Origin of the sequence: Octadecabacter dasysiphoniae (genome assembly GCF_021532615.1) — a bacterium.
Classification (GTDB): domain Bacteria; phylum Pseudomonadota; class Alphaproteobacteria; order Rhodobacterales; family Rhodobacteraceae; genus Octadecabacter; species Octadecabacter dasysiphoniae.
Window position 1 is genome coordinate 1 of the sequence record NZ_JAKGAQ010000006.1, and the last position, 56,617, is coordinate 56,617.

57 protein-coding genes, 1 tRNA gene and 1 pseudogene are annotated in these 56,617 nt (G+C 55.0%); 20 read left to right on the top strand and 39 right to left on the bottom strand.

Annotation, left to right across the window (positions count from 1 at the left end):
* The coding region (locus L0664_RS17590; protein ID WP_235227215.1) for a VCBS domain-containing protein at positions 1-4,164 on the bottom strand (4,164 nt) is incomplete at its 3' end.
* Positions 4,165-4,237: 73 nt separating this feature from the next.
* On the opposite strand from L0664_RS17590, the gene L0664_RS18595 reads away from it, so the two are divergent.
* From L0664_RS18595 to L0664_RS17600, 3 genes are all read left to right on the top strand, one after another.
* Positions 4,238-4,360: a hypothetical protein gene (locus L0664_RS18595; protein ID WP_268821727.1), complete on the top strand. Its 123-nt coding sequence runs from the start codon at positions 4,238-4,240 to the stop codon at positions 4,358-4,360.
* A 614-nt stretch (positions 4,361-4,974) separates the two neighbouring features.
* Positions 4,975-5,220: a DUF2274 domain-containing protein gene (locus L0664_RS17595; protein WP_235227216.1), complete on the top strand. Its 246-nt coding sequence runs from the start codon at positions 4,975-4,977 to the stop codon at positions 5,218-5,220.
* A gap of 431 nt (positions 5,221-5,651) precedes the next feature.
* Positions 5,652-5,930: a hypothetical protein gene (locus L0664_RS17600; RefSeq protein ID WP_235227217.1), complete on the top strand. Its 279-nt coding sequence runs from the start codon at positions 5,652-5,654 to the stop codon at positions 5,928-5,930.
* Here L0664_RS17600 and L0664_RS18640 read toward each other — a convergent pair.
* From L0664_RS18640 to L0664_RS17610, 3 genes are all read right to left on the bottom strand, one after another.
* Complete coding sequence (locus tag L0664_RS18640) at positions 5,870-6,235, bottom strand: site-specific integrase (RefSeq protein WP_336247115.1); 366 nt, start codon at positions 6,233-6,235, stop codon at positions 5,870-5,872. The genes L0664_RS17600 and L0664_RS18640 overlap by 61 nt on opposite strands.
* A gap of 29 nt (positions 6,236-6,264) precedes the next feature.
* Positions 6,265-7,137, bottom strand: a complete 873-nt coding sequence (locus tag L0664_RS17605; RefSeq protein WP_336247116.1) for a DUF6538 domain-containing protein — start codon at positions 7,135-7,137, stop codon at positions 6,265-6,267.
* Positions 7,138-7,444: 307 nt separating this feature from the next.
* Complete coding sequence (locus L0664_RS17610; RefSeq protein ID WP_235227218.1) at positions 7,445-7,813, bottom strand: XRE family transcriptional regulator; 369 nt, start codon at positions 7,811-7,813, stop codon at positions 7,445-7,447.
* An 88-nt stretch (positions 7,814-7,901) separates the two neighbouring features.
* Between L0664_RS17610 and L0664_RS17615 the strand changes: the two genes are divergently transcribed.
* From L0664_RS17615 to L0664_RS17625, 3 genes are read left to right on the top strand one after another with little or no spacing between them, the layout of a single operon-like run.
* A complete protein-coding gene (locus L0664_RS17615; protein WP_268821751.1) occupies positions 7,902-9,458 on the top strand; it encodes a recombinase family protein in 1,557 nt (518 codons plus the stop codon).
* Positions 9,458-10,351, top strand: coding sequence for a plasmid partitioning protein RepB C-terminal domain-containing protein (locus L0664_RS17620; protein ID WP_235227219.1), 894 nt, complete (start codon positions 9,458-9,460; stop codon positions 10,349-10,351). The genes L0664_RS17615 and L0664_RS17620 overlap by 1 nt, the downstream gene beginning before the upstream one ends.
* A 2-nt stretch (positions 10,352-10,353) precedes the next feature.
* Entirely contained in the window at positions 10,354-11,253 is a 900-nt protein-coding gene (locus L0664_RS17625) for a plasmid partitioning protein RepB C-terminal domain-containing protein (protein ID WP_235227220.1), read from the top strand.
* 345 nt (positions 11,254-11,598) lie between these two features.
* On the opposite strand, the gene L0664_RS17630 is transcribed toward L0664_RS17625, so the two are convergent.
* The 6 genes from L0664_RS17630 to L0664_RS18690 all read right to left on the bottom strand — a co-directional run bounded on the left by L0664_RS17630 (position 11,599) and on the right by L0664_RS18690 (position 17,971).
* Entirely contained in the window at positions 11,599-11,826 is a 228-nt protein-coding gene (locus L0664_RS17630; RefSeq protein ID WP_235227221.1) for a hypothetical protein, read from the bottom strand.
* Complete coding sequence (locus L0664_RS17635) at positions 11,823-13,682, bottom strand: TniQ family protein (protein ID WP_235227222.1); 1,860 nt, start codon at positions 13,680-13,682, stop codon at positions 11,823-11,825. Before L0664_RS17635 ends, L0664_RS17630 begins: the two co-directional genes overlap by 4 nt.
* On the bottom strand, positions 13,683-14,648 hold the full coding sequence (locus tag L0664_RS17640; RefSeq protein ID WP_235227223.1) for an ATP-binding protein: 966 nt from the start codon (positions 14,646-14,648) through the stop codon (positions 13,683-13,685).
* Positions 14,641-16,788 carry a Mu transposase C-terminal domain-containing protein gene (locus L0664_RS17645; RefSeq protein WP_235227224.1) on the bottom strand — a complete coding sequence of 716 codons (2,148 nt, stop codon included), beginning with the start codon at positions 16,786-16,788 and terminating at the stop codon, positions 14,641-14,643. The genes L0664_RS17640 and L0664_RS17645 overlap by 8 nt, the downstream gene beginning before the upstream one ends.
* Positions 16,785-17,480 (bottom strand): PDDEXK family nuclease, encoded by a 696-nt coding sequence (locus tag L0664_RS17650; RefSeq protein WP_235227225.1) that lies wholly within the window; start codon positions 17,478-17,480, stop codon positions 16,785-16,787. Before L0664_RS17650 ends, L0664_RS17645 begins: the two co-directional genes overlap by 4 nt.
* Positions 17,481-17,713: 233 nt before the next feature.
* Complete coding sequence (locus L0664_RS18690; RefSeq protein WP_418888042.1) at positions 17,714-17,971, bottom strand: helix-turn-helix domain-containing protein; 258 nt, start codon at positions 17,969-17,971, stop codon at positions 17,714-17,716.
* 105 nt (positions 17,972-18,076) lie between these two features.
* Here L0664_RS18690 and L0664_RS17655 point away from each other — a divergent pair, with 105 nt between their 5' ends.
* From L0664_RS17655 to L0664_RS17665, 3 genes are all read left to right on the top strand, one after another.
* A complete protein-coding gene (locus L0664_RS17655) occupies positions 18,077-18,670 on the top strand; it encodes a hypothetical protein (RefSeq protein WP_235227226.1) in 594 nt (197 codons plus the stop codon).
* A 167-nt stretch (positions 18,671-18,837) separates the two neighbouring features.
* A complete protein-coding gene (locus tag L0664_RS17660) occupies positions 18,838-19,215 on the top strand; it encodes a hypothetical protein (RefSeq protein WP_235227227.1) in 378 nt (125 codons plus the stop codon).
* Between the two features lie 426 nt (positions 19,216-19,641).
* Positions 19,642-20,586: a toll/interleukin-1 receptor domain-containing protein gene (locus L0664_RS17665; RefSeq protein WP_235227228.1), complete on the top strand. Its 945-nt coding sequence runs from the start codon at positions 19,642-19,644 to the stop codon at positions 20,584-20,586.
* 26 nt (positions 20,587-20,612) lie between these two features.
* Here the strand turns inward: L0664_RS17665 and L0664_RS17670 are convergent, their stop codons facing one another.
* The 10 genes from L0664_RS17670 to L0664_RS17715 form a co-directional block, all read right to left on the bottom strand.
* The gene (locus L0664_RS17670) at positions 20,613-21,185 is read right to left on the bottom strand and encodes a hypothetical protein (RefSeq protein ID WP_235227229.1); all 573 of its coding nucleotides are present in this window, start codon (positions 21,183-21,185) and stop codon (positions 20,613-20,615) included.
* 97 nt (positions 21,186-21,282) lie between these two features.
* Positions 21,283-21,771 carry a TIR domain-containing protein gene (locus L0664_RS17675; RefSeq protein WP_235227230.1) on the bottom strand — a complete coding sequence of 163 codons (489 nt, stop codon included), beginning with the start codon at positions 21,769-21,771 and terminating at the stop codon, positions 21,283-21,285.
* A 42-nt stretch (positions 21,772-21,813) separates the two neighbouring features.
* The gene (locus L0664_RS17680) at positions 21,814-23,016 is read right to left on the bottom strand and encodes a TIR domain-containing protein (protein ID WP_235227231.1); all 1,203 of its coding nucleotides are present in this window, start codon (positions 23,014-23,016) and stop codon (positions 21,814-21,816) included.
* A 112-nt stretch (positions 23,017-23,128) separates the two neighbouring features.
* Complete coding sequence (locus L0664_RS17685; protein WP_235227232.1) at positions 23,129-24,004, bottom strand: DUF4231 domain-containing protein; 876 nt, start codon at positions 24,002-24,004, stop codon at positions 23,129-23,131.
* Positions 24,001-24,396 (bottom strand): TIR domain-containing protein, encoded by a 396-nt coding sequence (locus tag L0664_RS17690; RefSeq protein ID WP_235227233.1) that lies wholly within the window; start codon positions 24,394-24,396, stop codon positions 24,001-24,003. The genes L0664_RS17685 and L0664_RS17690 overlap by 4 nt, the downstream gene beginning before the upstream one ends.
* 190 nt (positions 24,397-24,586) lie before the next feature.
* Complete coding sequence (locus tag L0664_RS17695; protein ID WP_235227234.1) at positions 24,587-25,828, bottom strand: TRAFs-binding domain-containing protein; 1,242 nt, start codon at positions 25,826-25,828, stop codon at positions 24,587-24,589.
* Positions 25,829-26,287: 459 nt separating this feature from the next.
* Positions 26,288-26,364, bottom strand: a tRNA-Arg gene (locus L0664_RS17700).
* A gap of 46 nt (positions 26,365-26,410) precedes the next feature.
* Positions 26,411-27,811 carry a sensor histidine kinase gene (locus tag L0664_RS17705; RefSeq protein ID WP_235227235.1) on the bottom strand — a complete coding sequence of 467 codons (1,401 nt, stop codon included), beginning with the start codon at positions 27,809-27,811 and terminating at the stop codon, positions 26,411-26,413.
* A gap of 25 nt (positions 27,812-27,836) precedes the next feature.
* Positions 27,837-29,255, bottom strand: a complete 1,419-nt coding sequence (locus tag L0664_RS17710) for a dihydrolipoyl dehydrogenase family protein (protein ID WP_235227236.1) — start codon at positions 29,253-29,255, stop codon at positions 27,837-27,839.
* A 3-nt stretch (positions 29,256-29,258) separates the two neighbouring features.
* Positions 29,259-29,984 (bottom strand): TVP38/TMEM64 family protein, encoded by a 726-nt coding sequence (locus L0664_RS17715; protein WP_235227295.1) that lies wholly within the window; start codon positions 29,982-29,984, stop codon positions 29,259-29,261.
* A gap of 303 nt (positions 29,985-30,287) precedes the next feature.
* Here L0664_RS17715 and rpmH point away from each other — a divergent pair, with 303 nt between their 5' ends.
* Genes rpmH through yidD form a run of 3 tightly spaced genes read left to right on the top strand, consistent with a single transcriptional unit; the run spans position 30,288 to position 31,047 of the window.
* Positions 30,288-30,422: a 50S ribosomal protein L34 gene (gene rpmH, locus L0664_RS17720; RefSeq protein ID WP_235227237.1), complete on the top strand. Its 135-nt coding sequence runs from the start codon at positions 30,288-30,290 to the stop codon at positions 30,420-30,422.
* 17 nt (positions 30,423-30,439) lie between these two features.
* A complete protein-coding gene (gene rnpA / locus L0664_RS17725; protein ID WP_235227238.1) occupies positions 30,440-30,829 on the top strand; it encodes a ribonuclease P protein component in 390 nt (129 codons plus the stop codon).
* A complete protein-coding gene (yidD, locus tag L0664_RS17730) occupies positions 30,826-31,047 on the top strand; it encodes a membrane protein insertion efficiency factor YidD (RefSeq protein WP_235227239.1) in 222 nt (73 codons plus the stop codon). Before rnpA ends, yidD begins: the two co-directional genes overlap by 4 nt.
* On the opposite strand, the gene L0664_RS17735 is transcribed toward yidD, so the two are convergent.
* The gene (locus tag L0664_RS17735; RefSeq protein ID WP_235227240.1) at positions 31,044-31,919 is read right to left on the bottom strand and encodes an alpha/beta hydrolase; all 876 of its coding nucleotides are present in this window, start codon (positions 31,917-31,919) and stop codon (positions 31,044-31,046) included. The two genes, yidD and L0664_RS17735, sit on opposite strands and share 4 nt — an antisense overlap.
* A 115-nt stretch (positions 31,920-32,034) precedes the next feature.
* The gene (locus L0664_RS17740; RefSeq protein ID WP_235227241.1) at positions 32,035-32,583 is read right to left on the bottom strand and encodes a DUF3833 family protein; all 549 of its coding nucleotides are present in this window, start codon (positions 32,581-32,583) and stop codon (positions 32,035-32,037) included.
* Between the two features lie 95 nt (positions 32,584-32,678).
* Between L0664_RS17740 and ttcA the strand changes: the two genes are divergently transcribed.
* The 8 genes from ttcA to L0664_RS17780 all read left to right on the top strand — a co-directional run bounded on the left by ttcA (position 32,679) and on the right by L0664_RS17780 (position 40,415).
* On the top strand, positions 32,679-33,548 hold the full coding sequence (gene ttcA, locus L0664_RS17745) for a tRNA 2-thiocytidine(32) synthetase TtcA (RefSeq protein ID WP_235227242.1): 870 nt from the start codon (positions 32,679-32,681) through the stop codon (positions 33,546-33,548).
* A gap of 75 nt (positions 33,549-33,623) precedes the next feature.
* A complete protein-coding gene (locus L0664_RS17750; protein ID WP_235227243.1) occupies positions 33,624-35,126 on the top strand; it encodes a putative bifunctional diguanylate cyclase/phosphodiesterase in 1,503 nt (500 codons plus the stop codon).
* 111 nt (positions 35,127-35,237) lie between these two features.
* Entirely contained in the window at positions 35,238-37,019 is a 1,782-nt protein-coding gene (gene yidC, locus L0664_RS17755) for a membrane protein insertase YidC (RefSeq protein ID WP_235227244.1), read from the top strand.
* Positions 37,019-37,762 carry an MOSC domain-containing protein gene (locus tag L0664_RS17760; RefSeq protein ID WP_235227245.1) on the top strand — a complete coding sequence of 248 codons (744 nt, stop codon included), beginning with the start codon at positions 37,019-37,021 and terminating at the stop codon, positions 37,760-37,762. The genes yidC and L0664_RS17760 overlap by 1 nt, the downstream gene beginning before the upstream one ends.
* Positions 37,763-38,413 carry a ribosome biogenesis GTP-binding protein YihA/YsxC gene (gene yihA / locus L0664_RS17765; protein ID WP_235227246.1) on the top strand — a complete coding sequence of 217 codons (651 nt, stop codon included), beginning with the start codon at positions 37,763-37,765 and terminating at the stop codon, positions 38,411-38,413.
* 27 nt (positions 38,414-38,440) lie between these two features.
* Complete coding sequence (argB, locus tag L0664_RS17770) at positions 38,441-39,307, top strand: acetylglutamate kinase (RefSeq protein ID WP_235227247.1); 867 nt, start codon at positions 38,441-38,443, stop codon at positions 39,305-39,307.
* Positions 39,304-39,918, top strand: coding sequence for a ferredoxin (locus L0664_RS17775; protein ID WP_235227248.1), 615 nt, complete (start codon positions 39,304-39,306; stop codon positions 39,916-39,918). The genes argB and L0664_RS17775 overlap by 4 nt, the downstream gene beginning before the upstream one ends.
* Positions 39,915-40,415 carry a SixA phosphatase family protein gene (locus L0664_RS17780; protein WP_235227249.1) on the top strand — a complete coding sequence of 167 codons (501 nt, stop codon included), beginning with the start codon at positions 39,915-39,917 and terminating at the stop codon, positions 40,413-40,415. The genes L0664_RS17775 and L0664_RS17780 overlap by 4 nt, the downstream gene beginning before the upstream one ends.
* On the opposite strand, the gene L0664_RS17785 is transcribed toward L0664_RS17780, so the two are convergent.
* The 17 genes and pseudogenes from L0664_RS17785 to rplO all read right to left on the bottom strand — a co-directional run bounded on the left by L0664_RS17785 (position 40,412) and on the right by rplO (position 56,528).
* A complete protein-coding gene (locus L0664_RS17785) occupies positions 40,412-41,203 on the bottom strand; it encodes an amino acid ABC transporter ATP-binding protein (RefSeq protein WP_272492453.1) in 792 nt (263 codons plus the stop codon). The genes L0664_RS17780 and L0664_RS17785 overlap by 4 nt on opposite strands.
* A gap of 11 nt (positions 41,204-41,214) precedes the next feature.
* Positions 41,215-41,856, bottom strand: a pseudogene (locus L0664_RS17790) (amino acid ABC transporter permease); the annotation flags it as partial.
* Between the two features lie 1,735 nt (positions 41,857-43,591).
* Complete coding sequence (locus tag L0664_RS17795; protein WP_418888043.1) at positions 43,592-44,824, bottom strand: amino acid ABC transporter permease; 1,233 nt, start codon at positions 44,822-44,824, stop codon at positions 43,592-43,594.
* 163 nt (positions 44,825-44,987) lie between these two features.
* The gene (locus tag L0664_RS17800; protein ID WP_235227251.1) at positions 44,988-46,004 is read right to left on the bottom strand and encodes an amino acid ABC transporter substrate-binding protein; all 1,017 of its coding nucleotides are present in this window, start codon (positions 46,002-46,004) and stop codon (positions 44,988-44,990) included.
* Positions 46,005-46,209: 205 nt separating this feature from the next.
* Positions 46,210-46,932, bottom strand: coding sequence for an ATP12 family chaperone protein (locus tag L0664_RS17805; protein WP_235227252.1), 723 nt, complete (start codon positions 46,930-46,932; stop codon positions 46,210-46,212).
* A complete protein-coding gene (locus tag L0664_RS17810; protein WP_235227253.1) occupies positions 46,929-47,972 on the bottom strand; it encodes an RluA family pseudouridine synthase in 1,044 nt (347 codons plus the stop codon). The genes L0664_RS17805 and L0664_RS17810 overlap by 4 nt, the downstream gene beginning before the upstream one ends.
* Positions 47,969-48,343: a fluoride efflux transporter CrcB gene (crcB, locus tag L0664_RS17815; RefSeq protein ID WP_235227254.1), complete on the bottom strand. Its 375-nt coding sequence runs from the start codon at positions 48,341-48,343 to the stop codon at positions 47,969-47,971. The genes L0664_RS17810 and crcB overlap by 4 nt, the downstream gene beginning before the upstream one ends.
* Positions 48,344-48,373: 30 nt before the next feature.
* Positions 48,374-49,681: a replication-associated recombination protein A gene (locus tag L0664_RS17820; RefSeq protein ID WP_235227255.1), complete on the bottom strand. Its 1,308-nt coding sequence runs from the start codon at positions 49,679-49,681 to the stop codon at positions 48,374-48,376.
* A gap of 32 nt (positions 49,682-49,713) precedes the next feature.
* Positions 49,714-50,301, bottom strand: a complete 588-nt coding sequence (locus L0664_RS17825) for an acyl-homoserine-lactone synthase (RefSeq protein WP_235227256.1) — start codon at positions 50,299-50,301, stop codon at positions 49,714-49,716.
* A 53-nt stretch (positions 50,302-50,354) separates the two neighbouring features.
* Positions 50,355-50,966, bottom strand: a complete 612-nt coding sequence (locus L0664_RS17830) for an autoinducer binding domain-containing protein (protein ID WP_235227257.1) — start codon at positions 50,964-50,966, stop codon at positions 50,355-50,357.
* A gap of 126 nt (positions 50,967-51,092) precedes the next feature.
* Positions 51,093-51,512: a 50S ribosomal protein L17 gene (gene rplQ / locus L0664_RS17835; protein ID WP_235227258.1), complete on the bottom strand. Its 420-nt coding sequence runs from the start codon at positions 51,510-51,512 to the stop codon at positions 51,093-51,095.
* 185 nt (positions 51,513-51,697) lie between these two features.
* The gene (locus L0664_RS17840; RefSeq protein WP_235227259.1) at positions 51,698-52,714 is read right to left on the bottom strand and encodes a DNA-directed RNA polymerase subunit alpha; all 1,017 of its coding nucleotides are present in this window, start codon (positions 52,712-52,714) and stop codon (positions 51,698-51,700) included.
* Positions 52,715-52,826: 112 nt separating this feature from the next.
* A complete protein-coding gene (gene rpsK, locus L0664_RS17845) occupies positions 52,827-53,216 on the bottom strand; it encodes a 30S ribosomal protein S11 (protein ID WP_235227260.1) in 390 nt (129 codons plus the stop codon).
* 15 nt (positions 53,217-53,231) lie between these two features.
* On the bottom strand, positions 53,232-53,600 hold the full coding sequence (gene rpsM, locus L0664_RS17850) for a 30S ribosomal protein S13 (RefSeq protein ID WP_235227261.1): 369 nt from the start codon (positions 53,598-53,600) through the stop codon (positions 53,232-53,234).
* A 376-nt stretch (positions 53,601-53,976) separates the two neighbouring features.
* Positions 53,977-54,555 carry an adenylate kinase gene (locus tag L0664_RS17855; protein WP_235227262.1) on the bottom strand — a complete coding sequence of 193 codons (579 nt, stop codon included), beginning with the start codon at positions 54,553-54,555 and terminating at the stop codon, positions 53,977-53,979.
* Positions 54,552-55,910, bottom strand: a complete 1,359-nt coding sequence (secY, locus tag L0664_RS17860) for a preprotein translocase subunit SecY (RefSeq protein WP_235227263.1) — start codon at positions 55,908-55,910, stop codon at positions 54,552-54,554. Before secY ends, L0664_RS17855 begins: the two co-directional genes overlap by 4 nt.
* A 132-nt stretch (positions 55,911-56,042) precedes the next feature.
* Positions 56,043-56,528: a 50S ribosomal protein L15 gene (gene rplO, locus L0664_RS17865; RefSeq protein ID WP_235227264.1), complete on the bottom strand. Its 486-nt coding sequence runs from the start codon at positions 56,526-56,528 to the stop codon at positions 56,043-56,045.
* Between the last annotated feature and the right edge of the window lie 89 nt (positions 56,529-56,617).

Here is a 56,617-nt window from a genome sequence, read left to right on the forward strand (position 1 = left end):
ATCGGCGGTCAGGATGTCGGGGCTGACATCGGTCAGGATCACCACCGTGTCGCCGTCCAGATCGATCCGCGTGTCGTCGCCGCCGGGCCCGTCTGCACTGACAACTGCCGAGAATTCGGCGAAATCGGTGAACCCAAAGTCGCTCACATCCAGTCTGTCGCCCTCGGCGCCGTCAAAATCAATCACCGTGGTGGACCCGTCGAGGTTGCGGAACGTCATGATGTCTGCACCCTGCCCGCCCGAGATCCGGTCCGTGCCGCCGCCACCGTCGATGGTATCGTCGCCGGTCCCGGCGAAGATCACGTCATCGTCGCTTGTCCCGCTCAGATCGTCGTCGCCCGTCGTGCCGATCTGCGTCGCGGCGCCCGAGAAATCGCCGCCGAAGATCACGAAGCTCGCGCCGGAGTTGCCGCCGTTCGGATCGTCTGCCCAAGCCCCAACGATCAGATCGTCGAAGCCATCGCCATTCACATCCCCGGCCCCGCTCACTGAGACACCCGACTGGTCATACGTCGCCACGCCATTGATCACAAAGCCGCCAATGCCGCTCTCGATGTCGGAGAGCTGCACAACGGTCCCGTCGCTCTTGCCAAAGACCACAAAGCTCGCACCGGATCCGCCGCCATTCGGATCGTCTCCGTAGGCCCCGACGATCAGATCGTCGAATCCGTCGCCATTCACATCCCCCGCTCCGCTCACCGAGCGACCGGAGTGGTCATCCTCCGCCACACCATTGATCACAAAGCCGCCAATGCCGTCCTCGATGTCGGACAGCGCCACCGTGGTCCCGTCGCTCTTGCCGAAGACCACAAAGCTTGCACCAGAGGCGCTGCCATTCGGATCGTCGGCACGAGCCCCGACGATCAGATCATCGAGTCCGTCGCCATTCACATCCCCTGCTCCGCTCACCGAGATGCCGGACTGGTCACCCGCCGACACACCGTTGATCACAAAGCCACCAATGCCACTCTCAATGTCGGAGAGCTCTACGGCTGTCCCGTCACTCTTGCCAAAGACCACAAAGCTGGTACCGGAGGAGACTCCATTCGGATCGTCTGCCCAAGCCCCAACGATCAGATCGTCGACGCCGTCGCCATTCACATCCCCTGCTCCGCTCACTGAGATGCCGGACTGGTCACCCGACGAAACGCCGTTGATCACAAAGCCACCAATGCCACTCTCAATGTCGGAGAGTTCCACGGCTGTCCCGTCACTCTTGCCGAAGACCACAAAGCTGGCACCGGAGAGATCTCCATTCGGATCGTCTCTCCAAGCCCCAACGATCAAATCATCAAGCCCGTCGCCATTCACATCCCCAGCCCCGCTCACCGAGAAACCCGACTGGTCACCTTCCGCCACACCATTGATCACAAAGCCGCCGATGCCGCTCTCTATATCGGACAGCTGCACGGCTGTCCCATCGCTCTTGCCGAAGACCACAAAGCTGGCGCCGGAGGACTCTCCATTCGGATCATCTCCGTATGCCCCGACAATAAAGTCATCGAGCCCGTCGCCATTCACGTCCCCCGCCCCGCTCACCGAAAAGCCGGACCTGTCACGTATCGCCATGCCGTTGATCACAAAACCACCACTGCCATCCCTGATGTCGGACAGCTGCACGGCTATCCCGTCATTCTTGCCAAAAACCACAAAGCTGGCACCGGAGAAGGTTCCATTCGGAATACTTCCGTATGCACCGACAATAAAGTCATCGAACCCGTCGTCATTCACATCGCCTGCGCCGCTGACCGAAACGCCAGAGTAGACCCCCGCAAACACACCGTTGATCACAAAGCCGCTGAGATCGGTGTCGCTCTCCAGCGCGGCAAGCTCGATCGCATCCGCCACGCCCGTGATCGTCACCGTCACGGTCTCTTCCGTGCCATCCGCGCTGCGCACCGTGAAGCTGTCGGTGAGCGTCTCGCCCTCCGCCAGCGCCTGGATCGCTGCCTGGGTGTTATCCGCCGCGTAGCTCCAGGACCCGTCCGTCCCAAGATCGAAGCTGCCGTAGCTGCCCACCGTGCCGCTCTGCGCCACAAAGTTGGCCTCGCCGGTATCGACATCCGTCACGCTGAGCACGCCCGTCGCCGTGAGGGTCACGGCTTCATCTTCAGTCACGCTGCCCGTTGTCTCGCCCAAAATCACAGCCGCATCATTCTCACCCGTGATCGTGACGGTGACGGTCTCCTCGGTGCCATCCGCGCTCAGCACCGTGAAGCTGTCGGTCACCGTCTGGCCCCCACCGATGTTCTGAATCGCCTCTTGCGCATTATCCGCCGTGTAGGTCCACGTCCCTTCTGCATCAATGTCAAAGCTGCCGTAGCTGCCCACCGTACCGCTCTGCGCCACAAAGCTCGCCTCGCCAGCGTCGGCATCCGTCACGCTAAGCGCACCCGTCGCCGTGAGCGTTGTCGCATCATCTTCAGTCACCGCGCCCGTCATCTGGCCGGCAATCACCGCCGCGTCGTTGGTGCCGATGATCGTGACGGTGACGGTCTCTTCCGTGCCATCCGCCGTTGTGACCGTGAAGCTGTCGGTCAGAGTCTCCCCTGCACCGAGGCTCTGGATATCCGTCAGAGCGTTGTCCGCCGTGTAGGTCCACGCCCCTTCTGCATCGATGTCAAAGCTGCCGTAGGTCCCGACCGTGCCACTCTGCGCCACAAAGCTCGCCTCGCCGGCATCGACATCCGTGACGCTTAGCACGTCCGTCGCCGTGAGCGTTGTCGCATCATCTTCAGTCACGCCGCCCGTCATCTGGCCGGCAATCACCGCCGCATCATTGACCCCGGCGATCGTCACCGTCAACGTCTCAGTCGTGCCGTCCACAGTGGTGACCGTAAAGCTGTCACTTACTGTTTGGCCGTCAGCAAGGCTCTGGATATCCGTCAGAGCGTTGTCCGCCGTGTAGGTCCACACCCCGTCCGTCCCTAGATCGAAGCTGCCGTAGCTGCTCGCCGTCCCGCTTTGCGCTTGGAACGCGGCCTCGCCGGCATCGACATCCGTCACGCTCAGCACGCCCGTCGCCGTGAGGGTCACGGCTTCATCTTCAGTCACGCTGCCCGTTGTCTCGCCCAAAATCACAGCCGCATCATTCTCACCCGTGATCGTGACGGTGACGGTCTCCTCGGTGCCATCCGCGCTCAGCACCGTGAAGCTGTCGGTCACCGTCTGGCCCCCACCGATGTTCTGAATCGCCTCTTGCGCATTATCCGCCGTGTAGGTCCACGTCCCTTCTGCATCAATGTCAAAGCTGCCGTAGCTGCCCACCGTACCGCTCTGCGCCACAAAGCTCGCCTCGCCAGCGTCGGCATCCGTCACGCTAAGCGCACCCGTCGCCGTGAGCGTTGTCGCATCATCTTCAGTCACCGCGCCCGTCATCTGGCCGGCAATCACCGCCGCGTCGTTGGTGCCGATGATCGTGACGGTGACGGTCTCTTCCGTGCCATCCGCCGTTGTGACCGTGAAGCTGTCGGTCAGAGTCTCCCCTGCACCGAGGCTCTGGATATCCGTCAGAGCGTTGTCCGCCGTGTAGGTCCACGCCCCTTCTGCATCAATGTCAAAGCTGCCGTAGGTCCCGACCGTGCCACTCTGCGCCTCAAAGCGCGCCTCGCGCCAGTTCGCGTCCGTCACGTCCAGCTTACCAGCGGTTGTCAGCACATCATCCTCAATCACCGCCCCCGTCGTCTCGCCCGTGATCTCCGCAGGGACATTCTCAGCGCCTTTCAATCCAGCCGCAATAACGAGAAGCCCCAATCCTTCTGCTCCCATCGCCAGTTCAACAGGAAACCCGTCGGCCGCCCCACCCTCTGCCGCGGCTTGCGCAATCGCCTCCGCGACATCCGAGGGCACCAGAATCGAACCATCCGCCAGCACTTGAACGGACCCAGCGCCAACCTGCACCTGCGCGCCGTTCTCCAGCGTAATCCGCACCGAGCCATCCGCCTGAACATCGACCGATCTGACACCGTCGATCTCACTCAGCGAGATCGATGCGGTTTGCGCCGCAGCCTCTGACACGAAAGCCGGCAGCACCAAGACCAGCCCCGCCAGCGACACCGGTTTGCCAAAGGTCGCGACGTGACGGCGCACCGCCTCTGACAGAAGCTGACGCCCACGCGCGCGCGGCGTTTCACCCTGCGCATCGTCAAGATTGACGTCTTTCATACCGGTCACCCCTGCGTTCAAATATCATGAGATCAGCCAGCCATGCGGCGCACGAACAGCTGTCACGGCGCACATGCCCGTGATCGAACGCCACAAAACGCAGGTCAGCGGCACGATTGAAATATCGATCCACAGCTTTGGCCAACATCGGCAAACATTTGGCCGAAAAGCGATGTTCGCACATCAGGCCGTTTGAAACGTATGGTGAAAGATTACCGAGGTCATCGACACATAATGTCGGCATCAGCCTCGCCCCCCTGAGGCTGGATTAATCAAGCGAGAGAGCCTAGCGGACGAAACCTCAGCAGTTGTTGAACTTTTTGGGCTCTTCGCGTAATAACGGACATTCCTGCTGCACGCAGCGTCTGACACATTGGGCTCTTTCAAGCCATTCGCCGCACGAAACATGAATGGCCGGTGTCTATGAATGTCCAGCAAAAACCTTAGATTTTGACCGGATAATGCAGCTCCAGATCACACATGAAGTCTCCATAGAAACCCTGTGACCCCGGCACGGGTGCCGGGGATCGCTTCTGGCTTTGGACAGCGCAGGGGATCGACGGGCTGACGCCCGCTCACCCCAACCCTGACATTTTTCCAATCCTGTTGATCCGCCTGCCATCCTGTCAGGTCCGAGAAAATCGGCAAGCGCCGCCTGCGGCGTCGGTTCCGGTCGAGAATTCCGGTTCCTCCAACGCGCAGGCGCGCGGTTCCCTCCCAAATTCACGCCCTCCACCCAGTTGTCATGGCCCCGCCAGGCCGCAGGACGGGCTTTGCCCTTACCTGCTCTGCCCTTCGGAATGCATGGGCATGCCAAAACTTAAACTCGGACCCCTCGTCGATGACAGGCCAGTGAAACTGACTGTCGAGCTGCCAGCGGCGGTGCATCGCGATCTCGTCGCCTATGCCGACGTGTTGAGCCGAGACACCGGACAGCCGATCAAGGACCCCACAAAACTGATTGCGCCCATGATCGCAAAGTTCATGGCGACGGATCGGGGGTTTACGAGCGCGCGTCGCACGATGGGAGCCAAGAAACCGACGCCTCTAAATTAGACGGTTTAGTCGAATAGCTGCACGTCCGGGTCCCCTTAGCGAGCGTGCACACAAGATTGAAAAACCGCGAGAACGTCGGATTGCCATTGTGCGGTGAACACATCTCGCAAATCGGCCACATCTCCCCGGGTGGCAGTTTGTAGACGACATCAAAAAACTTCATCGCCACGGTGGCCCCGCGCGTCGGGGTTACGCCACGCCCCAGCGCCGCAAACTGCATCAGATTATCCCGCCCCACGCTGTGCCTCATCTCCTCCGTTCTAGCGCTATAGATTCTTTTGTGGCGACTCGATCTCACCTCGAAATCGATAGTCACAAACTGGACCGAGACGGACCATGTTTGTTCCGATATGCACGCCAGAGCGCTCTGCGCTACGATGAAGGCAACTCCGTTCTGTAAAACGCGATCCAGCGCTCTCATGATGGTCCTCATGAGGAGCCCACTCCATATCCACACACCTTTGGCCGCATCGTCCGGTGTAATATCTGCCGACCAGATCGAGGCCGCTTTGCTGAAGGTGGCCATGCTGGTCGCGCGTGATCCCGCGTTTGCGCCGGTGTTTGAGCGACTGGAGGCAGAACTCACCAAAGCGAAGGACGCGGAATTAGGCGCTCTGGACGTGCAGCGCCGCGCCCGCGCCCTTCTGGATCACAGCGCGATGCCCCGCATCAAGGTGGCGAGATGCTCCAAAGTAGCCCCTTTGCCGTAGCGCTCGCGGTTCAGCCGGTGACCAAACACATCGCGCCTGATCCGGTCGTCAATTCCGGCCGCCAACATCCGGTCTTCAAACGCATGCCGCAGGGAGTATAGGGAATGCTGTGGTGTCTCGAGAAGCCCGTTGCCACGCAGGTATTTGTTGATCGTCGCACTCAACGTCGCGCTGTCACGATACCGCGGAAAGCCCTCGGGGAAGGCACGGAATGCCTCCAGCGACACACCGACAAGCGGGATGACGCGGCGCGCGTATTGGCTTTTGAGTTGTCGCCCCTCAGGTTCGATGGAGATATGCGGCACCTTGCCCTCCAGACGGATCGTATCCGCCGTCAGCGCCGCCCCCTCGGACGGGCGATGCCGGTGTTGATCATGCCCAAGAGAAGCCCGCGCGCTTGGCTGTTCAGCCCGTCCAAGGCCCCCGGCTTCAAAAGGCGCGTCTTGATCCAATCGTCTGAAAATGGCGGACGCGTGCGGGCCGCACCCTGTTTGAAAGCCAGCCCGCCGAGGGGCAGATCCAGCCCGAGCCGCTTCATCGTGTTCACCGTTTTCAACACATCGCCGAGATGGATCAGATCTTTGTTGGCTGAATTGGCCATGACCTCGCCGGCTTCGATTCGGTCGAGCCAGTATTGGCGAAAATCCAGCATGTCATCGCGCGTGATCTGATCAATCGGTTTGTTGCCCACCACCGCGATAAAATTGCGAATGGCCTTCTCACGTGGGTTCCTCCAGCGGCGCAACTGATCGGCGCTTTTGCCAAACGTCTTGTCCCGCGCCAGCGTCCAATAGAGATCAAGAGTGGCCTGCACCGTGAGGTGTGGTCCTTCGACGGTCCCCAGCAACGCTCCGGCTTCTGACAGGTTCGGCTCGCCTGCAGGGGCCTCGATTGCCGCGACGCGCTCAACAAGCTCCGCGACGGGCAGATCGGCAACCCGGCCCACATCCAGATAGCGATACCCCTGGAGACGCGCCAACTCCTGCGCCGCCGCAAAGCGATCTGCCGCATTTTCCGTATCCCCGGCCAAACGCGCCTCCCACGCCTCCACCAGATGGGTCCAGGCCTGATCGGCTTTACGCGCGGCAACACTTTCGGAATCGGTATGCAGGCTGACCCAGACGGAGGCGCGGGCCTCCACACGGCGATAACGCGTCGGCACCCGCCGCCGAAGATAATAGGTATTGCTGCGTTTGATGATCGCCATTTCGCATCCACCTGCCCTCACAGCATACCATATTGTGTAGCAAAATGTGTAGCAAAATGTGTAGCAAAACGGGCGGACATGAGGAAAAATAAAACCGCGACGCCATTAACTCACTGTAAATAAATTAATTTTTTTGTGCGGAGGCAGGTGTGGGGCGACACATAGTTTTACCTTTTCCGAGACGAAGAAGGCCTGATTTTAAAGGAGATTTCGAAACCGCGACGCACTAGCTTTTCCTTTTGCGACTCGAAGGTTTTCCTTTCGCCCAAAGGCGATAGATCTCGAAAATTACGTCTGCGGCAGTCAATCAGCTGTCATCGGGCCTGCAGATCGCATCAAGACTGCGCAAAACCTCAGCTACTTCGTCCCTAGCGGAGGTGAAACGCCGAGCTAGCCGTTCCTCGTGGCGACCCGCCAAGACTAAAACAACGTCAAGGATGGTGTCTGAATGCCGCATCAGCTCAATCAGGTTCTCACCGGTTGGACCATAGGTTTCCGATATCCAGTTTTTAGCTGTTCGTTCGCTTGCTCCCGTCCACCGAGCTGTTTCTTTCGCAGCGCGACCGGCGCCACCCAATTCTTGAGACAGCGCTGAACTGATCGCCTTTCGGTATTCTGGAGCAGAAACGAGCCCCTCGCATTCTCGATGAAACAAGCTGCCCTTTTTATGAAACATGCTTCCAACCCTCTCTCGTTAAGATTGAGGAAAGAATCGCAGAGTTCCCGTACAGGTTTGCGAATTTGAAGAATGGAGGGCCGCAGCATTGAGTTGGCCAGACGATGATCACCAGCAAGACAGCCGCAAGAGGGCCGCGCAATATGTTCGCATGTCGACAGAGCATCAACGCTACTCGACTGAAAATCAGGCGGACGCGATCAAGCGATACGCCGATGAGCGCGGCTACCAGATCATTCGAACCTATTCCGATGCCGGAAAGAGCGGTCTACGTATTCAAGGCCGGGCTGGTCTCACCCAATTGATCGCAGACATCGAAGCCGGGCAAACTGCGTTTAAAACAGTTCTGGTCTACGACGTAAGCCGCTGGGGTCGTTTCCAGGACGCCGACGAGAGCGCCTACTACGAGTACGCCTGTAAGCGCGCGGGAATTTCGGTCGAATACTGCGCAGAGCAATTTGAAAACGATGGCAGTACAATGTCCACCGTCGTCAAGGGCCTAAAGCGGGCGATGGCTGGCGAATACAGTCGAGAGCTGTCGCAAAAGGTATTCGCTGGTCAGTCTCGTCTGATTGAACTGGGTTACCGCCAAGGTGGTGCGCCGGGTTTTGGCCTGAGACGGATGCTGATTGACGAAGCCGGAAATATGAAAGGCATTCTATCACGGGGCGAACACAAAAGCATTCAGACGGATCGTGTGACGCTAGTGCCCGGACCGGACGATGAGATCGCTGTTGTGAACCAGATTTTCCGTTATTTCGTGCGTGATGGTCAATCCGAGGCCGAGATCGCTGCCAATCTGAACGCAAAAGGCGTCAAAACTGATCTGGATCGGGATTGGACACCGTCCGTCGTGCGCCAGCTTCTCTCAAACGAAAAGTACATCGGCAACAACATCTGGAACCGCAATTCCTTCAAACTGAAGAAACGCCATGTCCGCAATGACCCGAACAATTGGGTGCGTGCGGTAGGCGCTTTTGAAGCCATCGTCAGCGCCGATCTCTTCGAGGCCGCGCGTGCTATTATCAGCTCAAGGTCTCAACGGCTGTCTGACGAAGCAATGCTTGAAGGCCTCAAAGAGACGCTGGAACAACATGGCTTTCTCTCCGGCTTTGTCATCAATGAAGCGGCGACTTTGCCGTCGAGCGGTGCTTATCAAAACCGATTTGGTAGCCTGCTGCGGGCCTACAGCCTTGTCGGTTTCAAACCGGACCGGGACTACCGATACATTGAGATCAACAAACGTCTGCGCGGTATGCACTCAGATATTATCCGCGACACGGTCTCCGGCGTCGAAGCCGTTGGTGGAAAGGTTGATCGAGATCTTCAATCAGACATTCTGACCATCAACGGCGAGTTCACTGTTTCCATTGTCATCGTCCGTTGCATGCAAACCGGCGCAGGTGCGTTTCGCTGGAACATTCGTCTCGATACTGGGCGTCTGCCCGACATGACCATCGTCGTTCGGATGGGACAGATGAATGAGTTACCGCTGGACTACTATTTGCTGCCGACCTTTGACATGACCCGACCCAAGTTGCGTCTGGCGGAAAACAACGGCCTTTCGCTCGATGCATACCGCTTCGACGATCTTTCACACTTTTTCGAGATGGCGGCTCGAGCGCCACTTCTGGAGGTCGCTTGATGAGCAATGCCGACCTCGACCGAACAGTACTTGTCCCGGTTGATGCGATCACCGTGGTGAATCCAAGGGTTCGCAATCAGAAGGTTTTCGATGAGATCACCGCCAACATCGCCGAGCTGGGCCTGAAACGGCCGATTACGGTTGCGGCACGAGAGACAGAGAGTGTTGGCGAACCGACATATGAGCTGGTGTGTGGTCAGGGGCGACTGGAAGCCTTCAAAACCCTTGGTCAGTCGGAAATTCCCGCGATTATCATCGATGCCAGCAGTGAAGACTGCCTTGTGATGAGCCTCGTCGAAAACCTGGCCCGCCGTCAGCACCGCTCGCTTGATTTACTCAGGGACATTCGGCGGCTCAAAGACAACGGCTATTCGGAGCAGGAGATTGAGGCCAAAACGCAGCTCTCCGCCAAATACGTGCATGGGGTCATCAAGCTGCTGGAAAGTCACGAACATCGCCTGTTGCGCGCGGTGGAAAGCGGGAAAATTCCGGTCAGCGTCGCCGTTGATATCGCAGGTGCAGATGACGTTGGTGTGCAGACGGTTCTCAGGCAGGCTTATGAGAAAAAGCTCCTACGTGGCGGAAAACTCTTGGCGGCGAAACGGCTTGTTGAAGCCCGCCAAAAGCATGGTAAGGGCCAGGCTTCGGCAGACCGGGGTTCACGAAAGAGTCTTTCGGTCGAAAGCCTGCTCAAAACCTATGAGAACGATGTCGAAAAGAAGAAGGTTCTCCTGCGCAAGGCGCATGCGACGCGCAGCGAGATGCTCTTTCTCACGCAATCGTTCAAGACGCTGATGGCCGACGAGAATTTTGTCACGCTCTTGCGGGCTGAAGGGTTGGCAACTCTGCCCAAGACGATTGCTGATCGATTGACACGCATGGAGGACGCCTGAAGATGACAACGACAGATGAAGAAAAAATCGTTGCAGCGGCCTTTGAACAGGGACTGCTGACCGTACCGTTTGACCAAATCGCACCCCTCTATGTTGTGACACCGCAAAAGAAGGCCAGCATCAAGTTCAAGCAGATCGCTGCATCAATCCATGAAATCGGTCTTGTCGAGCCAATGGTGGTTGCGCGTGATCCGCACAGTCCGGGCCAGTTCACTTTGCTGGATGGCCATCTGCGCCTTGAGGTTCTGAAGGATGAGGGAAGAACAGATGCACGGTGTCTGGTCTCAACCGACGATGAGGCTTTCACCTACAACAAGCGGATCAATCGTCTCGCAACCATTCAGGAACACAAAATGATCCTGCGTGCATTGTCGTTAGGTGTGCCAGAAGAACGTCTGGCGAGTGCGCTCAATATCAACATCAGGACGTTGAAACAGAAACGTCAGCTTCTCGATGGCATATGTGATGAGGCCGCCGAATTGCTCAAAGACAAGCAGGTTGCCCTGACCGGGTTTCAGATCCTTAAGAAGATGAAGCCCCTACGTCAGATTGAAGCGGCACAGTTGATGGTCGCAATGAACAAATACACGATCAACTACGCACGGTCTCTTCTGGCTGCGACACCGGAAAGCCTGCTGCTTTCAGTTGCGACGCCAAAAAAGATCAAAGGTATTTCCCGCGAACAACTCGACTTGATGGAACGTGAGTCCGCTAACTTGGAACGCGAAGTGCGTCTCGTTGAAGACAGCTATGGGGCAGACCATCTCGATCTGGTGTTGGCACGCGGATACATCTCGAAACTGATGAGTAACGACCGCGTTACGCGGTATCTGTCCCAGCATCACGACGGGTTCTTACCCGCCTTTGAGAAGATCACTGAGACGGAAGCGTTTGCGTCTTAAGAGGCTTGATTTGCGAGATAGGATTGGGGACCCGGACCCATGAAGCGCGGGGACCACAGGAGACGCCGCACTGTGGGGCGGATCAAGTGTGGTGGTGGGAATGGCGGCGATCCCGTCGGGGCCCATCGGGCCGGACCAAATGTCCGGCAACTTGTGTCAAACTGTCTGCGCGTGATCTCCCATTTTGGGAGCATGCGCAGACAACCCATGGCTGAAATCGCGCGTCATAACGAAGCGTGAACATCTGCTAAGGGGTGTTATGTTAACCGCCCTAGGGTTGAGTGCTGGTCATTTTCAGCGACGGCGACGTAAACCAGTTGAACAGCCACAATGCCAGCGCCTGACCTAACCAAGATCACGCCTTCTTTGCTGATCTCGTCGCGCCTCAAGTGCCTCCACAAGGACGTTCTCTACGTCATGCAATCGTAGCCCCTGTTCAAGGGTCAGCTCTCTCACCAACTCTTCGATACGTGCGTTCTTTGGTCCATTCAGCACCCAATCATCGATTGCATGACGATCCGGGTGGTCAACCCCACCACCAATATTGGTGGTGGGTTTCTGCTCATCCATCATGTCGGCTCCTTTTCATTTTGAGGGATCAATCCCGCCCTTCGCAAACGTCCTTCAAGCCCCTTGCGTTCATAATACCAACTTATTCCGGCAGGCGTTTCGATGGGACAGATCCCTTTCGCTTCCAAGTGGCAGCCAAACGGGCCAGATGCCCTATGATAGCGCTTGGAAAGTTGACCCAAAGTCTCAAACTTCGCCTCGAATGCAGTCAGGCTCGTGCTGCAAACTGCATCCAAGAACTGCCGAGAGCGCGGATTTCGCAATCGTCGCTCAATCAACACGCCGTCAGCTATCAAGAAATTTATTGTCGGGTAGTTCACCCGAAGGCGTCTGGATGCATCCCCCTTTGTTACTCCCGGCATCTCAAACTGGGGAAGCGCCGCTCGCAATTCTGGCAGATTGACACGGAGTGCGGCGAGGCCGCACTTTTCGGCATCTCGATTTAGATACGTCAGCTTTCCGCCAAGTATCAACTTAACAATATCTGCAAGCGGACATCTCACACGCTGTGTCGCGTCGATAATGGATACCGTATCTGTTCTATCAGACTGCGTTTCGGTGACCCAAGCGCTCAGTTTTGCTAGCAGCTGTTCCAGTTCATCACGGTCAAACTTAGGAATTTGATCGAGAGCATCCACAGTGGTCGTGACAATGCCATGATCTCGCAGTTGGTTGAGCATTTCCAAGCTTAGGCCCATCAGCGATTGGGCCTCAATCGCGTTCAGACGTGCTGAAATCCGGCACCTCAGATCATCTATCGCTTCCGACTTCAGCCCTTCGTGTAGCCGCACTGATTTATCCGCCATATCCGTGTGTGCCAGACCTTCGGCCAGCAATATCCTGTTCATCCTGTGGCGTTGAATGCCCAATGATTGCCATGCACCGGAAATGGTGAACACAGCTCGCGATGGGCAGACTTTACCAAGGACGGTGTCGCCTTCCCGAAAAGGATATGTGCGAAAAATGAAATCCCGCACCTTGTCGCGCAACGTTTCGAAGTCCTCACCCATTGAAGATGTCCGCAACCATTCAAAGAACGCTCCAAAGTCCGACTGATGCCGAACAGTGCGTAGCGCAATGGGACTCACCATCGCTTCCAAAGCCGCATACATGCCGTCCTCGCCGCGCCGCAAAGCATCAAACCCAGTTTGCCCAGCCAAGCGGAGGTCATCATCTGTCGCTTCAGATATTCTGAGCTTAGGACCGTTCTGCATCACAAACCCAAGAACCTCACATAGCCGCGCCGCGACATACAAGGGCAAGTCGTCAAGGAACGGATTGGACGACGTGCCCCCCAGTCTATCAAATATGTAGCCTTCGAAGTCGGTGGGTTTATGGCGGGTCGCAGTGTCCGCATGGTAATTTACAAATGCCCAGTTTTTGAGGACCTGCCCGACAAAGTCATAGTTGTGGAGCGTGTGTAATTCGGGCGGAATGACAATGAGCGCAACGTTGTGTTCTGGACATGTCCGGATCGACCAGAAATGCCATCCAACACGACGGAAAACACCGTGTCTCCCGCCGTTTTGATGATCTTCTATCAGACATCGCGGACAGACCCGCAGGCGCGAACGAACCAATGATGCCTTGGTCGCCTTTTGACCGCAAACCTCAAACCGGTTTTTATCAACTGTTCGCACGGCCCAGCGTTTCATATCCCTCGGGCATGCACCGCCGATCGTTGCAATTTTCTCAAGGAGGTCATCGTCACCGCGAACAAAGTCCTGCCAACGAAAACCAAAGTCCAAACAAAGAACGCGAGGCTCCTGCAGTCCGCAATATCGCGTCAAACGCGAGACGTAGGACGTTGCCGTTTCAAAGCGCTCAAGTGGGAAAATGAGACGGAAATTTTCTGCCATTTATTTCCCTCCAAATTTGGAGAAGTGATCCCAGAACACTTTGCGCGCATCGATGCTCAGATAGTCCGCGGCGACAAAGATGTTGAGAGCTGGCACACAGCCAGCCGTCCGTCGAAAGGCTTCAGAGAAGTGACCTAAGTTCAATTCGGCGGCCCCCTCCAGTAGTGCATCTTCGAGAGCAAAGCCAAGCATGGCTATCGTGTTCCCAAACTCATTCGCACCAGCATGGATGAGCCTAGGCACCAAATCATCGAAATCCAAATCTTCGCTGAGTGAAATTTGGGCTTTCGCGGCATATGCAGAAATTATCGCCTGAACTTCCTTAGCGTGCGAAACCCGGCTGATAGCCGGTAATTTCACAAGATCTACACGACGCCCAAGTTGCGGGTCAGAATTGAGCATCTCGAGCAATTTCGGTGTGCCCGAAAGGATCAGCCCAACAGGCCAAGTATCATTGTTCAACAGAGTTTTCAGTCTGTCTACGACGCCTGCACGAACATTTTCATTCGGACTCGCAATCAAATGCTGCGCTTCGTCCAAATGGATATAGAATGTTCTCCGATTTCTGAGCTGAACGTGAACTTGTCGCCAAATCTCAGATGCGTTGTCACTTTTGCGCTCGGATTCGTAACCCAATTTCTCCCGCAGAAGGATCGCCAAGTTCTTCATCGTTTCAGATGCGGGAACGATAATGCGCACATAATCGATGAGCTCATCCCCATCCTTAGGATCCGTCAGGTCTTGATTTTGCTCGAGGACGCGTTTGACCAGCCTGGTCTTCCCGCTCCCAGCCGCACCTATGACGGCGATAGCTCGCGCCTCTTCAATGAGGTCCAAAGATTGGGCTGCACGCCGTCTCTGAAGTTGACGATCAAACTGTTCAAAGAAGCTGTGATACGGCTCGTTGCGAACGAAATCGTCGCGCAGCAGAGCAAGACGACGGTGGATGTCCTTGCGATCATTCATCGTCAAAGCTCCAATTCAAAGGCGCGTCTTCGTCGTCGGCATCGCTGTCGGTTGTGGGTTCGATTGCGACAGTTGCGCTGCCGCCCCCATCGTCCCTTTTGGGAACAGGGATTACATGACCAAACAAGTCGTCATCCGGAGGTAAATCGAAGTTTTCGGGATCTTCAGGATCAATTGACAATCCAAGAAAGAGATCCTCTTCACCACGTGCTAAGCCAGCGGGTGTGACATTACGCAACAGCGTTGCAAACGTTTTCTGTTCGGCAGCATTGATTGAGGCAATTTTTGCAAGCGCCTCTGCTACAATTTTTTCCTGCAACCTCGCTTCATCGCGGTACTTGAGCCTCAGCTCTTTAGCGGCGGCTTGCCATTCATCGTAGGAGACACCTGCAAAGCAATTCTGAAGTGCCATCGCATGAAACCACTCATCACCAATGCGCACCATGATCCAGCCGAGGTCCCTCAGATCGATCCGCAAGTCTACATGTGTTTCGTGACTATGCGGATGAAACTGTCGCAGAGCCTGACAGGTGTAGTCGATTCCAAAAACCCGAACACCACGACCAGTCACCTTCCGATTTAATGGTTTTCCAAAGGCCCTACGCCGCGTCCGTTCGGGAACGTCCGCTACAACTCCCTTTTCTTGCGCTAACCGGTTCCAGCAATTATTCGGGGTTTCGCCGCCAAGACCAGGATGCTCTCGATTGTGATACACATCCACGACATACAAGATAAGCGCTTGTATCAAAGCGTCGTCGGTGATCGACGCCATTTCCTGTGATGGATAGTCACCGCGGTCCTTTGGGTTGGAAAACGTTCGGCCCGCAAGACCGGGCATCAGATTGGTACCAAATGTACCAAAAATCCTTTCAACACGCGCCCGCAACTGCGGCAATCCACCTGTAGGTGTCTCAGGTGAACCGAGTGCATCAAAAATGGCTGTTTGAAAGTTGTCGTCTACAAATGCAGCACCGAGATCGGTCGCGACCGTTTTCAGGCCACCAAAATGAGCCCAGGCTGACTTGCAACCAGCTGCTGTCGCAAGATCGGTCTTGTCGCGCGTAATGTCCGCCAATAGAGCAATTGCATCTTGCGAGTTCGGCGTAACGGCCAAGCGCATACCGACGACGCAGCGGGTTGCACAATCGATGGCGAGATAGAGCCAGCGACGACCCCGCGGAAGTTCTGCAAGCTGTTCTGCTGACAGGTGATCAAGTGCGCCGCGTTCCGCCAAAATTGAAATCAAATCAACGTACCACTCGTCGATCTCGATCCGCTCCATTGGATAGCTCGCATCGATACCTTGTTCGTACAGCATGAATTCGCGATTTGCGGCATCCACCCCGTGCCGTTGCGCATACGTTGAATAAGGATCAAGCTTCGCGATTTCGCGCTCGACTTTTCGTTTGGATGGCACGCGGAGTGGCGGCAAACCCTTCTCCAGTCTTTCCACATTTTCAGCGTCGAACCGCGTTCTAGTATCATCCGCGACTTGCCGTTTGGATCTTCGGTCGCGTGTCAAATACCTACCGATACAGGTCCCCAAAAGCCGCAGTTCTTCAAGACTGAAACGGTCTTTCCAGTTGCCCGAGCGGAATGTTCGAGGAACAAGCCCTAGAGGCGAATTCCCGGCGCGTTCGTAACGGCGCATCCACTCCAAAAGCGTTCCTGCGCACGGCGGCGCTCGAAATTCCTTCTTCCGTCCAGCGCGTTTGGGAACCCAGCCATCCTGCGCCGCCCCGGCTTGCTTGTTCACGCACCTTTCGATTTCATCTAGCAGAACTTGGACCGAAAATTCGGTTCGCTTCAACCGTCCTGCTTTGACAAGTTGGCGTGCAACTTCGACATAGGCATAACGCCAAACCACCTCAGATTTTATCTTATCAGGAAGCATGCCGACTGCCGCGATAACACCAGTTGCCCGCAATTCGTGGCGCTCAAATAAGAAGTAATCTGGCTCAAGAGAGTTCTCCGGCTGAGCTAGCAACTCGCGCAGTTTTTCGAACGAAAAGTAAACCTGTACGCCCGGTCGGTCGGTCCTTTCGAAAGAGCACCCAGATGCTGCCGCGGCGGCATTCCGGTAGCTATGTGGTCCAACCGTCAATCTTGCGAATGGCGATATCTGCATAGGATTTGTCATTGAACAACTCCCAGATAAACGGCGGTGTCTGTATCAATGGGAATTGTCCTATCAACCGACAGCAGGCCTTCGTAGATCGCGATGAAGACTGTTCTGAAACTCTGGTCTCCCGCGTCCAGAGATTTCGCCAACGCGCCCACAGAAGTGGGAAAAGATATGGATCGAATGACGTCTCTGAGCCGTTCAAATGCCATCTCATTTCTGGACCTTGAGAATTCATGAAATCTCTCCGCGTTCAACGCTTCCGCCTTGGTGAAATCCTGATCCGTTATCAGAACCAGATCATCGGCGAAGTCTTCGGTCATAGCTGCCCGAATGCACTGAAGGTCCCGAACAAAGCTAATCCGCGAAGCGAGTTTTGCAGGTTTTATCGCGATAGCGACGCGTCGACCTGATGACAGCCGGATCAAGAAGTCGCAGAAGTGGGTGCGTCGGCGACCACCTTCATCCCAGAATGTGATTGACGGAGGTTGCTCCCACAGGTCGATTACATCGCCGCGAGCTAGCAGCAAGAACAACACGCGTTGCTCGAGCTTGCTCTCAAAATAGACGATCCTTGGACGTGCCCATCCTGGGAGGTGGACAACGATGCCGCCCCGCGAACTCGATTTTGAACGCTTTGCAATCCGGCGGGTCGCACGGCTTGGTAGCGGTGCAACGTCAGCACCGCAGTCAAAAATTTCGTCTTTCATTATACTTTTGGGGTAGGCACAGCGTTTGGTAGCGGGCCCACCCCACCTTCTAATTTTCCATTGAATTAGGCAAAGCGCCATTGATTTCGTGGCCGGTTCAGGCACGAAACAGTTGACTTTGCCGATGTGTCGGGGGAAGAAGGTGGTGTCAGATCGATATCGACACTTAGTTTACAGGCCTCGATGAGTTCCAGCTCTCGGGGCCTTACTTCTTCATACTGATCTCATTTAAATCATGCCGTTACTCCTTTTGCCCGATAGCGCTTGGGCCAAAGCTCCTGTGGGCTTTTGCCCAACTCAGATGCGATGGCCTCTTGAATGCGATGCGACCTGCCGTGTCCCATCGAAACGACAGACACTGTGCTCTGCGCGAGACCAAGTGAACGGCTCACCTTGGCGAGCGAACTTCCCGCCAACCGCAACTCAAACTTGATTCTCTCATGTTTACGAAGATCGGTTGCTGTTGGCTGATGCATAAGTTTCGCTCTCATTGTCGCTAGATTTACTTTTATTGGCACGAGATCGCGAGGGAGTCAATTTTTCCATGTAATTTCATATGCTTACATAAAGAATACAGTTATGGGGCATGTTATAAGATGTTCGGAAATACGCTTGCACGCAGAGCATTTTTTGGCGCAATTTGGGGGAAATGGAGGAGAGTGGCCTTGAGACTGAGCACTTGCAAATTCAAAGGTCAGCGCTTCATAGGCATCCTTGATGACCAAAATCACTTGCACTTTCACTCATTTGAAGACGTCCGGAAATCATACAAATTGTGCACTGATCACCTGTCTTTAGCCCAAATCCATGGCGTAACGCCCCGTCTCGTCAGGAAGATTATGGAATTAGCGGGGATCGATTACCTGAGAGCTCTATTTGTCCGGTATGAGCAGGGCGAACAAATATCTGACATTGCCAGAAGCATCCGAATGCATCCTTCCAACCTTTCAAAACAACTCAGAGAAGCTGGTTACAAAATCTGCCGTGGAAAACGCAGGCCTACACTTACACAGATTCAGATCTCTAAAGCTGTGCTTGAACGAAAAACCATCAACGCGGTCGCTCGCAAACTGCAAGTTCATTGGGAGACAGCGAAAAAGGCACTGGTGGAAAATGGGTTTTTAATGAAACCGGACGCAGAGCAAGGGGCACCATACTCGATTACCGCTTCACCCTTTGACACTTCATAAAGGTGATTTTGGCCTATTCCTGCCCTTGGCAGATCTGAGGTCAGCGCCATCCCCGTTCTTATTGCGCCAGAATTTGGCGGCGCTGAGCCCAACGTAACTAATGCTGACTTGAATACTATAGAAGGTTAGCCTACGTCTGCTGCCGGTATGTTGCTTTGGAGCTAGTGATGCTGAAATCTTCGGAAGACGCTTTCAACTTGCTCGAACGATTAGGTGCATCACCACGATTGATAAAACACCTCGAATTGGTTGGGGAGGTCGGCGGTGAAGTCATTTCAAAGCTTGATGACCTTGGGGTTCATTACGATAAAACCTTCATCCAAATCGGCATTGCGGTACATGATGCGGGTAAAATCGTTCATCCCAACGAGCTTGAAAAAGGTGGTAACCTGCATGAAGCAGCAGGCGAAAAGTTACTTCTCGAACAGGGAGTTGACGCCAAAATTGCTCGGTGCTGTCGCAGCCACGCACAATACGCCAGCATGAGTGTTTCGTTCGAAGAACTTGTAATCGCGCTTGCTGATACATTGTGGAAAGGTTCATGAGAAGCCAACCTGGAGCTACAAGTTATTGATGGCGTCGCAGCCGGGCTGCAAGCTGATCGATGGGAATTGTTTGAAACCCTCGATAGCTTGTTCGAAGAAATCGCCGCTGATGGAGATGAACGGCTAGCTCGAAGCATTTGAATTACAGTAGGCTAGGTGCAGAAAACTGATGCGGCCCGGCTTTCAAAAGCAGACATCAACGCAGATACGTAGCATTTTGATACGCGCGATGTCTGCAGAAAGGACAAGGCCAGTCTGCACCACAAGTACGCCATGTTCCGTTTGACGCACCCTCCAAAAAACTGTCGTTTTCGCCATGATGACCAGCCCCTAAACTCCGCGACAAAAGGGTAGAACCCTTAATTGGATGTAAGCCTATGAAAAATCGGATAAAGAGCACTCAAAATAATCTAGTTTGGAATTGATATGCCCTCAGTTTTCTTTTCTTACAGCCATGCAGACGAGGCGCTACGCGACCAGCTTGAAAAGCAACTGGCTATCTTGAAACGCCAAGGTTTGATCGAGACGTGGCACGACCGGCGCATTGATCCGGGCCAAGAGTTTGGCGGTGAGATAAACATTCACGTTGAGAACGATGACATCATACTTCTTTTGATCAGTTCTGATTTTCTTGCATCGGAGTATTGCTATGAAAAGGAAATGTTGCGAGCGGTTGAGAGACATGACCGGAAGGAAGCAATCGTTATTCCAGTTATCTTGCGTGATTGCCTTTGGCACAACACTCCGTTTGGCAAGATTCTCGGAGTTCCAACCGACGGAAAACCAGTCACGCAGTGGCCTGATAGAGATCAAGCGTTTCGAGAGGTTGCCCAAGCTGTTCAGAAGGCTGCAAAGCGACTTGGTGGTTCAGCGCAATCTCAGACCTTACCTGAAGCCACCCATCCGGTTTCACCTATGATGGCCGAACCCCGAGTTAGATCAAGCAATCTGAGAGTGTCCAAATCGTTCACAGACCGTGATCGTGACGCCTTTCTGCATGAGGCGTTCGACTACATGGCCAAGTATTTTGAGAATTCTTTGACCGAACTTGCATCTCGTAATCCAGGGATTGAAGGAACATTTCGGCGCATTGATGCCAACAGGTTCACGGCAGTATGCTATCGCGGCGGCAAAAAAGTCAGTGCGTGCACCGTTTTTATGGGGTCAGAGCATTTCGGTGGAATTGCATTCTCAGGAAGCGAGAACGCTGCCACCAACGGCTACAACGAGCAGCTTACGGTAGAATCTGATGATCAGGCCCTGTTTATGAAAAGTCTTGGGATGGGTTTTGGGCGCCAAAAGGGCGCTAAGCTCACATTTGAGGGTGGAGCTGAACTATACTGGGACATGCTGATCGAACAACTCCAGTAGCGTTGCGACTTTTGGTAATGTTTCAATCAAGGCTGCGAAACCTGCTTAGTGGGATGGTGGCGGAAGATCACGGGAGCGAGGCCAGTCTCGGGATCATTCTCATTGAGGACAATTTTCCAGGATCTAAATATTGCTTTGATGGGTGACCTGTCAGGTTTGGTACCTGTCAGCGGACAGTTGATCTTATTCTTCATAGGCCCATGAAACCGAAATGCGCATAAGCCATAGGCACCGTTCCACATGACAATGTCGCCAATTTCAGGTGAGGCATAGCCTCCCATTTGGATATCTTCAGTGGGGTCGAGTACCAGTTTCCAGTCTTGGCCATACGAGAGGCAGAGGTCAGGTCTGTGCTCCACATAGTGAATACTGAATAGATCATCGCCTTGGCCATGCAGTGTAGCGAAGCCAAGGTCTTCATCGAGTTTGACAACAAGCATGGCGAGTTCAGCGCCTCTGCCAAAGTTGCAAAGACCGATTTCTCCCACTTCAAAGTCGGCCATGGGTTTGAGAGTTGTTGAAAAGAGAACTTCCATAAGATCACCAAAATTGCCTGCATGTTTTTGTAAAATTCCGTATCCTGATACGAGGCTGATCATACCGGAATACGTTGCGTACCAAATACCTCTGGGAGCCCAAGACCTAGAATGCTCGGCCCTTGGCCGACATTGACCAAGCTCCAATGGCCCTGCGATTTCAGTCGAATTGTGGATAATATCTCCATCCACCATTGATTTCAGCAGTGCTCAATTTTCTAAAGCCACCGGGCCAATTGGCCATCGCGAACTTAAGCGCCTCAAGTGTGTATGGAATATGTACGACGCATCCCTTGTCCCGAATGATTGCTGGGCACCTTGCGTCATCCTGCCCATTTTTCTTGCTTAGGTTCGCAGCAATTATCGGCAGCCCCAACTCTAATGCTAACTCCAATTCCCATCGGACAAATTTGTACAAGTTCTTAGTTTTATCGCCGACAAGCACTACAACGGCTGTAGACTGTATCATCCTCTCTCGGAGCTTGGACTTAACATACTCCTCATTCTGGGCGCGGCCCGTCATCGTGTCTAAATCATGAGCGTTCTGGTATTTAAAGTCGATGTTCCGATTTGCTGTCCAGCCGTTCATGTAGCGATAAGCCCAACCGTCATTATCGCCGTCAAATACTGTGTACGCTGCTCCGGGCATTTTGATCTCCTTCAGTCTATTCGCCTAACCCACCAAAGGGGATTAAGTCATGATTTCGTTCCAATCGACCTCGAAACCAGCCTCTTTGAGCTCTTTGCCTAGAGCCGGTTGCCAAGCCCCGGCCCCATCAAGCTGAATATACACCACCCCACCAAAATCAGATGGAACCTCCACATCGCCTTGCTTGAAAACGGCCACACGTGAACGGCCAAGCTTTCCGACGAAGTAGCCTAGCTCCAGTATCACATTTTGGCGCGCGCGAGGCTGCGTGTCGCCGTCCAGTGGGCCGCCCATATCATCAGGTGTCAGTAAAACCACGGCAAACCCAACATCGCTATTGGCTTCAATCTTTTCGATCACGGTACGATTTCCGCTTGCTTGTTCGTGCAAAATGATCGGTTCGAAATCGAGGCGCGATAGAAATCTCGCCATTTTCTCTTTGGCGGCTTCACTATGGCCGTGAACAATAAATACTTTGCGTGCCGTCGATGCTCTTCGTTCGGGGATGGTGGTTAACTCAACTACGCCAGTCTTTTGTTTTACGTGGTCGATGAAGTCGCGACCAAATGGTACGAATATCTGCGCCACCATCCCTTGAAGTTCCGGTGTAATCTTTCGACCGCCGCTGTTATAAAACGTATGAGCGAAGTTCATTGCTCGATCAGGCTTGTCCGCAAACCAATGCGCTAGAGCAATTGTCATGCCCAGCTCTTCGCGTGGGTCAACTGGCCAGTCTAGTTCCGCACTACCAACCATACCACCTTGTGTTGCCTCTCCAGCGGCCAGCCATGCGTCCAAGTCGACCAGCCCAACGAGCTCGTCCGACAATTCAGTGACTTCATCGGATTTGAGCAGACTGGAAAGCTTCTTAATATGGCGATCGAATGTGTTCATATCTGCCCATTTCAGGTCATCAATCGTATTTTCGATCTTTCGAAAAATTGTACCGTCCATCTGCTCATTTTCCTCGCGTCTGTCTGCGGCCATTGTCCGTGCCTTCGCAGCACGCTGTTCAATCTGTTCTCTCAACGTGCCCTTAACGCTATTAGTCAGCTCGTTTACCATTGGGTTGCGCGAATAGGCCGCCACACTTGCATCTACCGCGCCTTCCACCTTTGTAATGGCAGCTTGAATGCTCCCAGGTTGGTTAGGATCGAATTCAACAGTCGTTAGCGTGCCGTCGAGGCGTGCAAGGGCCTTTTGAGCCTGATCAAGTTCCTTAAGGAGTTTGTCCAACCCTTGCATTCCAATCTCCTGCACCCAACCAATGGGCTTATTTGTTTTGCTTGATCAGAAAGTCGCTGCTCTCGCCGTTCTATTTCTTTCAGTGGAAATCCAAGACTTGTCAGTAAAGAACCTAGGTTGCATCTCGTCTAGCGACCCATTGCGTATGTTCTCTCGAAAACGCTAGTTCCGCTTCATTGATGAAGTCAGACAGTCCCTCCTCGGTCTTAACCGACTCCGAGTTGCCCCGAATAATTCCAATCTCATGGGCGGTGAGGTTGTAGCTCGCCATCAACTCGCCGTGCCGCTTCATTTGCAACCAACCGAGGGCTGAGGTCACAATGACAATCAGAGGGTCGAATGCGAGCGTTGCCCAAGGCAGACCTAGCTGGTCTGCGTTCAGTGCAATCGCTGCAATGATATACAGGACGATGGTGGCCGCGACCCAAAAAGTAAGAGCGCTCTTATTTGTTTTCGACTTCTTAGAATACCACGTCCGCTGATTATCAATCCTGTTTTTGACGTAGTAATCCATCCGCTGATCGAGTGACAACTCCCTGATCTCCACCATAGAGTCTGTAACCTGCTCCGTGACCGACGTTTCAAGGTTCGCTGCAATGTGTCTATTAGCTTGCAGGATGTCCCTTAAGAGATTTCTGAAATTCGCCTTCGGAATCTCAATGCTGCTCGTATCCTCAAACGGATGCGCACGCATTGAAAACCGCCACGCCGATGTCTTGACCGACTCAGCAAGCGCGCGGCAGCGGTACCAGTCTTGATCCAGCCGCTTGAATATTTTGAAGATAAAAAGACCCGCCAGCATGACCAGCAGCAACGTAATTACGAGTGGGTTGATCCCCGACATCCCACGCGTAGCGCTTGCTACGCTGACGCAGAACAGCAGGAAGTATTCCAGCCGGATCGTTCGTAGGAAGCGGCTCTGCGCTTTGATCGAACCGTTGTTTGCGCTGTCGTAGAGCGCCGAATATTCAAGATCGGGCGCGGTCATGTAATCTGCCTTATGCCTGTAACGATGGAGTTCGAGTTCCAGTTCACGACCAATTCGGATGCCTGAGCAACAGCGACCGGCATGACCTGCGCTCCGCGCGGGCGCACACCAAGCACCGGTTTGTTGATGCTGTTTGCGAAGTCCATCTCGAACCTGATCCAGTCGCTGTGGTTGGCCCACATCCCGCCGATGATGATCACGCAGTTGACCGGACGAATTTGACCGCGCAGTTCTTCTTCCATCTTGTACCGCGCCATAGGCCCAAAAGCCTTTGTTTCTGGTACGGAGTAATTGGTAAAGTTGAAATACGAGCGATTGTTAAGCAGGTTCACCATCGCATTGTAGCGTTCGCTGTATGACCATGAATGGCTGATAAAGAGCCGAGTCGACATTTAGTACCTTTCACGTGTGGGGATCCCAACTTGTTGTTAGCACAAGGCGAACTAAAGGGGAACATACTTAAGAATCTGTAGTTGTTTATCGTTGTTGATTGAGCAGCTCATTGCACTGGTCACTGGTCACTGGCTGTGGCTCCGGGCGTAACTTATGAAAGTCACACTCGTCCTTAGAGCAGGCGTGTTTCTATCCTTCAGGTTTGTGTACTTTCAATACTTTGTCTTTCTCAGTTTGATAGGTTTCTTGCTGCCAATCAGCTGGTTTCTGTTCCAAGAACAACGTTTCAAATTTCTGGGCGTCCAAGTTCTGCCCCATAGCAAATAAGCAGTTTGCGAGAGTGGCATACACCCAGACCTGATCCGAGCGTTCTGCAAACTCTGCACTGTCCGCTACTGACAACAGTTCTTCGACGATAGTCGTTCGTATCTTCTTAGCGGTCATGCGATCGTACAGAGCTTCGTTTTCGTCTTCTTGTAACCCTGCCCGAACCTCGATGCAGGTGGCCGCATTTTCCCCGTTATAATAGTCGCCTCTGAGTTCGAAACCCTTTTCATAGTACTGTATTGCTTGGTCCAGCGTCGCTGGATCATTGTTGTGACTCCACAGCCTCTTATAGATTGCCCCACTCAGGCCAAGGGTTTCTGGATCATTAGACTTTTCCGGTTCCAACGGCTCCAAGATCATTTGCGCGCGCATCAAGGCCAACGGTTCTGAAGGCTGCTTAGATTTGTAGGTGTGCAAAGCGGTTTGTTGTCGGAGATATGGGTTCTGAGGTCGCATCCCGAGCAGCGCCTTGAACTTCTTTGCTGCCGTCAAGTGGTCCGACGCATCCGCAGCCTCTTCAGCCTTCGTCAGAAGAGTCGAAAACTTCTCTTGAGCTTCTTCGGCGTCGACCAAAACCTTTTCAAACTCTTCATCTGTGAAAGTCGGTTGGCGTAAGAATGGGATGTACGTGTAGACCGGACTATCCGGACGCGGGTTCTCAGAAATATCGCCAATTAGGGCTCCAAGATCGGCCTGAGCTCTCTTGGCTTCACGGCTACCTATATCTTCGCCAAGGTGCTCATACATAAATGTGGCTGTGTGATCTAAGTCGAAGTGCAGTTTCCCTTGTTTCTCCTTCATCACAATGGTTGAGAATGGGCGCAATGCGTGTCGAACGCCAAGTTCGTAAACTGCATTCACATTTCCAGTTGAAATGTCTGCGACCACTAAGTCTGCTCGCAGAAGCATCTCGTACATTCGAACATCTATCACACCAGAGTGTAAAATCTCATTGGCCCTGATGCATCGATAACCGCTTGCCTCAACCGCAGGCTGAATTATTGCCTCGTAAGTCGCATCCAGATCAAGAAGACGGCCAGACTCATAGTCGGTCTTTTTTCCAAACCCCATCACTACAAAGCAAATCTTCTGGGCGTCGCTCATAACAAAAACACCTATTATTTGATTGAGTTTATCGTAAGGGTTGAGTAGTTGCCAAAGCAATCGATATGTCGGGTTCGACCGCTTCATTCGAAGGTCTGCTTTGGTGATCAGAGGAAGCCCCTGCTGCTTTGCAGCGCATTCACACTTCCCGCCCTCTGTATAAAAGAACTAGGGGACGTCGTCCCCACGCGCCTGCAACACAATTAGACCTGGCCGTGTCCTCGGCTGCGCCTGTGGGCCGCACCAATCCAGTCGAATTGTATTGCACTTGCTACCCCCAACCCTCGCCGGGAGCAGGTTTTAGAGGCAGGCGCGCTGAAGCGCTTTGCTCAAAACCAGTTTTGAAAGGGACACAATGACGCAAAACATCTCAACCCATCAAAGGCAAATCTATGTGTCGAAAAAGGAAAGAGTCTGTCGCAAAAGGCAGAACTATGTGTCGTCTCACAGCAGGTTTTGTGGCGGACCGAGGAGGATTCGAACCCCCGACCCCCTGATTCGTAGTCAGGTACTCTATCCAGCTGAGCTATCGGTCCACTGCGGGCGATGTAGCTGCACCGCTACGCCATTGCAAGGGGCAAACTACGCGTCTGCCTCGGAAAGTGTCAGGTCGGATTTTGGAAGGCTGATGACGAAGCGCGTCCCGGTCTCATCTGTGCGCTCCAGATCAAGGCGTCCCCCGTGACCACGGACCAGTTCGGCCGCAATCGCAAGGCCAAGACCGGACCCGCCACGTGTGGTTCCCCCCTGAAACGCCTCAAACAAATGCTCTCGGGCTTTGGCGGGCAAGCCCGGACCAGTATCTGTCAGAGCGATCGTCCATTGGCTGTCGTCTTCGGATGCAGCTATCGTTATTTCACCCGATCTACCTGTCGCGACAATGGCTTGGCGGGCGTTGCGTACAAGATTGCCGATCACACGGTAAAGCTGCTCACCATCCGCGCGCACCGAAAGCCCGGGGGGGATATCTTCGACGAAGGACACATCGTATTCCCCAACAGCCAGCCGTTCGCCTGCAACCACGTCGTCGACAATCTCGGCAACTGAAACACGGGTCAAACGCGGCGCAGGTTCATCCACGCGACCAAATGCCAGCGTGCTTTCGCACAGGTTTACGGCGCGGGTGATTGAGTTCACCAGTTTGGGCGCAAGCCGGCGCACGGTCGGATCTTCTGATGATTCAATGCGGTCGGTGAACAACACCGCCGACGTCAAAATATTGCGCAGATCATGACTGATTTTACTAACCGCCCCCCCAAGCTGCGCGAGGCGTTCTTTCTGTTTTAGGGCGCCTGTCAGTTGGGTTTGCAGACTGGCAAGTGCTTCTTCCGCTTCGCGAAGTTCGGTAATACCAGCGGTGGGCATTATGATCCGCCGAGCATCCTCTGGGGCCTTGGCGTAAGCTTGCATGTGATCAACGACACCGCGCATCGGCTTTACGATGAATCGCCGCACCGCCAGAAACAGCATACTGGCCGTGATGATCGAAATCACAGCGGACAAAATCAGAATGCGCAGACCATAATCTATCAACGCCGCACGCAGCGGTGCTGTCGGGAGGGTGATTTCGATCAGCAACCCGCCATCCTGAACCGGATTACCGATCACACGGATCACGCGTTCTTGTGTATCGCCAATGCGCATCAACGCATCCGTTATCAACATCCACGCCGGGGGTTCGCGCATGTCGAACGTCTTGTGAATCGGGGATGGAATCGGGGAGGACAACACCAACTGACGCACTTCGTCGCGGCGCAGAACGACGTTGTAAACGCCCGCGTTCTCCAACAGCTCCGCTTCGAGTTCCGGCATGATCATTTCTTCGGCAAGCAATGTCAGTGACGCAATCTGCGCCCTTTCGAGCCTGTTAAGGAAATAATCTTCGCGATAACGCGCCACGGACGGCACAAAGATCAACAGTTCGGCGATCAACACGAAGATCGTCGTGAGGATCAAGAAGCGCCCTGAGAGGGTATTGAGCATTGTGCCGTCCGTTCTGTTTTACGTCTTATGGCAGCCAGCGTTGAACAAATCCAACAATCGCTTTGACCTTGCTGGACTCAAACAACCTAGGGGTAAAATAGGCACCCGCGGCGCGTTTGTTAATCTCAGATACGGTTGGATAAGGCAGAACAGTTGCAGCGATCTGCGACATTTTCATTTTATTCGCGATGGCCATGGCCCACATGCCGATCAATTCACCTGCCATAGCCCCTGCGATAGACGCGCCAACGGGTTTCCCTTTGACGATCATCACCTTGATTAAACCGGTGGTTTTACCCTCAGCGATTGCCCGATCATTTTCATGATAGGGGAAACGCACAACCTCAAGCTGGCCGCCGAATTTGGCTTGGGCTTGGGCTTCTGTCAGGCCGACTTGCGCCAATTCGGGGTCCGTGTAGGTCGCCCACGGGATGTGGTCTGTGCGCTGTTTGGATGGCAGGCCGAACAGCATGGACCTGATCACAACACCCGCATGATAACCCGCTACGTGGGTGAATTGCAGACCACCTGCGGCATCGCCCACGGCATAAACTTTTTTGTTGGTGACAGACCGCAGGTTGGTGCCGACCTCAACACCGCCACGGCCCCATTTGACGCCTGCAGCATCCAGATCAAGCTTTTCAACGTTCACCTTGCGCCCAACGGCCATCAACAGGTGCGACCCTGTGAAATCGCCTTTTGGCGTATGAACGGTGACTTTGCCGTCTTTGCCTGTAACTTTTTCGGCCTGCGCTTCTTCGATAATTTCAACACCTTCGGCCCGCAGTTTATCAAGGACCACGGCAGCCATTTCCGGGTCGTCTTTGCCCATGGCCTTCGCGCCTTCGATCACAGTGACTTTGGACCCGAGCCGCAAATGCGCCTGTGCCATTTCCATGCCGATAGGTCCGCCGCCGACGACGATCAGATGATCGGGGCGTTCGCGCAAATCAAAGATATTTTCGTTCGTATAGACATCCACATCGTCCAGACCGGGGATCGGCGGTACAAACGGGCCAGACCCCGTGGCAACGATGAAACGGCGGGCCTCAATAATTGTATCGCCTGCCTGCACTTCGGTTTTAGAAATGAACTTGCCAAACTCACGGATCACATTGACGCCAAAACCCTCAAACCGTTCTTGGCTGTCTACAGGTTCAATCGTTTCGATCACTTTGCGCACGTGGTCTTTGGCGGCTGCGTAATCGACCTTGGGTTTCACAGCTGTCACACCAAGGTCACCGGTATTGGCCATCGCATAGGCCTGCTTGCCCGCGGCGATCAGCGCCTTTGACGGTACGCACCCATAGTTTAGGCAGTCACCGCCCATTTTGTGGCCTTCAAGCAGGACCACAGAAGCCCCCATTTGGGATGCACCGGCGGCGATGGACAATCCGCCAGAACCGGCGCCAATGATACAAACGTCTGTTTTAATACGGTTCATGATTTACAGGCCCTTTTTGCCGCGAACGGTCTTGATGATGATAGGAAGAACAGCGAGCACACACAGGCCGATAATCGGGAACAGGATGTGGGGTTCGAAGATGATGCCAAGGTTCGGCGTTTCACCGGCGGCAAACACTTCGCCCAGCCCAGCGCCCACTGATGTATAGACGAGTGATCCGGGGATGATGCCAACAAAGGTCGAAATCACAAAGCGGCGCAACGGAACCTCAAGAAATGCGGGGATCAGATTGGCAAGGAAGAACGGAACAGCTGGCACCAGACGGATCAGGAACAACATGGACCACTGATTTTCATCAATGCCGTCTTTGATCTTTTTGACGATACCGTCGGACCCTTCAAGTTTTGCGCCTAGTTTCTCTCCGAAACCCCAACGGGCGGCCAGAAAGATTGCCGTCGCCCCGATTGTGGCGCCAGTGACGTTGAACAAAAAGCCGGGAAACGTTGAGAACAGGAAGCCGCCTGTTAGCGTCAAGATCAAAGCACCCGGAAGGCTGAACGCCACGGCGACTGTATAAATGGCAATAAACACCAAGACAGTAAGAAGGTAGTTAGCGTCGCGAAATTCAATCAGGCTTTCGCGGTTTTCTGCCAGCGCGTCAAACGTCAGGTAATCACGCAGGAAATACGCGCCCAGCACCGCCACTGTTCCAATCACGATGATAGGCAGGCGTTTTATAATGGCGTTTTGTTCGGGGGTGTCGGTCATATCGGTCACGTCTCTGATCCTTAGGGTGTGTCTTGTTGCACCCTAGATGGACGAGCCGACCCATTCTGGGTAGTGCTGCACCTGTTTCATCACGCCCCATTGATACCAAGGCGCGATTTTACAGGGATTTGTTGCAGATCGCGTGAAGACTGTAACATTTGGCGTTCGGGATTCTGCCATTGTTGCAGAAATTCGCCCTACAGCGCGTTGACACATACCGATCCCCCTCCTATTAGCTGGGCTTCGAGATCAAACAGGGCTCGAATCCTAATCATGGGTTCGCCCACAGACCGGAGAGACGCAATGAAGCGTACATTTCAGCCTTCCAACCGCGTTCGCAAGAACCGCCACGGTTTCCGCGCACGTATGGCCACCAAAGCTGGCCGTAAGATCCTGAACGCACGTCGTGCGAAGGGTCGCTCCGAACTCAGCGCATAAGTGCGTATCGAAGTCTTATGACTTCGGTTGAGGAAAATAACGAAACCGCCACGGGTCAGCCTGCGGCGGTTTTTGCTCGTCTTGTGGTTATGAAAACCCGTGCAGATTTTGTGAACGCGTCAAAGGCGCGATATCAGACCGCACCCAGCCTGACCGTGCAAATGCGCAATCGCGATGACGGCAATGCGATGGTGCGTGTCGGGTTTACCTGTTCCAAGAAGGTCGGCAATGCCGTGGCGCGCAATCGGGCCAAACGCCGCCTGCGCGAAGTGGCGCGGCTGGATCTGCCAAAGCTTGCCAAGCCGGGGCATGATTACGTGCTGATCGGCAAGAAGGACGCAACAGCCAACCGGGACTTCGAAGACATGCGCGTGGATTTCGCAAAAGCGCTGGGAAAACTGGGATGACACCGCTGGCATACATCATATCCCTGCCTTTCCGGTTCTACCGCGTGGCCTTGTCGCCATTGGTCGGGCGCAACTGCCGCTACCACCCCACATGCAGCGCCTACGCCATGGAGGCCTTGCGCAAACACGGGGGCATCAAGGGCACATATCTAACAGTTCGCCGCGTGATCCGATGCAACCCTTGGGGCGGATCGGGCGTCGACAACGTGCCAGACTAGGCCTTGTTGATATTCCAGCCACTAGCGCTGCCGTTGCGTGTTGGCATTGCGCCGGCGTCTTGCCCGCCAAGGGTGATCGCAGCGTCCCGCAACACAATGTCGTCGTGCAAATACCAATTGTGGCTCAGCCTCAATTCCTGATTTGGGTGCTGTTTGTTGAATCGTTCAGCCATGCTGACATCCACAAAACGATCCGGTGCGTTTGCTTTCAGCCCATGGCGCCCACTGCGTTTGCTGCCCCCGTACATGACCTGCCCGCCGACATCGAGGATATCATCATCAGTTGAATGGTAGTGCGTCACACGTTGGCATCGACGATTGATTGATTTTCCGAACCAGTCGTCATCCACCAATGACACTTGGTCCACGTCTGCCGCACCCATGATGATTTGCCCGAAGGGAACTGAATTGCCCAGCCAGCTTTCGGCGTGGCGAATGCCCAAGGTTGTCAAATAGCACCCCATAGAATGGGCCATGATATGCACATTGATCCCCGGCGCATCGAACAGAAACTTAAGGTCCTTGATCAGCGTGTCGTCCATGGCGTTGGCGGTGTCTTTGTCTTTTTTGTACATCCGCTGAAGACCAAACAGGCGGTTGAACAACCCGCGCAACCCGTTTTCAGAACTGGTCGGCCAGTCATAGGAAATAACCGTGCCCTGAAAACCCTGCCCCGTCACCGTTGCCTTGATCTTTTTGGTGGTGGCCAGCGCAATGCTGCGGCTGGTGTTGAACCCGTGCACCCAGATCAAAACATCGCCGGACGTGGATTGCCCCCGGATATCGTCCAGAAACTGGGCCTGTGTTACGGTGTCCGCAACCTGCCCTCCTCTCCAGATAAGATGATTGGGGGCGGGGGATATTGTTCCCACCTGCCACCAGGATGTACGCCTTGAAATAAAATGAACCATCATTGTTCCCCAATATTGGGGAGCCGTAGCACAGTTTCAGGTTTTCTTGCAGTCAGGATAACCCGACGCGCCAATCCTATTGTTTCTCAAACGAGATCACGACCTGACCGATATCGAACCCGAACCGTTTGACATACGCGATATTCAGCAGCCGATCATCAGATTGCAGCCACATCCAATCATCGAACTGGACGCGCAGGGTTTCGGTGGGGCCGTCCGCGCTGGGCACGGGCAGATCAATTTCATAGCGCCAATTAAACCTGTCCCCCTGTTCTTGCCCAAACGCCGTAGCAATGACACCCGGGGCCGTGCCCTCCCAAGTTTGGTTTTCAGTGATCGGGCCAGTTTTGCGCAACGTCCAAATCCTCTGCTCGGTTGATCCGTCTTCATATACGAAATCTTCAACCAAACGCAGACGTTCACCATCCCAAACACCATCAAGCGTCACCACGAATGACCGGCGTACGGTCCCCAGAATGTCTTGAAATTGCCCGTAGGCGATCTGTTCACCTTCGAAATAATGCTCAAGGTCCAGTTGTCTGTCGGACAGGGCCGGATCATTGAACGACGGCTTGCCCGTGCAGGCAGACAAAGCGATTAGGGCGGTGAGTGCTAAATACTTCATGATGCTAAATACTTCATGATATTGATACGCGGAGTGCGTATTTTTGGATGAAACCTGTTCTTGTTTGGCGCCACACTGCGGGATACATCACCGCCATGCTAGATGCCGATGACATTCACCCGCTGTTCTACGGCGCGCCCAAAACCACCGAATTCAAGAAGCTGCGAAAGCGGATCGTGCAAAACGCGCGCGAAGCGATTGAAACATACGGAATGATTGAAACGGGACCTCGCCCGAAATGGTTGGTGTGCCTGTCGGGGGGCAAAGACAGCTACACATTGCTCGCCGTGTTGCACGAATTGCAATGGCGCGGGGTGTTGGACGTTGATCTGTTGGCCTGCAATCTCGACCAGGGCCAGCCGAATTTCCCTGCGACCGTGTTACCTGAATTTCTGGCTAAAATGGGCGTGCCGCACCGAATCGAATATCAGGATACATACTCAATCGTAGTTGATAAAATTCCTGCAGGCCGCACAATGTGCGCATTATGTTCGCGGTTGCGGCGTGGAAATCTTTATAGAATTGCACGCGAAGAAGGCTGTAGCGCCGTCATTCTGGGCCACCATCGCGACGACATCCTTGAGACGTTCATGATGAATATGTTTCATGGTGGGCGACTGGCGGCGATGCCGCCAAAACTGCTCAACGAAGAAGGCGATTTGTTTGTCTATCGCCCGCTTGCCCACGTCACCGAAGCGGATTGTGAAAAATTTTCAACTTCAATGGGTTACCCCATTATTCCTTGTGATCTTTGCGGATCTCAGGACGGGCTGCAACGCCAACAAATCAAGGCGATGTTGGATCAATGGGAAACCAATGCACCGGGGCGGCGCCAAACGATGTTTCGCGCACTCATGAACACCCGCCCGTCCCACCTGCTGGACCCCACCATCTTCGATTTTAGGGGGCTGAACCGTAGCGTTAACGAAGAAGATCCAACGTACGAAAACCGGACGGCGGATTAACCTCGCGATAAGAACGCACCGCTATTGAGTCGCAATCCCCTCTGCATGTTGCTGGGGTTTTGGAGGCGTCCGAATATGCGAAAACTGACGGGTATTCCTGAGCAAACAGCCCATCGCGCACTGGCAATCGTGGGTTTCGCGGCCAGTTGCATTGCCGCGTTTGTCATTTTGGGCACGACCGGGCTGTTCGCGGGTATGATATTTGCACCTTTGCTGTCGGTTTTGGCTCTCAACACCCGCGATGTTCCAGCGGAAGACGTTGAACTGTCCAAGCAGCAAAAACGGCCGTTCATCGTCGGGTGCCTCGCGCGTTTCCTAGGGCATATCGGACACCCCACCGTCGCGATGATCGTTGAAATTGACGATTTTGACCGGCTAGAGGAAGTTTACGGGCGACAAGCCCTCGAAGGCGCGCTCACCTTTGCGCAAGACTCCATTGAAACGCATCTCACGGCGGATGACGTTACGGTTCATTTGGACGGCCCGCGCTTTGTGTCAGCCCTTGCACCGCAGGGCCCACATGATTTGGAAACGATGCTGAACACTTGTACTCGCATCCAACATTCGATGGCAAATGCGCCCCTTGTAACAGAACTGCCTGTTCAACTATCAGCATCCATCGGGTTTGCCGCATCAAACCGAATTGAACGCCCAACCGCAGAGCGGTTGATGGAAGGCGCATTTTCCGCACTCGCAGAAGCACGACGCAAGGCACCTAACGCGGTACGCGGTTTCTCTAAATCAATCTCGATCAAGCGCGCATCTGACATTAAAATCGTAAAAGACGCGGCCCGCGCATTTGAACGTGGTGAAATATTTGCCTATTTCCAGCCACAAGTTCGCATGGGAGACGGGTCCTTGTCTGGCTTTGAAGCGCTGACCAGATGGCACCATCCGGAGCGCGGCATTGTGTCACCGGCAGATTTTCTACCTGCTTTAGAACAAGCCGGCCTGATGCAGCAGCTGGGCGATACAATGATCAAGCAGGCCATTCAGGCACTGACATTCTGGGATAAATCCGGACTAAAAGTGCCTCGTATCGGGGTGAATTTCTCGACGCACGAACTGCGTAATCCACGCCTCGTGGACAGGATTGCGATGCATCTTGATGTCAGCAACATCGCGCCGGAAAGGCTTGTCATCGAGGTCCTCGAAACAGTCATCGCAAGCGAAGGCGACGACGACATCATCGGCAATCTTGCAGCGCTGGCGGACCTTGGTTGCGGTATCGATCTTGACGATTTCGGCACCGGATATGCCTCTATTACCAATATTAAGCGATTTAGCGTCGGTCGTATCAAAATCGACCGCTCCTTTGTGACGGGCATCGACAGCGATCCTGAACAGCAAAATATGGTCACTGCGATCCTAAATATGGCTGACAGGTTAGGTGTAAGAACACTGGCCGAAGGAATCGAAACACGCGGCGAACGCGATGCTCTTCGGCGCTTGGGATGCGAGGACGCTCAGGGCTTTTACTTTGCCCGTCCGATGCCAATTCAGGAAACTGTGGATTGGGCTGCGGCGTACTTTGGAACGGCACAAGAACCCGTACGCCTGACAAAACGCGCAGGTTAAGGCGCGGCAATGCTCACAAAGCCGCCCGAAATAAGGGAAAAGCGCTTGACCTTTGTGCCCCTGACCTGTTGAACCTGCTGGATATTTAATTGGCAGTTTCAGGCGGCTTCAATGGACGACCAGAACAAGAATCTCATCCTCGCAACAGCGCTAAGTTTCCTCGTGATCTTGGTTTGGTTTGTATTGTTCCCCCCACCAGAGGCGGTTGATCCAGCGTTGCCGACAGAGGTGTCGACGACAGAGGGCACAACGCTTGGTGTGGACGCCGAAGTACCCGCGCAAGACGCACCCGCGGCTATCCTGGCACCGCAAACTGCTGCCGAAGCGATTGCGGATTCTCCTCGCGTCTCAATCGACAGCGAAAGTCTAACAGGGTCCATCTCGCTCGTTGGTGGGCGCATCGATGATCTATCCCTAAAAGGTTACCGTGAAACGCTTGAAGGCGACGCCGAACTTGTCCGCCTGCTGTCGCCGATTGGCACCGACCACCCCTACTACGCCTTGCATGGCTGGGTGGCGGCCGTGGGTGCCACTGCGGATCAAGTGCCCGGCGCACAGACAGAATGGGAAATCGAAAACGGTGGTACATTGGCCCCCGGCTCCGATGTTACGTTGGTTTGGGACAATGGCGCCGGTCTGACGTTCCGCAAAACATTTGCCGTCGATGATGATTTCCTTTTCACAGTCACACAATCTGTCGACAACACCACTGGCGCAGAAATTGCGTTGCGCCCCTATGGATTGGTCGCACGACACGGCGAACCGGAGCAGATTGGTTTCTTCATCCAGCACGAAGGCGTGGTGCGCATGTCAGACGGGTCGATGGAAGAAATCGACTACAACGACATGCCTGATCTAACCACGGACGAGGGTCGGATCGAAGTTGATGAAAACGGCTGGATCGGTTTTTCGGATCAATATTGGATGACGGCGCTTATTCCCTCACCGGGGCGCGATTTCCGTTCAACCGCGAAATTCGGCAATGACATCTACCAGATCGAAACTGTTTACCCGATGGTCACGGTGGCTGCAGGGGGCAGTCTTGATGCGTCCACCCAGTTTTTCGCGGGCGCGCAGGAATGGGAAGTGATCCGCGGCTATCAGAACGACCTCGGTATTGACCGTTTCCTCGATAGTATTGACTGGGGTTGGTTCTTTTTCCTCACGAAACCAATTTTTGCCGTGCTTCACTGGCTCAACGGCCTGATCGGAAACATGGGTTGGTCGATTATCGGGCTGACGCTTATCATCAAAGCACTGCTTCTGCCGCTGGCTTATAAATCCTACGTCTCAATGGCGAAGATGCGTGAACTGCAGCCCGAAATGGAAAAGCTGAAAGAAGCAGCGGGCGATGACCGTGAAAAACTTCAGAAAGGGATGATGGCCCTTTATAAGGACAACAAGGTTAATCCTGCGTCCGGCTGCCTGCCGATCCTGATGCAAATTCCGATTTTCTTCTCGCTCTATAAGGTGATTTTCGTCACGATCGAATTGCGCCATGCCCCGTGGGTAGGCTGGATCAATGACCTGAGCGCGCCGGATTCATCTTCACTCTATAACTTGTTTGGCCTGTTCCCTTGGGACGCCCCCAACCCGGATTCGATCCTTGCGCTGATCTTCATTGGCGTCATGCCGATCGTCTTGGGTATCTCAATGTGGTTGCAGCAAAAACTGAATCCGGCCCCCACAGACCCGACGCAGAAAATGATCTTTGCGTGGATGCCTTGGGTCTTCATGTTCATGCTCGGCAGTTTTGCAAGTGGTCTGGTCTTGTACTGGATTGCGAACAACACGATCACGTTCATCCAGCAGTACGCCATCATGCGCAGCCAAGGCTATAAGCCAGATATTTTCGGCAACATTATCGGGCGCAAAAAAGCGGACACAAAGTAATGGGAACGGTCGCTGAACTTTGGCGGCACCCGATCAAAAGCCATGGACGTGAAACGCTCAACGCGGTTCAGTTCACGGCGGGCGATTGTATGCCGTGGGACCGCCATTGGGCTGTAACCCATGACACGACAAAATTTGACGGGACGGGTTGGGCTCATTGCCGCAATTTCATGATTGGTTCGCGGACACCTGCGCTGGCCGGAATTTGGGCGCAATTGGATGAATCCGCAGGGACCATCACGCTGCGCCATCATGACATAGGATCAGTCAGTTTTGATCCAGATGGCGACACATCGGCATTTCTGGACTGGGTCGCGCCGTTGTGCCCCCCCAACCGGGTCGCACCCAAGGCTATCGTCAAGGCTGATGGCCGCGGCATGACAGACAGCCCCTTCGCGTCCATTTCCATCATGAACCGCGCCAGCCACAAAGCGGTTGAGGCCGCAATGGGCCAATCGTTGGAACAGGAACGGTGGCGCGCGAACATTTGGCTGGACGGCATCGATGCTTGGAATGAACTGGACTGGATGGGTAAGACCATTCGCGTGGGCGAGGCTGAATTTGAAATTCGCGAACCCTGCGTGCGTTGCATGCACACCGCTGCGAACCCTGTCACAGGACACCGTGATGCAGACACGCTCGGCACTCTCAAGACCTCATTCGGCCATACAAATTTCGGCGTGTATGCTACCGTTGTAAAATCCGGCCACGTCGCAATCGGCGACCAAGCACAGGTGCTGTAAATGCAACTTCCCTTTCCCCCCGCAGAAGAACCCGATGACGCCACCCGCGAAGCTGGCCGTATTATGTTCGCCGGTGAAACTGATTTCGTCAAAGGCGTGGTCGCAATGGATGGCCTACCAGAAGCCGACCGGCCCGAGGTGTGTTTTGCAGGGCGTTCAAACGTCGGAAAATCCAGCCTGATCAATGCACTGACGGGTCGCAAAGGCCTGGCGCGCGCATCGAACACACCGGGCCGCACACAAGAGATTAACTATTTCACAGTCGGCGAAAGCCACTACCTCGTCGACCTCCCCGGCTATGGCTACGCCAATGCGCCAATCCCCGTGGTCGAAAAATGGCAGCGGCTGTTAAAGAATTACCTGCGGGGTCGCGTGACCCTGCGCCGTGCGTTTGTGTTGGTGGATGCACGCCACGGTGTGAAACCCGTAGACGAAGAAATCATGGCACTGTTGGCAAGCGCTGCAGTGACATTTCAATGCGTGATGACGAAAACCGACAAGCTCAAGAAGGGTGAATTGGACAAAGTCCTGACGCAAGTGCGTGAAAAGCTGCAAAAATTCCCGTCTGCGTATCCCGAACTGATCATCACATCGTCTGAAAAGGGCGACGGAATTGAAACGTTGCGCGCGATAATCGCGGGGATAGACTAAGCGGCGAAAGACGCCTTGAGGCAGCAGATGAGAAAGCAAGACATGAACCGCGATTGGATCGCCACCGCCGCCACTCTCAGTGCGGCCCTGCCCTATTTACAACGCTACAATGACGCCATTGTTGTCATCAAATTGGGTGGCCACGCGATGTCATCTGACGAAGCGATGGACAATTTTGCCCGTGATGTCGTGTTGATGCAACACGTTGGTGTGAACCCCGTGATTGTCCATGGCGGCGGGCCGATGATCAACGAAATGCTGGATAAGCTGGATATCAAATCCGATTTTGTGAACGGCAAACGTGTGACAGATAAAGCCACCGTTGAAGTGGTCGAAATGGTACTGTCGGGCCGCGTGAACAAGTGGATCGTAAATGCGATCAATCGTCAGGGCGGGCGCGCTGTTGGACTGTCCGGTAAGGATGCCAACCTGATGATATGTGATCAGGACGCACCAGAGCTGGGGCTGGTTGGCACCCCCGCCGAAATCGATACGCAAGTTTTAACAACATTATTTGACGCCAACACCATCCCTGTCATCGCCCCCCTTGGTGCGGGCCGGAATGGCGAAACGCTGAACGTGAACGGTGATACTGTAGCGGGGGCCATTGCCGCCGCCCTCACCGCCGATCGCCTGTTGTTGTTAACGGATGTACCGGGCGTGATGGATGAAACCAAAACGGTTCTGACCGACCTAACGACAGCACAGGTCAAAGACCTGACAGCGTCGGGTGTGATCGCGGGGGGGATGATCCCCAAAACGCAGACCTGTCTGGATGCGCTTGCGGGTGGCGTTCGGGCGGCTGTTATTCTTGATGGCCGTGCGCCCAATGCGTGTCTGCTCGAACTGTTCACCGAACACGGGGCAGGTTCGATCATTCGGACAGCGCGTTGAACTATGCCGACATCGTAGATGCCTGTGCAGGCGCGCACCTTGCCGTGCTCGGTGGGTTTCACGAAGACGGGCAAACAACGATATTACTTGGCCCGTTAGAACCCGGGTTCTGGGATCATGTGTCTGACCATCCAGCATTCACGGGCGCAGACCCTCTCGATCAGTGGTCACACGCTGTTATCACCTCGCTTGCAGAGACGTTGGGTGCAGATCCCTTTTTCCCGTTTGGCGGTGCGCCGTTCCACCCCTTCATTTCTTGGGCGTTGAAAAGCGGTGAAACATGGCAAAGCCCTGTTGGTCTGCTGGTCCACAAAGATGCGGGGCTGCTGGTGTCTTATCGCGGCGCGTTGCGGTTTGCGGGCCGTATCGACCTGCCCGAAGCATCGGCTTCGCCGTGTGACACCTGCGCCACCAAACCCTGCCTGACAGCGTGCCCGGTGGATGCAATTGGCGCGGGTGGCTATGATGTGCCCGCCTGCAAGACGCACATTGCAGCGGATGCGATCTGCCGCGCCGGATGCCGAGTGCGGCTGTCCTGCCCTGTCAGCCAATCCTTTGGCCGCGCGCCAGCACAAACAGCGTTTCACATGGAGGCATTTGTCAAAGAATGACCAAACGACTGATCCTGATCCGTCATGCGAAATCCAGCTGGGATGCCCCGTTTGATGACCACGCCCGCACGCTGAACGACAAAGGCCGCACAGGCGCGACGGCGGTCGGTGACTGGTTGCGCGCCAACACCTACCTGCCCGATGAAATCTACAGCAGTGATGCGGCCCGCACGCGCGAAACGACGGATGTGATTGTCACCGCTCTGGGTACGGCACCCACGATCGTGCTGAAGGCCAACATGTACCATGGCCAACCCGCCGCGCTGATGGGCGTCTTACAACAGGCAAAAGGTGATACCGTGGCACTGGTGGCCCACAATCCTGGCATTGCATTTTTTGCGGAACAGATCGTTGCACAACCGCCGGATCACCGACGCTTTTTCGACTACCCCACCTGCGCCACGCTTGTATGCGACTTTCCCATAAACGACTGGGCCGAAGCAGTTTCCCGCTCCGGCCAAGTTGTAGATTTTGTCGTGCCGAAAGACTTGGCTTAATGGCCGAGGATCTGGCTGAGGAACAGTTGCGTGCGCTCTGATTGTGGGTTGTTGAAGAACTCTTCGGGTTCGTTCTGCTCCACGATCTGGCCCGCATCCATAAAGATCACGCGGTTGGCGACCTGACGCGCAAAACCCATTTCGTGGGTCACACAGATCATCGTCATGCCTTCTTCGGCAAGCTCGATCATTGTGTCCAGAACCTCTTTGATCATCTCAGGGTCGAGAGCAGATGTCGGTTCATCAAACAACATGATGCGCGGCTTCATGCACAATGAACGGGCAATCGCCACACGCTGCTGCTGGCCACCGGACAACTGGCCGGGGTATTTGTCAGCCTGTTCGGGGATCTTCACCTTTTCAAGGTAATGCATCGCCGTTTCTTCGGCTTCTTTCTTGGGCGTTTTGCGCACCCAGATCGGAGCCAGCGTCAGGTTCTCAAGGATTGTCAGGTGCGGGAACAGGTTGAAGTGCTGAAAACACATCCCCACCTCTGAGCGGATCTTGTCGATGTTCTTGAGGTCCGATGAAAGCTCTGTGCCGTCCACCATGATCGTGCCGGCCTGATGTTCTTCCAGACGGTTGATGCAGCGGATCAACGTGGATTTACCGGAACCGGACGGCCCGCACACAACGATGCGTTCGCCGCGGTTCACGGTCAGGTTGATGTCGCGCAGAACGTGGAACGTGCCGTACCACTTGTTCATATCGGTGATCTGGATGGCGACCTCATCAGAGACCTTCATCGCGTCGCGGTTAATTTCGCGGTCTATTGCTGTGTCAGACATTGATGGTCTCCTTAACGGTGCTCACGTTGAAGCTTTTTCTCGAGGTGTAGGGAATAGCGGCCCATGCTGAAGCAGAAGATGAAGAACAGCAGGCCGATGAAGACGAAGAGCTCCCAGTAGACGCCGTTCCAGTCCGTGTCAGCACGGATGGCGTTTGAAAGCCCGACAGGGTCAAGCAGGCCGATGAACAACACCAGCGTGGTGTCTTTGAACAGGCCGATGAACGAGTTGACGATACCCGGGATGGAAATTTTCATCGCTTGGGGCAGGATGATCAACTGCATAGACTGCCAGTAGCCAAGGCCAAGACTGTCCGCACCTTCATACTGACCTGTTGGCAGCGCGGCGAGGCCGCCACGGATCACTTCGGCGATGTAGGCGCTTGAGAACAGCGTCACCATGATGATCACGCGCAGCATAAGGTCAAAGTTCGACCCCGGAGGCAGGAAGTAGTTCAGCAACAAGGACGCTGTGAACAGCCACACGATCAGTGGCACGCCACGGATTACTTCGATGAAGACCACGCAGACCTTGTTGAGGAAGAACAGATGCGATTGGCGACCAAGTGCCAGCAAAATACCCAGCGGCAAGGACAACACGATGCCCGCGATGCCGATGATCAGCGCCAACAGGAAGCCACCGATTTGACGGCTGTCGATGGGTGTCAGGCCAACACGGCCCAATTCGCCATAGGTTTCACGAACAGAGGCTTGTGTGCTGAGCTCAATGTTGCGCGCGCCAAGGTATGTCGACAACGCGGCGCGATCTTCTGCGCTTGCGTCCTCTGGCAGCTGATTAACTGCAATCATGTTGCGGTAATCGCTTGGAACCAACGCCAACGCGCCAGCCGTTTCATCGCGCAAGATCGGCAAGGCCGCTTCACGGTCATTCAACGACTGAAGCACTGCGAGAAACCCACGCGTGTCCGATTCTTCGGACGAAACCCTGAACGTGGCCTGTGCAATGGTTGTCGCCTCATCGCGCAACGACGCAAGGTCCGCCATCTGATCAAGGAACTGTGCTTGCGGTTCCACCAGATCATCGGCGTTCGTGGCAATGATCTTGTCCATGATCGTATCGAGTGACGCGATGTTGGTCGAAAGCGCCGCCATGACGGTTTCAGTGTCCGCGCGCAGGCTGGCCAAATCCCCTTGGGATTCATTCAGCGTCACAGCGCCCGCACGGTCGATCAGGTCATTCAACGGATTGCTAAGCGCCGCCTTGTCGACCATCGCATCGAAATCACCCAGAATTGACGGGTCTTCCTGGGACGCGCCAACGATGAATGTTCCCGCAAGTTCAGCAGGTTCAAGAGTGTCATCTGCCAAACCGGACTGTGCATCAGACAGAAGCGATCCAATGTTGCCAATCAGCGTTTCAGCAGCGGATGTCGCGGCCTCTGCCTCGGCGATGTCTTTTTCGCTGTCGGATGCTGGGGACGGCGCGCCGTTCCATGTTGCCAGAATGTCTGACAGGTCTTCGATGCTGTCTTGTGCGGCATCCAGACGTTGCAGTGCGTCTTCTTTCGCCTCGACCTCATTCGCGATCACGAACTCTTCGATGCGAATTTCGGTCATGGCCGTCAGCGTGGCGTTCTTGGCGTCAACGGCTGCGGCGATTTCGGCCTCTTTGTCAGCGCCTTGCGCCTCGAGGGCGGCGACTTCTGCGGGCAATTCGGCGGTGCGGGCTTCCAGTGTGGACAGCGTTGAATCAAAGCGGCTGTTGCCGATCATTTTGTTAAGACCATCGGTCAGCGGTGTCATGATCGCACCCCACCATACCAATGCGGCAACCAAAGCCCCCAGATTGGCAACAATCGGGCCCGCAATCTTACCGAGGAACTTCAGGACGATGAACGCCAAAACAAAGCCCATGGCGGCAAAGACAGGCACCCAGAACGATCCACCCCAGATCAGCCAAGCGGCCAAGAAAGGGTATGCAAGTGAGAACCAGATCAACTGGCCCGGCACTTTGTCGGCAAACAACACAGGCGCGAGCGCCACGAAGAACAGCACGAACGCCAAGATGGGGCGCCAGTACTGATCGGGCGGGTAGAAGCCAAACATGATCTGCAACCAACGGTCTTCGATCACGGCCCAGCACGCGCCACCATGGCCGTGGCCACCTTTGTAGAACGAAAACAGGACTTCGCGGCATTCGGTCAGTGATCCCGCATTCCAGACCCCGCCAAACGCCCATGGCAATACCAAAGACAGCGCCAAGTAGATCACGAACAGCGAAATCACCGTCAGAAGGATATTCATCCAGCCTGAAAACAGGTTTTCGCGAACCCATTTGATGGCGCCGGTTTCTGTGATCGGCGGCGTCTGCTCGGGCAGCATTTCTTTACGAACGTAGCTTGTGGTGTGTGCGTGTAGATCGCTCATATCAACGCTCCTGCAACTGAGTGCGGTTGTTGTAGATGTTCATCACACCCGAAATCGCGAGGCTGAGCGCGAGGTAGAACGCAGCCATCAGCAGCATCCCCTCCAATTCTCGACCTGTTTGGTTGATCGTGATGCCGCCCAATGTCGAACGCACATCCATGTAGCCAACCGCAATCGCCAAGGACGAGTTCTTGGTTAGGTTCAGATACTGCGAAATCAGCGGCGGAATGATGACCCGCATGGCTTGGGGCAGAATGACAAGGTTCATCGTGCGGTTCGGGCGCAGGCCCAGCGCAAACGCGGCCTCGGACTGGCCTTTGGAAATCGCAAGGATACCAGCGCGCACGATTTCCGCGATGAATGCACCTGTATAAAGGGACAAGGCCAGCCACAGCGCGATCAGCGAATTGCGCAGGTGAATGCCGTCAGTAAAGTTAAAGCCCTTGATATAAGGATACTGTAGCTGCGCACCCATCAAGAACATCACAACACCAACCGGAACAATCAAAAGCGCAAGCTGCTGATACCACGTGGTCGGGCGGACGCCGGTCGATTCCTGAACCACATCGGCGCGACGGCGTACAATGCGGATAACAAACAAGCTGACGATCAGGATCACGCCAAGGATCACCCAGTTCATCACAGGGGACGCAAGAAACCCGTTTTCGAACACGATGCCGGGCACGTAGACACCACGGTTTGTCACCGCGACGCTATCGGCCAGCATCATGCTGGCATCGCCACCGACTTTGAATTCACGCGGTTGCGGCATGCTTTCGGTCATCAGCGCGAAGATGGCGATGATCCACAACAACAGCGGCACATTGCGAAAGCCTTCGACATAAACGGCCATCAGGCGGCTAACGATCCAGTTTTTCGATAGCCGCAAAACGCCGGCAATCACACCAAGGAACGTCGCAAGGACACAGCCCAGAAATGCAACAAGCATCGTGTTCAAGATACCGACAAATGCAGCGCGGCCGTGGGTCGACTGGGATGTATATTCAACAAGGCGCTGGTTAATGTCGTAACCCGCAGGCTGGGACAGGAACCCGAAGTCAAAATCTTTGCCCAGCGCGGACAGGTTCTGGATCGTGTTGTTCACGAGCCAATACAGACCTAACACAACCAGGATCATCGCAATCACTTGGATGGTAATCGACCGGTAGCGTGTATCGTAAATCAGTTGGCTTAGCTTAAAGCCTTTTTTCGGCGCGACATTGGGTGTCGACATCCGTGGATCATCTAGCATCGTCATCTGCAAAATCCCTCGCCCTGTCAGGCAATTTGAAAACATCCATGGGCCGGTTTTCCGACCTCCCGTGCTTTCAGTTTTTTTCTTGGAGGTTAGGTACGCGAAAGGGCGCGATCCGAAAATCGCGCCCTTTGCTTAGTGTTTAGCGGAACGGTGGGGAGTAGATCAGACCACCTTCGGTCCACATGGCGTTCAGGCCACGTGCAAGACCGATTGGTGTGTTCTCACCAATGTTCTTTTCAAACAGCTCACCGTAGTTGCCGCCAGCCATGATTGCTTTCATGGCCCAGTCAGCGTCGAGACCGAGCATCGCGCCCAGTTCGCCTTCGGTACCCAAGAGACGGTTGATCTCTGGGTTGTTTGTACCAGCAGACAGTTCTGCGATGTTTGCAGATGTCACACCCAGCTCTTCAGCTGTGATCAGTGCGTTCAGTGTCCAACGTGCAACGTCAGCCCATTCGTTGTCGCCGTGGCGAACAAGTGGACCGAGTGGCTCTTTGGAAACGATTTCTGGCAGCAGAACGTGGTCGCCAGGTGCTTCGAACGTCGCACGTGTCGCAGCCAGACCGGATGCGTCAGTTGTGTAAACGTCACATGCGCCAGCAAGGTACTGCTGCTGTGCTTCTGCGTTGGTTTCGATTGGCACTGGCTCATAAGAGATGTTGTTGGAACGGAAGTAATCCGCCAAGTTCAGCTCTGTTGTTGTGCCTGTCTGAATGCAGACAGTTGCGCCGTCGAGGTCTTTCGCAGAGGAAACGCCCAAATCGCGTGGAACCATGAAGCCTTGGCCGTCATAGTAGTTAACGCCAACGAATTCGAACTTCAGGTCGACGTCGCGGGAGAATGTCCATGTGGTGTTACGTGCCAGCAGGTCGATCTCGCCGGAAGCGAGCGCTGTGAAACGCGTCTGGCCAGTTGTTGTAACGAATTCAACAGCCATTGGGTCACCAAGAACAGCAGCGGCAACAGCGCGGCATACGCCAACGTCGAAACCACCCCAAACGCCATTGGCGTCAGGTACAGCAAAACCGGTCAAGCCAGTTGTTACACCACAGTTCAATGTGCCGCGGGCTTTGACGTCGTCAAGCGTGCCAGCAGCAGCAGCACCGGCAGCCAGACCAGCAATGGTCAGCGCGCCGAGGAATACTGATTTTTTCATTTAAGATACCTCTTCCTGAGTTTCCCCGCGTGAGCCGCAGGGATTTTTTGTTTGTCCTAACGGACAAGTAGATACAACGCAGGGGATTCCTGCGCGACGTTCGTAGAGTGGGAGGAATCAGTCCTGTAGGTCAAGGGGCGCTTTCCCAAATTCTCCAGAAATCATGAGGTTTTTTGCTAAGTAACGGCCGCGTTTCGCAGTCAATTTACCTGTCTGTCGCAATCTTCGCCATAAAGTAGAAATCTGCAGCATGGTTGAAAGCCAAGCGTTTGACTTCTGCGGCTTGCTGCGCATCTTCATCAACGCCCCATTGTTCGGCCTGCCAGGTCTCATCGATCCGCGACAGTTCCCAGGCGTGTTGGGCCGAAAGGCGACGTTGCGTCACTCCGAGCGCGAGAACCAGTGAACCGGACATCGCAATGAGGTCATGCAGCGCCGCCATTTCAAATTCAGTGGCGTCAAACAGTGGTTTTTGCAGCGCCGAAAGGGCGTTTTCGTCTTGGGCAACCGGCATGATTCCGACTGTTGTGACCAACCGCGCGCCAAAGGTGTCTGCGGCCCACTCCAAAAGCGGATCCCAGCCCGCCTTTTGACGGCTTACCAGCCCCGCAGGGCTGTCGGCGCGATAGCACAGCAGATCACTTGCAGCGTATGCGCCCAACATGGCCGCAACATCGCCAAATTGGGTCGCGACCTTATCGATCGCGGCGTTGGCGGAACGTGTGAACGGCATGACAGTCGGGTCAATCTGCCCATCAACCAGTGCCCATTCATCGGCAATCGCCTGCGCCATTTCTTGGGTTGGCACGATCATCGCTGCCTTCGCAGGGGTTTTGACAGCGCTATCATCGAGGCGAATTCCGAATCCGTCACCGTCTGGCACGGCAGTTACATCCGTCCAGAACCTCTTTGCCGCCCAAGCGCTCATAGCAGGCCGTCGAACGGATTGTCGGGCGCGTGGTTTTCAGCCCAGCCAAAGAAGCTCCATGAATTTTCCATGTGTGGCGGCAGCGATGCCTTGATCCACAGTTCTTTGCCCGTTTCGGGGTGTTCAATCCGCAATGATCGCGCGTGAAGGTGTAATTTACGCCCGATTTCTTCGCCCATGCCAGCACCCCAACCATCACCGGGGTTATCCTGCACCGAGGCCGTTCCGTATTTGCCATCGCCAATAATCGGGTGCCCGATCTCTGCCATGTGGGCGCGCAGTTGGTGGGTGCGGCCTGTTACGGGGGTCATGGCGACCCATGCAGTGCGATCCGCCAGCGACGTCAACACAGTGTAGTTCGTCAACGCGCGCTTGGCGCCGAAGGTTTTGTCGACGTCTTTGGGATGCACACATTTCATCCGCTCGTTATCGCCCTTGGCGCCGTGCCCGCCCTGTTTCACAAGCCCGTATTTGATCGACCCGAGTTTGGGGATCGGCACGCCAGCAACCAGCGCCCAGTAGATTTTTTCGGTGTTGCGGTGGCGGAACGCCTCCGTCAGGGATTTGGCGGCCATACGCGTGCGCGCGAGGATCAGGACACCGGATGTGTCCTTGTCCAAACGGTGCACCAAGCGGGGCTTTTCGTCATAGCCAAACTTCAACGCCTCAGCGAAGCCATCCACGTGGCGCAACTGCTTGCTTCCGCCTTGTGTGGGCAATCCGGCGGGCTTGTTCAGGGCGATCACGTGGTCGTCTTTGTAGATCACGCAGCCTTGGATCAGCTCAATGTCCGACTTCTTCATGTCGCGCGGGCGGTTGTCCACCTCGTCCGCGTCAGGCAGCGGTGGGATGCGCACGGATTGGCCAACCTCAACCCGCGTGTTGGATTTCACGCGGCCACCATCAACGCGGACTTCGCCCTTGCGGCACATCTTTTCGATGCCGCCCTGTTGCAGATGCGGGAAACGGCGTTTCATCCAGCGATCAAGGCGTTGATCGCCCTCATCAGGGCCGATTGTCAGATTTTGAACGCGGCTCATGCCAGCAGTCCTCTCATGATAAATATCCCCGCGATCAGCGCGGCGATGGATAGAACAACGGACAAGCCAACGTATAGGGCCGCTTGCCCGACCTCACCGCGTTCAAATAATGTATATGCCTCAAGCGAAAACGCCGAGAACGTGGTGAAACCGCCCAAGATTCCCGTCATCAAGAACGGGTTGAAATGCGACAGCATCTTTTGGCCGAGATACACGACGACCAGCCCCATCAGGAACGACCCGATCACATTGACGGCCAAAACACCTATCGGAAATCCACCACCCGGACGGAAGAACGCCACACCCACGCCGTAGCGGGCTGCGGCGCCAATGGCACCGCCAAGGGCGACCTGAAGAACGGTTGGTATCATGGGCGCGTCATATGCTTATAGGGTGCGGAGTCAACCGTTCCGCTTGGTGCGCAATTTGACAAAGTAATCGACTCGTTTCTTGAGTTCACGTTCAAACCCGCGATCGACCGGCGTGTAATAGACGCCACGTTTCATACCATCGGGGAAATAATTGGCCCCGCTGAACCCGTCTTCGGCGTCGTGATCATAGGCGTAGCCATCGCCATATCCGATGTCCTTCATCAGCGATGTCGGTGCGTTCAGGATATGTTTGGGCGGCGGTTCGGACCCTGTTTGCGCCGCCGCGTTCATCGCCGCTTTGTAGGCCACATAAACCGCGTTCGATTTCGGGGCGAGCGCGATGTAAGTCAGCGCCTGCGCCAAGGCCAATTCGCCTTCGGGGCTGCCCAATCGTTCGTAGGTTTGCCATGCTTGCAGGCACACATGCTGCGCCTGCGGATCGGCCAGCCCGATGTCTTCGACGGCCATGCGGGTGATGCGGCGGGCCAGAAACCGCGGGTCTTCACCCCCCTTTAGCATCCGCGCAAACCAGTACAGCGCGGCGTCAGGATCAGACCCACGCACGGATTTGTGCAGCGCGCTGATGAGGTTGTAATGTTCATCGCCGAATTTGTCGTAGCGCGCGGCGCGTTTCATCAGACGGGTTGTGAGGGCGTCAGTATCGAGCTTTCCGTCCACCTTCCACGCGGCCACCTGTTCGATCAGGTTCAGCAACGCGCGCCCGTCCCCGTCGGCCATTTCCAACAGGTTTTCACGGGCCGGACCATCAAGCGGCAGTTTGCGCGCCAGTTCCTTTTCGGCACGCTGCGCAAGGCGTTCGAGGTCTTTGAGGTCAAGCCGTTCGAGGACCAAAACCTGAGAGCGGGAGAGCACAGCGGCGTTCAGCTCAAAGCTCGGGTTTTCGGTGGTGGCCCCGACCAACAGAATTGTGCCGTCTTCCATGTGGGGCAAAAACCCGTCTTGCTGGGCCTTGTTGAAACGGTGGATTTCATCGACGAAAAGCAACGTGCCTTTGCCATTGGCGCGGCGTATCTTTGCGGCCTCGAAGACTTTGCGCAAATCCGGCACGCCGGTAAAAATCGCGCTGATCTGGATAAAATGCAGATCGGTTTCATCCGCCAGAAGCCGCGCGATGGTGGTTTTGCCAACACCGGGCGGCCCCCAAAAGATCAGGGACGACAATGAACCGGATGCCAACATCACGCCTAGGGGGGCTTCGGGGCCAAGGACCTGTTCCTGCCCGATCACGTCGCCCAAGGTGCGCGGGCGCAAACGATCCGCCAAAGGGCGGGGCGCGGTATCGGGCACTGTTGCGCCAGTATCAAATAGATCAGCCATAGGCACAGGTTACGCCTGCGGCGCGCGGTGTACTAGTGCAGCTGGCTGCCAAAGTTGATCCAGACGGCCTGATAGTCGGTGCCGCCCATGTACATGTTGCGCCCTGCGGCATCCATCTCGAGGCGACACCGGCCCGCCCAGCGGTTCCAGTTGGAAGGCAACAGCGCAATCATCCGCCCGATCCCTTCGGCGCGGGTGGTGCGCAGCATTTCCATCACCAGCCGCATCCGCACCTTTTGGCGCAGCGCGGCCGGAAGATCAGAGACAATAAAGCCCCGCGTGACTTCCCATGTGGCTTCATCCACGGGCGCAGCATCGTACAACAAATCTGTCGGGATCGTATCCAAAAGACCGTTTTGCGCATCACGGATCATGTAGGAATAGATCCCGCACCGTGCAGTGGTGGGGGTAAGGCGCACACCTGCGTAAACGCGGCCCGCTTCGTGGACAGCGATCCAGCGCGATTGGGGCGTGTCGTATTGATCATATTCCATACCCATCGTTTGGGGCAGATCCCATTGATTATTCAGGATAAAAGCATCACGCCGGGCCCGAAGGATATTGGCGAAAAGTTCGCCATGGTTGTGTAGGTTGGCAAACGAAAGGGAAGCAGACTCCATTGGTCCTCCAGGGTTCCGGCGCAGCGGCCCCAAGTTCGACGCATAAGGGTGAATCAAATAAGCCGGTAATCCTTTGCCCGCTGGATGGCTTCGGCGGTGGTGCGCGCAAGAAGGCTTGAGCGCGCAGATGCGAGCCGCGCCTTAAACGCACTTTCCGAAATGTTCAGCTTGGCGGCAGCGGCAGCATACCGATCCCCCTCAGCGACGCACCTGAGCGCTTCGGCCTGAGCGGCAGTTAAGGTTGTAGGGGGTTCGGTGGTGTTGTGCAGATCGTTCGCCAAAGCCGCAAAAGCGGCGATTTCTGGCGCGGTGAATTCACGGTCGCTCCGCGAGGCGGATGCGATTGTCCGAGAGCTCATTTCGCCGATGGATACGGCCAAACCAAAGTTCATTCCGTAGGCCTTCGCCTGCCCTAGAATGTTGAGCGGATCGAGCTGTTCAATCTCGCTCCACCGCGTGGTTCCGACCTCACTAAACCCCCAGGCAATGATCGGATCACGCAGCGCATACGCTTCTTCTGTGTAGGTGTCTGTCCAACCTTTTGGATAGGTTTGGTGGTGCAGCATTGGCAGGGCAAATCGGATATGAAGCGCATAAAAGAACCCCTCGGGCGCCAAGTGCGACATACGCGAAGTCTGCAAGTCGATACGGCTGCGGACGGACATAAGGTGTTCAAACTCTTGATAATTTTAATCAACCCTTACGTGCATACCTCGATTCGTTAACCCGTCAAAATAGAAAAAGCCCGACCATGGAATGGCCGGGCTTTGTCCGTGATAAATTTGGGTCGCTTATGCGTCGGCTGCTTCTTCTGCGGCCAGGCGGGCTTTGTCGCCAGCGCCTTTTGCATCAACGTCGCGGTCGACGAATTCGATGATCGCCATTGGCGCCATGTCACCGTAGCGGAAACCGGCCTTGAGGACGCGCACATAACCACCTTGGCGGTCTTTGTAACGTGGGCCGAGGATGTCGAACAATTTCGCGACATACTTGTCCTGCTTGAGCTGCGCGTTGGCCTGACGACGGGCGTGAAGATCGCCGCGTTTCGCCAGTGTGATCATCTTTTCGATGATCGGGCGCAGTTCTTTTGCTTTTGGCAATGTTGTTTTGATTTGCTCATGTTCGATGAGCGAGCCGGCCATGTTGGCCCACAACGCCTTACGGTGTTCGTGGGTGCGGTTCAGGCGGCGGTAACCTCGTGCGTGACGCATGATTTAAGTCTCCATTATGTATTAGGATGGGCCGATGCGATGCGTGTCGCTGGCTCCGTTATTGGGGCGTTATTGCCCGGGGTCTTTGCCGGATAACCCGATATGGGTCTGGTATGGTTCCAGTATGGGTCCGGTATGGGTGGAATACGGGTCGCCGCGATCAGATCACGGCAACCCATTGATCATTAGAAAGAATCTTCAAATTTCTTCGCAAGATCCTCGATGTTGTCCGGTGGCCAGTCCTCAACGTCCATGCCGAGGTGCAGACCCATGCCTGACAAGACTTCTTTGATCTCGTTCAGGGATTTACGGCCAAAGTTCGGAGTGCGCAGCATTTCTGCTTCGGTCTTCTGAATGAGATCGCCGATATACACTATATTGTCGTTCTTCAGGCAGTTTGCGGACCGTACGGAGAGTTCCAACTCGTCGACCTTCTTGAGGAGGAGCGGGTTGAATTCCAGACCGTCGTCGTCATTCGCTGCTTGTGCGGACTCAGGCTCATCGAAGTTGACGAAGATGGACAGCTGGTCTTGCAGAATGCGTGCGGCGAAAGCCACGGCGTCATCCGGCGTGATGGACCCGTCTGTTTCCACTTTCATGGTCAGCTTGTCATAATCCAGAACCTGACCTTCGCGTGTCGGCTGAACGTCATAGCTGACTTTCTTGACCGGCGAATAGATCGCGTCGATGGCCATCATGCCGATGGGCGCATCTTCTGGCTTGTTTTTGTCTGCGGACACATAGCCGTTGCCGGTGTTCACAGTCAGTTCCATGTACAGATCAGCGCCGTCATCGAGGTGACACAGCACGTGGTCTTTGTTCAGGATTTCTATGCCAGCAGATTCAGAGATGTCACCAGCCGTAACAACGCCGGGGCCTTTGGCTTGCACTTGCAAACGCTTCGGGCCTTCGACTTCCATACGGATCGCAACGCCTTTGAGGTTCAGAACAACGTCTGTGACGTCTTCGCGCACACCAGAGATGCTTGAGAATTCGTGCAGCACGTTGTCGATCTGAACGGCCGTGATTGCAGCACCCTGAAGGGAGCTCATCAAAATGCGGCGCAGTGCATTGCCCAGCGTAAGGCCGAAGCCACGCTCGAGCGGTTCGGCAACAACAGTGGCCTGACGTGCCGGATCATTGCCCGGTTTCACGTCCAATTGTGTCGGCTTGATCAGTTCAGCCCAGTTCTTGTGGATCATAAGTCCCTCCATTCCAGTTTGCCTTCATGTCCAAAAGGCAAACGCCCGAGGTTAAAATGACGGATTGGGGCCGTGGTTCTGCAACCACGGACCCCAAGGCGTTTTGGATCGATTAGACGCGGCGGCGCTTTGGTGGGCGGCAGCCGTTGTGTGCCATAGGCGTCACGTCGCGGATGGACGTGATGTTGAAACCAACAGCAGCCAATGCGCGCAGTGCGGATTCACGACCGGAGCCAGGGCCCTGCACTTCGACTTCGAGCGTCTTGACGCCGTGGTCTTGTGCTTTCTTACCCGCATCTTCCGCAGCCATCTGAGCGGCGTAAGGTGTGGATTTACGAGAGCCCTTGAAGCCCATTGTACCAGCGGACGACCATGCGATCGCGTTGCCCTGTACGTCGGAAATCAGGATTTTTGTGTTGTTGAAAGAAGAATTCACGTGAGCAACGCCAGCGGCGATGTTCTTGGAGACCTTCTTCTTGGTGCGTTTAGGATCGCGTGCCATCAGTTAAGCCCTCCCTTATTTCTTCTTACCAGCAATGGCCTTAGCGGGGCCTTTGCGAGTACGTGCGTTTGTGGATGTACGCTGACCGCGAACGGGCAGGTTACGGCGGTGACGCAGGCCACGGTAGGAACCGAGGTCCATTGCGCGCTTGATGTTCATCTGAACTTCGCGGCGCAGGTCACCTTCGACCTGATAGTTTGCGTCAATGTGCTCGCGGATGGCGAGGACTTCGGCGTCGGACAATTCGTTAACACGACGAGTAAGGTCGATCTTAACGGCTTCGCAGATAGCTTCTGCGGAGGTGTTACCGATTCCGGTGATATATGTGAGGGCGATTGGAACCCGCTTTGCAGTCGGGATGTTTACGCCGGCAATACGTGCCACGTGTGCAATTCCTTTTCGTTGCGGGTCCGTCGTTCCAGACCCTTTTTTCACAACGTAAGCCCGAGGCGAAAAACCATCGGGCCTAAGTCATATGGAGGTGTTCAGACCAAGAGCGACTCGGTCCAGTTCCCGTTGGGAACGGCGCTGTTTAGGAGGGTTAAGGGGGTGCGTCAAGCCCTACTCAACGACGAAGATAGTCACAGACCAGATCACGCTTTTCGGTGTCTTCTATGTACAGGTCGTTTGGACCGGAGCCGGGGTGGCACGTATCTTGAATGAAATTCGACTGGCCTAACGAGACCCAGAGCCAACTGAGCCCCCAAATTGCCGACGCAACGAGAAATCCGGCTGTGAATTTCATGAACTTGCGGCGCCCTTAACCCAGCACACCCGCAATCTCGCTTGCGACGTCGTCCATCGTGCCCAGACCGTCAACACCTGTCAGGTCCCCCTTGGCATAGTAATAACCCAGCAGCGGTGAAGTCTGTTTGTAGTAGGCCATCAGGCGGGTCTTGAGGCTTTCTTCGTTGTCGTCGGCGCGCGCTGTACCACCTGCGGCAACGGCATCGGCGGCGCGGCCCAAGATGCGTTCGACCAGGATGTCGTCGTTTACCTGCAATTCAATCGCGTGGTCGATGCTTTGGCCCATCTCCGACATCAAATCACCCAGCGCGTCGGCCTGTGCCAATGTGCGCGGGAATCCATCAAAGATGAACCCACCGTGATCGCCGCCTGCCTCGAGCTTTTCGCGGATCAGGCCGATGACGATTTCGTCTGTCACCAGATCGCCGCGGTCCATGACGGCGGCAACCATATTGCCCATCTCGGTTCCGGATGTCTTGGCGTCGCGCAGCATGTCACCTGTGGACAGTTGCACCATATTGCGGCCATCGACCAGTTTTTGCGCTTGCGTGCCTTTGCCAGCGCCCGGAGGCCCGAGAAGGATAATATTCATTTACGTGACGGGCTCCGTTTTTTGCCGCCACGCTTTCCGCGCAGTTGGCTTTTCTCAATCAAGCCCTCGTATTGGTGGGCCAACAGATGAGACTGGATTTGCTGGATCGTGTCCATACCCACACTGACGATAATCAGCACAGACGTACCACCGAAGTAGAACGGGATGGACAGCTGGCTGCGCAGGATTTCAGGCAGCAAGCACACGAGAGCAAGGTAGCCGGAACCGAGGACCAGAATACGTGTGACCACATAATCAAGATATTCCTGCGTGCGTTTGCCGGGGCGGATGCCGGGGACAAAGCCGTTCTGGTTTTTCAGGTTGTCGGCCACTTCGTCTGTCTTGAACGCAACTTCGCGGGTGTAGAAGTATGTGAAGAACACGATCATCGACGTGAAGAAGATCAGGTACAGCGGGCGACCCGGTGCAAAGTAGATCAACAAGTTGGACACGATCGGCCCTGCGTTGTCACCACCCGAGAACGTGCTGAGCGTTGTTGGCAACAACAACAGCGCAGAGGCGAAGATGGCAGGGATAACGCCCGCAGGGTTCACCTTGATCGGCAAGTGGCTGGACCCGCCATCAAACACCTTCATGCCCACCTGACGGCGCGGGTATTGAATGTGGATTTTACGAAGTGAGCGTTCCATGAAGACCACAAAGGCAAGGATCACGATAACCATCGCGAACACGCCAAGCACGAGGCCCCAGTTGTTGGTTTCCTGACCTTGCGCCAAGAACGCGGCCAGCGCGGCGGGCACTTCGGCGATGATGCCGACGAAGATGATCAGGGAGATACCGTTGCCGATGCCGCGCGCGGTGATCTGTTCACCCAGCCACATCAGGAACATGGTGCCGCCCACCAGCGTGATCACGCAGGCCACGCGGAAATAAAGGCCCGGATCAGTAACGAGGCCACCGGCCTCTAGGGATGCGGCCATTCCGTAGGCTTGGAAGGTTGCCAGAACCACGGTGCCGTAGCGTGTATATTGGTTGAGCTTTTTGCGTCCCGCCTCGCCCTCTTTCTTGAGGTTCTTGAGTGGTTCCCACATCGCGCCCAAAAGCTGCACGATGATGGATGCGGAAATGTAGGGCATGATGCCAAGGGCAAAGATACCCATGCGTGACAGGGCGCCACCGGTGAACATTGACAGGATACCGCCAATGCCCGCCGCTGCATCATCCATAAATGCACGAAGCTGGTCGGCGTCGATGCCCGGCACCGGAATATACGTCCCGATGCGGTAAACGATGAGAAGACCGAGCGTGAACAGGATACGCTGGCGCAATTCTTTGGCTTGGCCAAAGGCGCTCCAGCTGGTGTTCGCGGCCATTTGCTCTGCTGCTGATGCCATGGATATGGTGCCTATCTGTTGCGCGCACGCCTGTGCGTCCGGCTGTTATGCAAACGCCGCCAACTTGGTGACCAAGCGGCGGCGTCTAAGTCGATTAACGATGTAAGGGGCGTTTGCGCCCCAGACAAGGCGTTACTCTGCCGCTGGCGCCTTTGGTGCCGGAGCTGTGAGCGTCAGTTTACCACCAGCTTTTTCGACAGCCTCGATCGCACCCTTGGATGCGCCGTGCACTTCGATGCTGACTTTGGAGGTGATTTCACCCTTAGCAAGAACGCGGATACCGTCGAGTTTGCGACGGATCAGGCTGGATGCGATCAGGGAATCTTCTGTGATCGCTTTGCCGTCCAGTTTCTTTTCGTCGATGAATTTCTGGATCAGGCCGAGGTTCACAACGGCGAATTTTTTGCGGTTCGGCTTGTTGAAGCCGCGCTTTGGCAGGCGTTGGTACAAAGGCATCTGGCCGCCCTCGTAGCCACCAATGGCCACACCGGAACGGGATTTCTGACCCTTGATACCGCGGCCACCCATTTTACCCATGCCGGAACCCGGGCCACGACCAACGCGCTTACGTGGTTTCGTTGCACCTGGATTGTCGTGAAGTTCGTTTAATTTTACCATGTCGCTGTCTCCTTGCCGGAAGACCTGACCCAGCGACGGGAAAGGCACGCGGCGTGTTTCGATTCTTGGCCGGAAAGATGGCCACTGGC

Excerpts from the sequence above, each read along its gene's own strand:
- L0664_RS18595 (WP_268821727.1), top strand. The coding sequence starts at position 4,238 with ATGCCCGTGATCGAACGCCACAAAACGCAGGTCAGCGGCACGATTGAA.
- L0664_RS17595 (WP_235227216.1), top strand. The coding sequence starts at position 4,975 with ATGCCAAAACTTAAACTCGGACCCCTCGTCGATGACAGGCCAGTGAAA.
- L0664_RS17600 (WP_235227217.1), top strand. The coding sequence starts at position 5,652 with ATGAGGAGCCCACTCCATATCCACACACCTTTGGCCGCATCGTCCGGT.
- L0664_RS17605 (WP_336247116.1), bottom strand. The coding sequence starts at position 7,137 with ATGGCGATCATCAAACGCAGCAATACCTATTATCTTCGGCGGCGGGTG.
- L0664_RS17610 (WP_235227218.1), bottom strand. The coding sequence starts at position 7,813 with ATGTTTCATAAAAAGGGCAGCTTGTTTCATCGAGAATGCGAGGGGCTC.
- L0664_RS17620 (WP_235227219.1), top strand. The coding sequence starts at position 9,458 with ATGAGCAATGCCGACCTCGACCGAACAGTACTTGTCCCGGTTGATGCG.
- L0664_RS17625 (WP_235227220.1), top strand. The coding sequence starts at position 10,354 with ATGACAACGACAGATGAAGAAAAAATCGTTGCAGCGGCCTTTGAACAG.
- L0664_RS17630 (WP_235227221.1), bottom strand. The coding sequence starts at position 11,826 with ATGATGGATGAGCAGAAACCCACCACCAATATTGGTGGTGGGGTTGAC.
- L0664_RS17635 (WP_235227222.1), bottom strand. The coding sequence starts at position 13,682 with ATGGCAGAAAATTTCCGTCTCATTTTCCCACTTGAGCGCTTTGAAACG.
- L0664_RS17640 (WP_235227223.1), bottom strand. The coding sequence starts at position 14,648 with ATGAATGATCGCAAGGACATCCACCGTCGTCTTGCTCTGCTGCGCGAC.
- L0664_RS17645 (WP_235227224.1), bottom strand. The coding sequence starts at position 16,788 with ATGACAAATCCTATGCAGATATCGCCATTCGCAAGATTGACGGTTGGA.
- L0664_RS17650 (WP_235227225.1), bottom strand. The coding sequence starts at position 17,480 with ATGAAAGACGAAATTTTTGACTGCGGTGCTGACGTTGCACCGCTACCA.
- L0664_RS18690 (WP_418888042.1), bottom strand. The coding sequence starts at position 17,971 with ATGAGAGCGAAACTTATGCATCAGCCAACAGCAACCGATCTTCGTAAA.
- L0664_RS17655 (WP_235227226.1), top strand. The coding sequence starts at position 18,077 with ATGTTCGGAAATACGCTTGCACGCAGAGCATTTTTTGGCGCAATTTGG.
- L0664_RS17660 (WP_235227227.1), top strand. The coding sequence starts at position 18,838 with ATGCTGAAATCTTCGGAAGACGCTTTCAACTTGCTCGAACGATTAGGT.
- L0664_RS17665 (WP_235227228.1), top strand. The coding sequence starts at position 19,642 with ATGCCCTCAGTTTTCTTTTCTTACAGCCATGCAGACGAGGCGCTACGC.
- L0664_RS17670 (WP_235227229.1), bottom strand. The coding sequence starts at position 21,185 with ATGATCAGCCTCGTATCAGGATACGGAATTTTACAAAAACATGCAGGC.
- L0664_RS17675 (WP_235227230.1), bottom strand. The coding sequence starts at position 21,771 with ATGCCCGGAGCAGCGTACACAGTATTTGACGGCGATAATGACGGTTGG.
- L0664_RS17680 (WP_235227231.1), bottom strand. The coding sequence starts at position 23,016 with ATGCAAGGGTTGGACAAACTCCTTAAGGAACTTGATCAGGCTCAAAAG.
- L0664_RS17685 (WP_235227232.1), bottom strand. The coding sequence starts at position 24,004 with ATGACCGCGCCCGATCTTGAATATTCGGCGCTCTACGACAGCGCAAAC.
- L0664_RS17690 (WP_235227233.1), bottom strand. The coding sequence starts at position 24,396 with ATGTCGACTCGGCTCTTTATCAGCCATTCATGGTCATACAGCGAACGC.
- L0664_RS17695 (WP_235227234.1), bottom strand. The coding sequence starts at position 25,828 with ATGAGCGACGCCCAGAAGATTTGCTTTGTAGTGATGGGGTTTGGAAAA.
- L0664_RS17705 (WP_235227235.1), bottom strand. The coding sequence starts at position 27,811 with ATGCTCAATACCCTCTCAGGGCGCTTCTTGATCCTCACGACGATCTTC.
- L0664_RS17710 (WP_235227236.1), bottom strand. The coding sequence starts at position 29,255 with ATGAACCGTATTAAAACAGACGTTTGTATCATTGGCGCCGGTTCTGGC.
- L0664_RS17715 (WP_235227295.1), bottom strand. The coding sequence starts at position 29,984 with ATGACCGACACCCCCGAACAAAACGCCATTATAAAACGCCTGCCTATC.
- rpmH (WP_235227237.1), top strand. The coding sequence starts at position 30,288 with ATGAAGCGTACATTTCAGCCTTCCAACCGCGTTCGCAAGAACCGCCAC.
- rnpA (WP_235227238.1), top strand. The coding sequence starts at position 30,440 with ATGACTTCGGTTGAGGAAAATAACGAAACCGCCACGGGTCAGCCTGCG.
- yidD (WP_235227239.1), top strand. The coding sequence starts at position 30,826 with ATGACACCGCTGGCATACATCATATCCCTGCCTTTCCGGTTCTACCGC.
- L0664_RS17740 (WP_235227241.1), bottom strand. The coding sequence starts at position 32,583 with ATGAAGTATTTAGCACTCACCGCCCTAATCGCTTTGTCTGCCTGCACG.
- ttcA (WP_235227242.1), top strand. The coding sequence starts at position 32,679 with ATGCTAGATGCCGATGACATTCACCCGCTGTTCTACGGCGCGCCCAAA.
- L0664_RS17750 (WP_235227243.1), top strand. The coding sequence starts at position 33,624 with ATGCGAAAACTGACGGGTATTCCTGAGCAAACAGCCCATCGCGCACTG.
- yidC (WP_235227244.1), top strand. The coding sequence starts at position 35,238 with ATGGACGACCAGAACAAGAATCTCATCCTCGCAACAGCGCTAAGTTTC.
- L0664_RS17760 (WP_235227245.1), top strand. The coding sequence starts at position 37,019 with ATGGGAACGGTCGCTGAACTTTGGCGGCACCCGATCAAAAGCCATGGA.
- yihA (WP_235227246.1), top strand. The coding sequence starts at position 37,763 with ATGCAACTTCCCTTTCCCCCCGCAGAAGAACCCGATGACGCCACCCGC.
- argB (WP_235227247.1), top strand. The coding sequence starts at position 38,441 with ATGAGAAAGCAAGACATGAACCGCGATTGGATCGCCACCGCCGCCACT.
- L0664_RS17780 (WP_235227249.1), top strand. The coding sequence starts at position 39,915 with ATGACCAAACGACTGATCCTGATCCGTCATGCGAAATCCAGCTGGGAT.
- L0664_RS17785 (WP_272492453.1), bottom strand. The coding sequence starts at position 41,203 with ATGTCTGACACAGCAATAGACCGCGAAATTAACCGCGACGCGATGAAG.
- L0664_RS17795 (WP_418888043.1), bottom strand. The coding sequence starts at position 44,824 with ATGTCGACACCCAATGTCGCGCCGAAAAAAGGCTTTAAGCTAAGCCAA.
- L0664_RS17800 (WP_235227251.1), bottom strand. The coding sequence starts at position 46,004 with ATGAAAAAATCAGTATTCCTCGGCGCGCTGACCATTGCTGGTCTGGCT.
- L0664_RS17805 (WP_235227252.1), bottom strand. The coding sequence starts at position 46,932 with ATGAGCGCTTGGGCGGCAAAGAGGTTCTGGACGGATGTAACTGCCGTG.
- L0664_RS17810 (WP_235227253.1), bottom strand. The coding sequence starts at position 47,972 with ATGAGCCGCGTTCAAAATCTGACAATCGGCCCTGATGAGGGCGATCAA.
- crcB (WP_235227254.1), bottom strand. The coding sequence starts at position 48,343 with ATGATACCAACCGTTCTTCAGGTCGCCCTTGGCGGTGCCATTGGCGCC.
- L0664_RS17820 (WP_235227255.1), bottom strand. The coding sequence starts at position 49,681 with ATGGCTGATCTATTTGATACTGGCGCAACAGTGCCCGATACCGCGCCC.
- L0664_RS17825 (WP_235227256.1), bottom strand. The coding sequence starts at position 50,301 with ATGGAGTCTGCTTCCCTTTCGTTTGCCAACCTACACAACCATGGCGAA.
- L0664_RS17830 (WP_235227257.1), bottom strand. The coding sequence starts at position 50,966 with ATGTCCGTCCGCAGCCGTATCGACTTGCAGACTTCGCGTATGTCGCAC.
- rplQ (WP_235227258.1), bottom strand. The coding sequence starts at position 51,512 with ATGCGTCACGCACGAGGTTACCGCCGCCTGAACCGCACCCACGAACAC.
- L0664_RS17840 (WP_235227259.1), bottom strand. The coding sequence starts at position 52,714 with ATGATCCACAAGAACTGGGCTGAACTGATCAAGCCGACACAATTGGAC.
- rpsK (WP_235227260.1), bottom strand. The coding sequence starts at position 53,216 with ATGGCACGCGATCCTAAACGCACCAAGAAGAAGGTCTCCAAGAACATC.
- L0664_RS17855 (WP_235227262.1), bottom strand. The coding sequence starts at position 54,555 with ATGAATATTATCCTTCTCGGGCCTCCGGGCGCTGGCAAAGGCACGCAA.
- secY (WP_235227263.1), bottom strand. The coding sequence starts at position 55,910 with ATGGCATCAGCAGCAGAGCAAATGGCCGCGAACACCAGCTGGAGCGCC.
- rplO (WP_235227264.1), bottom strand. The coding sequence starts at position 56,528 with ATGGTAAAATTAAACGAACTTCACGACAATCCAGGTGCAACGAAACCA.